Source organism: Streptococcus mitis SK597 (assembly GCF_000148545.1).
Taxonomy (GTDB): Bacteria; Bacillota; Bacilli; order Lactobacillales; family Streptococcaceae; genus Streptococcus; species Streptococcus mitis_C.
In genome coordinates, this window is record NZ_AEDV01000090.1 from 1 (window position 1) to 54,322 (window position 54,322).

Consider the following 54,322-nt stretch of genomic DNA (forward strand, 5'->3'; position numbering starts at 1 on the left):
GTTTCTCTCAAGCGACAACTATATTAGTATATCACAGACACTTTCGCTTGTCAACACTTTTTTGAAACTTTTTTAAAACTTTTTTTCATCAAGTGTGCCATCCGTAACATACCATAGTCCGTACGGGATTCGAACCCGTGTTACCGCCGTGAAAAGGCGGTGTCTTAACCCCTTGACCAACGGACCAGAGTTGTTATTTTCAACTCTTACTATTATACAGTCTTTTCAAACTTTGTCAACTACTTTTTTAAATTTTTTACAAATTTTTCAATTCGTTTTTCAAATTATAGTAAAAAGAGCCAGAATTATACTGACTCTTCTATTGTTCATTAAACTTAGAAGCACGTTCTTCTCCCCACCAATAGGGCATTAGTTCTGCGACTTTAACTGTTTTTCTTATATTATAGTCCATCATGAATTCTGCATCTTTATTTTCAGCGTTCAACTCTAATAGGAATTCTCTGCAAGCTCCACAGGGCATGGCTGAACTTCCACCATAAGGTGGTTTGTCTCGAAAGGCTAATACTTTTTTAACCTTAGTTTGTCCTGAAAATTGGTACATATTGAAGAGAGCTGCCCGCTCTGCGCAGAGATGGAAAACACCACAGGTTCCCTCCATACAGAAACCTGTAAATATTTGTCCATCTTCTGCTTCTACTGCGGCCACAACATGGTTAGCGTAAACAAAATCAGATACTTCATGTGGATTATACAATTTCTGTGCTTCTTCGTACATCTTTTCCCAGATGTCCATTATTGTACCCTTCTTATTTAGAGATTTCCTTTAACATATTTTCGATATGCTGGATTGATTTTTCACGTCCAAGCAAGAAAATTGTATCTGGTAATTCTGGTCCATGCATTTCACCTGAAACTGCGATGCGAATTGGCATGAAGAGATTTTTCCCTTTGATACCTGTTTCTTTTTGAACAGCTTTGATTTGTGGGAAGATATTCTCTGTTACAAATTCATCATCTGTCATCGCCTCAAGTTTTGCTTTGAAGGCTTCAAGAACTGTTGGGACTGTTTCCACCGCCATGACTTCGCGTTCTGCGTCTGTCAATTCTGGGAAATCTGAGAAGAAAAGATCTGTCAATGGAATAATTTCATCTACTGATTTCATTTGTGGTTTATAGAGCTCAACTAATTTTTCAGCCTTGTCTGTTAAACGGCCTGCTTCTTCTAGGAATGGTTTTGCCATTTCAAAGATAGTTTCTAGGTCTGCATTCTTGATATAATCATTGCTCATCCAGTCTAGTTTTTTCTGGTCAAAGGCTGCTGGAGACTTGCTCAGGCGGTTTTCATCGAAAAGTTTAATGAGTTCTTCACGAGAGAAGATTTCATCTTCGCCACCTGGGTTCCAACCAAGAAGAGCAATAAAGTTAAAGACTGCTTCTGGAAGGTAACCTTTCTTTCGATAATCTTCGATAAATTGAAGTGTATTAGTATCACGTTTAGATAACTTCTTACCAGTCTCAGAGTTGATAATCAAGGTCATGTGACCGAACTCTGGAGCTTCCCAACCAAGTGCTTCATAAACCATGAGCTGTTTTGGTGTATTAGCAATGTGGTCATCTCCACGGATTACGTGAGAAATTTGCATATCATGGTCATCGATGACAACGGCAAAGTTGTATGTTGGGTAACCGTCTTTCTTTTGGATAACCCAGTCACCACCGATATTGCCACCTTCAAATTCGATATCACCTTTGACCATATCATGCCACTTGTAGATACCTGACTCATTGACAGCCAAGCGAACTGTTGGGATGATTCCTGCTGCTTCACGTTCTGCGATGTAAGCTGCTTTTTCTTCTTCACTCATACCAAGGTATTCATTGATGTAGCGTGGTGTTTCGCCAGCTGCTTCTTGGCGTTCGCGTTCCGCTGCCAACTCTTCTTCTGTAACATAAGATTTGTAGGCTTTTCCTTCAGCTAACAGTTTGTCGATGTATTTTTGATACAAGTCCAAACGCTCAGACTGGCGGTAATTTTCATGTGTTTCTGGACTTTCATCCCAGTCCATACCTAACCAACGAAGGTTTTCAAGCTGTGAACGTTCCCCATCCTCGACATGACGTTTACGGTCAGTATCTTCAATACGGATAATAAAAGTTCCACCATGATGACGTGCGTAAAGGTAGTTGAACAATGCTGTACGGGCATTACCGATGTGTAGTAGTCCTGTTGGACTTGGTGCGTAACGTACGCGGATATCTTTTGACATAGTTTCTCCTATAAAGTCTCTAGGCGTCTGCCTTTTTGCTCTCTATATTATATCACAAGTCTTGGCTGAGTCCAATTTCTATGGATAAAGAGAGTAAAAAGAGTGGACAAACCACTCTTTTCTTCTATTATAGACGTGCGTTAAGTTCTTTGCTCAATTCTTCAAATCCTGGTTTTCCAAGAAGGGCAAACATGTTACGTTTGTAAGCTTCAACACCTGGTTGGTCAAATGGGTTGATGGCATTCAAGTAACCAGAAAGGGCGATAGCCAATTCGAAGAAGTAGATAGTGTAACCAAGAGTGAAAGCATCTTGCTCTGGAAGAGTCACGTACATGTTTGGTACATCACCATCTGTGTGGGCAAGAAGAACACCATCAGTCGCTTTTTTGTTTACAAAGTCAACGTCTTTTCCTTGAAGGTAACCAAGTCCATCAAGGTCTTCTTCCAAGCTAGGGATAATCACATTCTTACGGGGTTTGTCAACACGGACAACTGTTTCAAACATGATACGAGTTCCTTCTTGAATAAATTGACCAAGTGAGTGCAAGTCAGTTGAGAAGTTGGCTGAAGTTGGGTAGATACCTTTTTGGTCTTTCCCTTCTGATTCACCAGCCAATTGTTTCCACCATTCTGAGAAGTACTGAAGTGATGGCTCATAGTTTACCAAGATTTCAGTTGCATAGCCTTTACGGTAAAGGATGTTACGAACAGCTGCATATTGGTAAGCTTCGTTTTCAGAGATTTTGTCTGAAGTGTAGTCTTTGCGAGCTGCATTCGCACCTTCCATAAGGGCTTTGATGTCAGCTCCTGAAGCAGCGATTGGAAGCAAACCAACAGCTGTCAATACTGAGAAGCGTCCACCGATGTCATCTGGAACAACAAATGTTTCCCAACCGTTAGCATCTGCTTCAACCTTAACAGCACCTTTTTGGCGGTCAGTTGTTGCATAGATACGTTTGTTAGCTTCTTCTTGACCGTATTTCTTAACCAAAAGTTCTTTAAAGACACGGAAAGCAATCGCTGGTTCAGTTGTTGTACCTGATTTAGAAATCACGTTTACTGAGAAGTCTTTGTCTGCAACATACTCTACCAAGTCAGCAAGGTAAGTAGATGAGATTGAGTTTCCTGCGTAAAGGATTTGTGGAGCCTTGCGTTCTTCTTTTGTTTGCAAGTTAGCAAAGTGGTGGTTCAAGAAGTCGATTGCTGCTTTGGCACCAAGGTAAGATCCACCGATACCGATAACAACCAAAACATCGCTGTCTGACTTAATTTGCTCAGCAGCTTTCAAGATGCGGTCAAATTCTTCGCGGTCGTAGTTTTCAGGAAGGTCCAACCATCCCAAGAAGTCGCTACCAGCACCAGTTCCTTTACGGATCAATTCATCTGCTGCTGTTACTTGTGATTGCATGTATTCCACTTCATGTGGTGCAACAAATTTGTCTAAAACTTTTGAATAATCAAATTTAATATGTGACATGTTATTCCTCCAATATTTCTTCTTTTCTATCATAACGCTTACCTTCGTTTTTTTCAAGTTTTTTGTCGAATTTCTCCAATTTTTATCAGAATTCAAACGTTTGCGTAAAAATCCCACATTCCAAAAATTTTGAAAAAATAAAAGAAAGAACGACTAGATGTTCCAGTCGTCACAGTTCATTCAATAAATACTCAAATAGTTCTAAATTGCCATCTTCTTCATTAACCAGAAACTCTGGATGCCACTGCAAACCGATAATGCGGTGCTCATCGATAGATTCAATCGCTTCGATGGTCTGGTCTCTTGGATCAATAGCAGTTACACGGAAATTAGGTGCCAAATCTTTAATGCTTTGACGATGGACGGAGTTGACCTGACTTTCTTTTCCAAATAGCTTAGCCACCACGCTTCCTTCCACTGTCTCAATAGAGTGAGATGTCCCGAAAGGTAGTCCTTGCCAGTGACCTTCGATTTCTTGATTGAGAGTTCCGCCAAAGGCAACATTGACAAGTTGAACACCACGGCAGATTGCCATAATTGGTTTATTCTGACGGAGCGCTTCCTTCAAGAGTGCCAATTCAAATTCGTCACGGACTAGATTATAGTCATCGCTCTCAATGGTTTTTTTCTCTCCGTAAAATTGGGGATGAACATTTTGACCGCCTGTCAAGATAAGTTTGTCAATCATTTCTACATAATCACGTACAACTGACTCATCACCTACAGGAATGACTAAAGGGAGACCACCGACTTGACGAATGCTCTCTGCGAATCTACAAGATACAGATGAATGAATGTTTTTGCCTTCTGCATCTACGGGACATAGATTTGCAGCAACTCCTACAACCGTTCTAGGCATGATGTCTCTCCTTTCGAATACTAACGATAGTCCTATCCTATCACTCAAAACGCCTTTCGTCTAATATGTTTTTTTTAAGGCTGTGATAAAAATTTTTTATGGACAAGAAAAAGCTGCCCACATAGGACAACTTCTTTCTTATTCGAAAACAAATTGATTGTGATAAAGTTCTGAGTAGAAGCCACCTAGTTTCAAAAGTTCATGGTGGTTACCGCGTTCAATGACTTCTCCATCTTTAAGGACAATAATCTGGTCTGCATTGAGGATGGTCTTCAAACGATGGGCAATGACAAAACTGGTTCTACCCGCTACAACCGCCTCCATAGCATGCTGAATCTTACTTTCTGTCACCGTATCTACGTTTGAAGTTGCTTCATCGAGAATGAGAACTTCTGGATCTGTCATCAGGGTTCGAGCGATAGAAATCAATTGCTTTTGTCCTGTTGAGAAGATGCTCTGGTCATCATCTATAAGAGTATCGTATTTATCAGGTAAGCTTTCGATATAGTCATGAATGTGGGTTGCTTTGGCTGCTGCCTCAACCATTTCTTGACTAGCATCTGGCATACCGAAACGGATATTGTCTCGAATGGTTCCACTAAATAAGACCGAATCTTGCAAGACAATTCCCACCTTGCTTCTGAGACTATCCAAATCATAGTCACGAATGTCTTTGCCATCAAAATAAATACCACCAGCATCAACATCATAAAAACGATTGATGAGGTTCATAATAGTCGTTTTCCCTGACCCAGTCGGACCAACAACTGCTGTCATCTGGCCTTTAGGGGCAGAAATGCTAACATCTTTCAAAATAGGTTTATCAGGCAAGTATGAAAAATCAATATGACTAATTTCAACACCTTCTTGCAACTTAGTAAAGATCGGCGCCTTTTCAGGTCGAATTTCTTCCTCTGCGTCAAACATTTCCTGAATCCGTTCAGCACCTGTAAAGGCCAACTGAAGACTTCCCCAACTAGCTGCAACTTGAATAATAGGCTGGTAGTACTGCTGAGAAAATTGGGCAAACATAACAATCAAACCTAGGGCTGTACTTGTTTCAATAGTCTTATCATTCAACAGTACAGCTGAACCAGCAAAGATAACGATGGCTGTGTTGACCAGACTCATCCCATTCATGACAGGGAAAAGAATCCCTGAGAACATTCTTCCTTTAAAGGTTGCCTTGCGCACGCGCTCATTTTGCTCAAGAAATCCTGCCATCATATCCTCTTGAATTCCTTGGACAATCACGGCTTTTTGGCCTGAGATACTCTCATCCATATAGGCGTTGAGTTTCCCTACCTCTTTCTGCTGGAGATTGGTGTATTTGCGCGCCATTTTCACGATGAAAATCAGCATAAGGAAGGCCACTGGTGTGCTGGCAATGGTGATGAGGGCCAGCGTCACATTTCTCGAAAACATGACAAGAATCAGACCGATATATAAAACAATATTGCTCATGACCTGAATCAAACTTTCGTTAAAGGCTTGGAGGATATTATCCAAATCACTGGTAAAACGAGACAAGATATCGCCATCTTGTCGGCGGTCAAAGAAAGAGACCGTCAAGCGAGCAAGCTTACCGAAGAGGCCTTTGCGCATCTCGTTGGTCGACTCTGCAATCACGCGCGTCATGAGGCACATGTATATGACACTGGAGATAAATAGAACCAAAACCAGCAAACCAAGATTGACCATGATTCCTGATAGACTTTGCCAAACAAGTTCTGGATTGCCATCTTGATAAGCTTGAACTAAATTAGCTAGCTGCGTTACTGCTTGTCCAGAAAATACCGGAAAGAGGGCTTGGGCAAGAGTCGCCAGAACAATCATCAGGATAACAACTACAAATGATAGCTTATAGACTTTAAAATAATTCCAAAAAAATTGAACTGTCTTCATTTTACTCCTCCTTTCCTTTCTGTGTTTCATAGATTTCACGATAAACAGCATTGTTGGCAACCAAGTCTGCATGCGTGCCTTGACCAATCAATCGTCCTTGATCTAGAACCAATATTTTATCTGCATGAACAACCGAGCTAATCTTTTGCGCGATGATAATGGTTGTTGTTCCCTTCAAGTCCTTATTCAAGGCTTCTTGAACCAGGCGCTCTGACTTGGCATCCAATGCCGAGGTCGAATCGTCAAAAATCAGAATACGTGGATTGCTGACAATTCCACGAGCAATCGACATCCTTTGCTTTTGCCCACCAGAGAAATTGGTTCCCCGTTCCTCAACCGGACTTTCAAAGGTTTTCTCCATACGATGAATGAATTCACTAGCCTGGGCAATATTAGCTGCGCGCTCCATTTCAAATAGAGTAGCATCTCCTTTGCCCTGTCTCAAGTTATCTGCAATCGTTCCACTAAAGAGAATGGCACGTTGAAGAACGATAGAAACAGTTTTACGCAGGGTTCCTTCACTCACTTCTCGAATATCCTTACCTCCGATTTTGATAGCCCCTTCCTGTGGATCAAAAAGACGTGGAATCAATTGAGCCAAGGTTGACTTTCCTGCACCAGTTGCTCCAACTACACCAACCATTTGACCAGGTTCAATAGTAAAGCTCACATCTTTCAGCATCGGTTCCTTATCCATTGGATAGGTAAAGGTCACATTTTCAAAGCTAAGGCTTCCAACCAACTCTTCATCTGGGACATCCTTGAAGGTCATAGCTGGCTCTGCGTCAAGAATTTCTCGAATACGACGCATAGAAATCATGGCACGGCTGACAGAATTTCCTAAAAATCCAACCATAACAATGGTAAAGATAATCTGGCTCAGGTAATTAACAAAGGAAGCAATAGAGCCAACAACTGATGGATCCGACTGAACCATCCCTGCAACTAGCCAAATAGAGAGGAATACCGCCCCATAACCGACCAACATCATGAAAGGTTCCACTACTGAAAAGGCATACCCAATGTAAAGATTTTGACCGAGAAGCTCGTCTGAAACCTCCGTAAACTTAGCAAACTGCTCTTTTTCTTGGACAAAGGACTTGACCACACGAACGCCACGCAGATTTTCCTTGGCAATGGCATTGATGCGTTCAAGAAGGGTTTGAAACTTGGCAAAACGAGGCCCCATCATTCCCATCATGACAGCAGTCAAGGCAAAGATCAAGATAACCATGAGAACAATCACCCACCACAGAGAAGGTAAGGTTTGAACCGCAAGGATAAACGAACCGATGAATAAGAGGGGAAGTCTGAAAAGAATTTGGAAGGTCATCATGACCACGTTCTGAATCTGGTTGATATCATTTGTCATGCGAACGACTAGATTTCCCGCATTAAATTGTTCAATATTGGCATAAGAAAAGGTTTGGATTTTACGGAAGGCATCCTCTCGAAGGTCAGATGAAACTCCTTGGGCAATATAGGCTGCAAGGACAACATTGAGACCACCAGCAACTAGACCAACCACGGCCACACCAATCAACCAAGCCCCGATACTATAAATAGCTTCATATTTTCCAGCAAGGAGGGCGTCTAACACTTCCTGCAGATAACGCGGTTGCAGAAGTGAACTAGCAACCATCAAGCCTGTCATCAGGAGCGAAGCCAAGGCCTGCCACTTGTAGGTTTTTATTTTCTGAATCAGCATACTTTCTCCTTAAAAAATAGACAAAAGGGAGCGACAATGTGTCAGCTCCTTCTCATTCTGTTTGTGTGATGTTATTCTAGCAAAAAAGTGGGGGATTGTCAAAGAAGTCTCCTTAATACAGCTAGATTAACTAGTGAGTCTTGGTTTTATAGTTTCTGTTTTAACTCAACTAAGACATTCATAGCCTGCATAGGTGTCATATTGTAAACATCCAGCTTAGCTAATTCTGCTAGGATAGGATGTTCTTCAGTCGTATCAAAGAGTGAAATCTGTTCTGTGACAGCACTTGTTTGTCTCATCAGACTTGGACTTTCTCCCCCTTGACTCTCCAGTTGTGTCAAAATCTTATCCGCCCTTGCTAGAAGGTCTGCTGGCAAACCGGCAATCTTAGCAACATGAATACCGTAGGATTTATCAGCTGGCCCTGGTTCGATCTTGTGAAGGAAGGTGACCTGCCCATCCTGCTCTAAGGTTGCCACGTGGACATTGACCAAGTGTTGTAAACTAGACTCCAGACTAGTCAACTCATGGTAGTGGGTCGCAAAGAGGGTCTTGGCTCCGATATGCTCGTGAATGTATTCGATGATAGACTGAGCAAGAGCCATACCATCATAAGTTGCAGTTCCTCGTCCCAATTCATCAAAAAGAATCAAGGAATTTTTGGTTGCATGCGAAATGGCATTATTGGCCTCCATCATCTCCACCATAAAGGTTGACTGACCTGAAACCAAGTCATCTGCTGCTCCAATACGGGTAAAGATCGCATCAAAAATCGGTAAATGGGCGCTTTCTGCTGGCACATAAGAACCCAGCTGGGCCATAACCGCCGTCATGGCTAACTGACGCATGTAGGTTGACTTCCCACTCATGTTTGGTCCTGTAATCAGTTGAATACTGGTATCTTTTGCCATCTGAATCGTATTGGGAATATAGGTCTGAGCCCCCATGACCTTTTCAACGACAGCATGGCGCCCTTTCTGGATATCAATTCGCGAATCATCTCCGAATTCAGGTCGAATCAAATGCTGGGTTTCAGCTACAACCGCCAGACTTTGCAGGACATCAACTGTCGCAATTCCTTGGGCTAGAGCTTGTAAACGTTGGATGTACTTGCTGACCTCTTCACGAATGCGCATAAAAATTTCGTACTCTAGATTAGCTGACTTCTCACGCGCCTCCAGCATATCTCCCTCAATACGGGCTAATTCTTCGGTTCCAAAACGTTCTGAGTTTTTCAGCGTTGCCTTGCGGAAAAAGTGAGCAGGCACATTTCCCAGTTGCGAATTGGTCACATGGAAATAGTAGCCATCTTTTTTATTGTAGTCAATCTTAAGCGTACTGATACCAGAGTTTTCTCGCTCCTTGGCCTCAATCTCAGCAATCCAGCCAGTCCCTTCTCTGAGAACGCGACGGTACTTGTCTAAAGTCTCATCAAATCCAGTTCGGATAATACCACCTTCTGTAATCACATGAGGAGCTTCAGGAGCAATCGCTGCGCTAATCAAACTCTCCAACTCAGGGATTCCATCCAGTTGTTCGATGAGATAAGTTAGAGCAGGTTGCTCCATCCCTTCTAAAATCGCACGAATCCGTGGCACACTGGATAAGGTGATCGCCAACTGCAAGAGATCCTTGGGATTGGTCTTGCCAAAAGAAACACGACTAGCCAAGCGCTCAATGTCATAAACACCCTTGAGGCTGTCTGTCAAATCACTGCGCTCAAAGAAGTAATCAAGAAAGACCTGCACCACTTCTTGGCGTTGGACGATTCGTTCCTTATCAATCAAGGGACGATGAATCCAAGAACGTAACAGACGCATACCCATAGCTGTTTTAGTTTCATCCAAAAGCCAGAAAAGACTGCCTTGCTTCTTACCTGAACGAGCATTCTCAACCAAATCCAAACTAGCCTTGGTCGCATAATCCATCTGCAAGAAATCCTTGATTTCATAACGGATAACAGGTTTGAGGTGGTTCAATTCCCTCATCTGGGTTCGATGGACATACTGGAGCAACTTACTAGATGCCGCTTGCTCCACAGCTGCCAATCGCGAATCCAGTAAATGAAAGTCTTCAAAGCCTTCTTTTTCATAGGAAAGTACCAGATTCATCTGACGACTGAGGATTTGTTCTTCTTCCTCAGACAAGTCATAACCCAACACTACTTCTCGCGCCTTGAGATTACGGATTTCCCCACAAACCAGCGTAAAATCAAATAGACCCGTCACATAAAAATCACCTGTCACTAGATCCATATAAGCTAGACCAAATTGATTCCCATCACGGTCTATGGCAACCAAGAAATTGTTCTGACTGTCCGGCTTACTACTGTCGACCACTGTCCCTGGCGTAATGACCTGAACAACCTCTCGTTTCACAACCCCAACTGCTTGTTTAGGATCTTCCATCTGTTCAGCAATGGCTACCTTATAGCCCTGCTCAATCAAGACATCAATGTACTGTTGGGCAGAATGATAGGGAACACCCGCCATAGGAATCGGATTGTCCGCATTCTTGTTGCGACTCGTTAAGGAAATTTCCAGAATCTGCGCAGCATTGACTGCATCCTCATAAAATAATTCATAAAAATCACCCATACGAAAGAGCAAAAAAGCATCTGGATATTGCTTTTTAATATCCACATACTGTTGCATGCCGGGTGATAGCTTTTCTGTCGCCATTTTCCGTCTCTCCTTGTCAAAAATAAGTCTTGAGAGCAACTCCCAAGACCTTACTTATCTTTCATCAAATCTAGCAAACGATCTTCCATGAGTTTGGCAACGTGCTGGTCTCGACAAATAACCAATAAGGTATTGGCACCAGCAACTGTTCCTAAAATCCATTCATCCTTGTTTGCATCTACAATATTTGCCAAAACAGAGGCTTCCCCCAATTTGGTATGAAGCACCAAGGTAAACTCTGCTCTTGCAACACCTTCTAAATGATGAGACAAAAATTCCACCAAATCAATCTTTTCTGTCTCATTTGCTAGTACATAATACACCATATCATTTTTCTTGACCTTGGTCAAGCCGATTTCGCGCAAATCACGAGACAGGGTTGTCTGCGTCACAAAAACATTGTGCGCCTCCAACCGATCTTGAATTTCTTTTTGTGTACTTAATTTCTCCTCAGTAATCATTTTTTTTATTAACTGATGACGATCTCTTTTTCTCATAAAATCCTCTTATGTGAATATTTATAACTATTTTTATAACTATATTATACCAAAAAAATAGGAGATTTCAAAAATTTTTTCTTCTTTCTTTAAAATTGTGATAAAATAGTAGAAAAGTCCAAAAAGGAGCTCTTAATGAATACAAAAGAATTGATTGCTAGCGAATTGGCTAGCATCATTGATAGCCTGGACCAAGAGGCTATTTTAAATTTACTGGAAACCCCTAAAAACTCAGAAATGGGAGACATTGCTTTCCCTGCTTTTTCTCTTGCAAAAGTCGAACGTAAAGCACCTCAAATGATTGCGGCTGAACTGGCTGAAAAAATTAACAGCCAAGCCTTTGAAAAGGTTGTCGCAACAGGGCCTTACGTTAACTTTTTCCTTGATAAATCTGCCATTTCTGCTCAAGTATTGCAAGCTGTTATCACTGAAAAAGAACACTATGCTGACCAAACTATTGGCAAACAAGAAAATGTTGTTATCGATATGTCCAGTCCCAATATCGCTAAACCATTTTCTATTGGTCACCTGCGCTCAACTGTTATCGGAGATAGCTTATCACATATTTTCCAAAAAATCGGTTATCAAACAGTCAAGGTCAACCACTTGGGAGACTGGGGTAAACAGTTTGGGATGTTGATTGTTGCCTACAAAAAATGGGGCGACGAAGAAGCTGTAAAAGCTCATCCAATCGATGAACTCCTTAAACTCTATGTCCGCATCAACGCTGAAGCTGAAAATGACCCTAGCTTGGATGAAGAAGCACGCGAATGGTTCCGTAAACTTGAAAATGGAGACGAGGAAGCTCTCGCACTTTGGCAATGGTTCCGTGATGAAAGTTTGGTGGAATTTAACCGCCTTTACAATGAATTGAAGGTTGATTTTGACAGCTATAACGGAGAAGCCTTCTACAACGATAAGATGGATGCAGTTGTAGACATTCTTTCTGAAAAAGGCCTTCTGGTTGAATCAGAAGGAGCCCAAGTTGTGAATCTTGAGAAATATGGAATTGAACATCCAGCTCTTATCAAGAAATCTGATGGTGCAACTCTCTATATCACACGTGACTTGGCTGCAGCCCTTTACCGTAAAAACGAATACCAATTTGCTAAATCTATCTACGTCGTTGGTCAAGAGCAATCTGCCCACTTTAAACAGCTCAAAGCTGTCTTGAAAGAAATGGGCTACGACTGGAGTGACGACATTACTCACGTTCCTTGTGGTTTGGTTACAAAGGAAGGGAAAAAACTCTCTACTCGTAAAGGGAATGTCATCTTGCTAGAGCCTACTGTTGCAGAGGCTGTTAGTCGTGCCAAGGCCCAAATCGAGGATAAAAATCCTGAACTAGAAAACAAAGACCATGTAGCGCATGCTGTTGGGGTAGGAGCCATTAAATTCTATGACCTCAAGACCGACCGTACAAATGGATATGACTTCGACCTAGAAGCTATGGTATCCTTCGAGGGGGAAACTGGACCTTATGTTCAATACGCCTACGCTCGTATCCAATCTATCTTACGCAAAGCAGACTTCAAACCAGAAACAGCTGGTAACTATAGCCTGAATGATGCTGAAAGCTGGGAAATCATCAAACTCATCCAAGACTTCCCACGTATTATCAACCGTGCGGCAGATAACTTTGAACCTTCTATCATTGCTAAATTTGCAATTAGCCTGGCTCAAGCCTTCAACAAATACTATGCACATACACGTATCCTAGACGAAAATCCTGAGCGCGACAGCCGTCTAGCTCTCAGCTACGCAACCGCAGTCGTTCTAAAAGAAGCCCTTCGCTTGCTTGGAGTAGAAGCGCCAGAGAAGATGTGATTCAGTACTAACAATTGGAACTAAAGTTCCTACTTGTTAGACGCTAGCCGCTTATATGCGGACTAGCTAACTACTTCACTAGTCATGGTCTCTAAATATAATCGATTTAGAGACCATGACGTCGTAATCTTAAAGTTACTTGATTGTAAAGAAATCTAAGTAACTAACGCTAAATCCTATACCTAATTAGGTTTAGAGGTCTATCAAAAATCTTATCAAGTTTTGCTGACTTGTTCTGCTATTTTGAATTGACTAATTCAATTTACTCACTACTACTTCTTTATCATACAGGGAGATATCCTATGAGCCAATATGCTTATATCCTCGTTGTAATTAGCTTGGTGTTCCTTTTTCTGCTCAATAAGTACGAAAAAGAACGACTTCAAAGGCTCTACCAAGAACAACTTTTAAAGGATGAAACATTTAGGGCTGACATCAAGGAGAAAATTCACACGACTGAAAATATCAATGATGTCATTGCTTACATCAATAAAACTTACCATCTGGGAATGTTACTGTCAAAAGACATTACAGATCAATTGAAATAAACCGAGCTATTCTTTAAGAAATATCAAAACCGAGACTGAAAGTTTAATACTTCGTCTCGGTTTTTGTATATTTTTCAAGTAACAAAGCCACCACTCCCCCAGCAATGCAAGTGCAAAATCCTCCAGAATATGATAGAATAAGAGAAAGGACTCTATCAAGGAGGAAAACATGGAAAAACAAACCGTCGCCGTCTTGGGGCCTGGTTCTTGGGGAACTGCCCTTTCACAAGTCTTAAATGACAATGGACACGAGGTACGTATTTGGGGAAACATTCCCGAGCAAATCAATGAAATTAATACACACCATACTAATAAACACTACTTTAAAGATGTCGTTCTAGATGAAAATATCATTGCCTACACTGACTTAGCAGAGGCATTAAAAGATGTAGATGCGATTTTGTTTGTTGTCCCAACAAAAGTGACACGACTTGTTGCCCAGCAAGTTGCACAAACCTTAGACCATAAGGCTATCATCATGCACGCATCAAAGGGATTAGAGCCTGATAGTCATAAACGATTATCAACCATCCTTGAAGAAGAAATTCCTGAACATCTCCGCAGTGATATTGTCGTTGTTTCAGGCCCTAGTCATGCAGAAGAGACCATTGTGCGTGACCTGACTTTAATCACTGCTGCTTCTAAAGATTTACACACAGCTCAATACGTTCAAGAACTCTTTAGCAATCACTACTTCCGACTTTATACCAATACGGATGTTATCGGAGTCGAAACCGCTGGTGCTCTTAAAAATATTATCGCTGTCGGTGCCGGAGCTTTACATGGTTTGGGATTTGGTGACAATGCCAAGGCAGCCATCATCGCTCGAGGCTTGGCAGAAATTACCCGCCTAGGGGTGGCACTTGGGGCTAGTCCATTGACTTATAGTGGCTTGTCTGGTGTGGGAGATTTGATCGTAACAGGAACCTCCATCCACTCTCGTAACTGGAGAGCTGGCGATGCTCTTGGTCGTGGAGAATCTCTAGCTGATATCGAAGCTAATATGGGCATGGTGATTGAAGGGATTTCAACGACTCGAGCAGCCTATGAACTAGCGCAAGAACTTGGAGTCTATATGCCAATTACACAAGCCATTTACCAAGTTATTTACCACGGAACCAATATTAAAGATGCCATTTATGACATCATGAACAATGAATTTAAAGCAGAAAATGAGTGGTCTTAACCCTCTAAAGAAAGGATTCTTATGACATCAAAAATTAGAAAGGCAGTCATCCCTGCCGCTGGACTCGGGACTCGATTTTTACCAGCAACCAAAGCACTTGCTAAAGAAATGTTGCCAATTGTAGATAAACCAACTATCCAATTTATCGTAGAAGAAGCTCTTAAATCAGGTATTGAAGATATTCTGGTTGTCACTGGTAAATCAAAACGTTCTATTGAAGACCACTTTGACTCAAACTTTGAGCTTGAGTACAACCTCAAAGAAAAAGGCAAACATGACTTACTAAAATTGGTAGACGAAACAACTGGCATTCGCCTTCACTTTATCCGTCAAAGCCATCCTCGTGGTCTTGGCGATGCTGTCTTACAAGCAAAAGCTTTTGTAGGGAATGAGCCCTTCGTTGTCATGCTGGGTGACGACCTAATGGATATCACAGATGACCACGCTGTCCCTTTGACAAAACAATTGATGAACGATTACGAGACGACTCACGCATCAACAATTGCTGTTATGCCTGTCCCTCATGAAGAAGTTTCAGCATATGGAGTTATCGCTCCTCAGGGTGAAGGGATTAATGGTCTCTACAGTGTCGAAACTTTTGTTGAAAAACCAGCTCCAGAGGAGGCTCCAAGTGATCTAGCTATTATCGGTCGTTATCTGCTCACACCAGAAATTTTTGAGTTCCTCGAAAATCAAGCTCCTGGCGCTGGAAATGAAATCCAGCTTACCGATGCTATTGATACACTTAATAAAACACAACGTGTTTTCGCCCGTGAATTTACAGGAGCTCGTTACGACGTTGGGGATAAGTTTGGTTTTATGAAAACATCTATTGACTACGCCCTCAAGCACCCACAAGTCAAAGATGACTTGAAAGATTACCTCATCCAACTGGGAAAAGAATTGGCTGAGAAGGAATAACATAAAAAGATAAGGTTCAAAAATGCCTTATCTTTTTTATTACATAACTATTCTTATAAACCTTCACAACCCCATTCCCTTGTAGAGAAGTAAGACTGCAAGTCCTACAAACAAGACTACCGCTCCTAACCTCTGGCTGGTACTATACATCCATCTTTCTCCTCGAACTGGAAAGATAATTGCTAGAAATGCTCCACCAACTGCTCCCCCGATATGGCCTGCTAGGCTGATTCCTGGAATCAGAACACTTCCAATAATATTAACCACAAAAAGTGTCAGATAGGATTGCCCCAACTGCTGGATATAAGGATTACGCGTAGCATAGCGAAGAACAATAATCGCAGCAAATAGCCCATAGAGAGAAGTAGAAGCTCCTACTGCTAAGGATTTGGGACTAAATACAAAAACAAAGAGATTGCCCATCATTCCTGATAAAAGATAGAGAAAGAAAAACTTCTTGGATCCGAAAATTTCCTCTACTTGCCTACCAAGATAATAGAGCGAAAGCATATTAACAATGAAATGCTCCCAACCAATATGAACAAAAATGGCAGAAAAGAGACGCCAAATCTGCTCGGGAAAGAGTCGAATAGCAGGCCCATACATGGCTCCAAATCGAAATAATGTATCCGCCCTGTCAAAGTTTCCACCTGTAGTCACCAACATTAGTAGAAATACCAAGGCCGTCACTAAGAGGAACAAACTCGTCACAGGGTAACGCCTATCAAAGATTTCTTTCATCAATCAGTACCTCCTGAACAGGAATATCATGATTTTCAGAGATAAAGTCCTGAATTTGACAAGGATAAACCGTACTCAAAGTATGACCAGGAAAATGTTTCAGATAGCGGTCATAATAACCTCCACCGTATCCAATCCGATATCCTTCCGTCGTAAAAGCCAAGCCCGGAACATGAATCAAATCAATCTGAGAGGCATCCACAACTTCCAAATTTCCCTGTGGTTCCAGTAAGCCAAAGGAAGTTTTGACCAGTTGTTGCGGATTATAGACTACAAAATCCATGCGTCCCTTGGGATAAGTTTTGGGTATCAGAACCTTCTTGCCGTCCTTCAGCGCCTGCTCAATCAGTTCCTGCGTTTGAAACTCATGAGGAAAAGAGAGGTAGGTTGCGATGATCTTAGCTTCTTGGTAAAAGGGGTGTTGTAAAAGTCTTTCGGTTAAAGTTTGATCTATAAACTGTTTTTGCTCTTGAGATATAGCCTTCATTTCTCGCAAGACTTGCTTACGTAATTCCGATTTCATAGACAAAACCTCTACTCTGCCGCCTTCTTTTTCAGGAAACTAGAGACCGCATCCACCCCAATAGCTAATGCTTCTTCCTTAGGACTCATCTGAGGGTGATGAAGGGCGTAGGGACTATCAATACCTAGCCAGAACATAACGCCATCAACTTTTGAAAGGAGATAACCAAAGTCTTCACCTGTCATAGCAGGTTCGATATCAATCAACTCAATTCCGTCTTTTTCTTCAAAGAAGTCCATCAGTTCACGCGCCAAGGCTGGATGGTTCTCAACAGGCAGGTAACCACCTTGTTTGAGTTCCACTTCGACTTCCATATCAAAGGCAGCTGCAACGCCTTCTGCAACTGTTTTGACCCTTTTTTGCACCAAGAGACTCATGTCCTGTGTCAAGGCCCGAATGGTTCCATGCAAAAAGGCTGTGTCTGTGATAACATTGTTGGTTGTTCCAGCCTGAAAAACGCCAAAGGTCACCACTGCTCCCTCGATTGGGTTAACATTGCGGCTAACCACTGACTGTACTTGAGTTACAAAGTAACTAGCCGCCACCAAGGCATCATTAGCTTCATGAGGAAAAGCTGCGTGGCCACCTTTGCCTTTGAAACGGATCTTCACCTCACAGGTCCCTGCAAAGAGTGTATGAGTATTAGTCGCAATCTGGCCTACTTTCAAATCTGGTCGAACATGGAGGCCATAAAATTGATCTGGCAACCAGTCTCCAAAAGCGCCATCCTCATACATGAGCATGCCACCAGCTTCATTTTCTTCAGCAGGCTGAAACAGAAAGAGCAGGTTATTATTTGGTTGCTCTTCAAGGGCTCGCTCAAGACAGCCCAAAGCAATGGTCATGTGGAAATCATGGCCACAAGCGTGCATACGACCTTGGTGCTGGGAAGCGAAAGGAAGGCCTGTTTGTTCGACGATAGGCAGGCCATCAATATCTGTTCTCCAACCAATGGTCCGCTCTGGCTGACTTCCCTGCAAATAAACCAAAATCCCTGTCCGCCAAGTACGAACTTGAACAAAATTCTTGCCCGCAGTCAATTTCTCAATCACATCTAGCAAATAAGCATGAGTCTTGAACTCCTCCAAGCCAATCTCTGGAATCTGGTGCAAATCTCGTCTAGTCTGAATCAAATCTAACATCTATCTTTCCTCCTATATAGCAGAAAGAGGCTGGAAAAGGGTCCCGCCTCTATTTTTCTTTTAGAATTACAAGGTGCGAAGCGCATCCTCTAGCGCTGTTTTTTGTTGGGTTTGGGCATCAATCTCTTTGATAATGCGAGCTGGAACACCTGCTACCACCACGTTTTCTGGGACATCTTGTGTAACAATAGCTCCTGCTGCAACAACTGAACCACTACCGATTTGGACTCCTTCGATGACCACTGCATTGGCACCGATAAGAACATTGTCTCCTACACGGACTGGTTCTGCGCTAGCTGGCTCAATCACACCTGCAAGAACGGCACCTGCACCAACGTGACTGTTTTTCCCAACGATAGCACGACCACCAAGGATAGCCCCCATGTCAATCATAGTTCCTGCCCCGATTTCAGCACCGATATTGATAACTGCTCCCATCATGATAACAGCATTGTCACCAATTTCAACCTGATCACGGATAATAGCACCTGGCTCGATACGAGCGTTGATAGCACGTTTATCTAGCAAAGGAACTGCTGAATTACGAGCATCTTGTTCAACAACATAGTCTTGATTTTCTACCAAGCCATCGAGAAGCGGAGCCACATCTTTCCAGTCTCCAAATAGGACATTCCCTAGTTTGACAACAGAGCTTGGTACAGCAGTTGAAAGTTGTCCTTCAAAGGTTACTTTAACACTGGTTTTCTTTTCAGCATTGGCGATAAATTGGATAATTTCTTGAGCGTTCATTTTTGTAGCAGTCATAGGCGCCTCCTAGTTCATTTTAATGATACCTATTCTACCAAAAAAGGCCTCAAATTTGAAGCCTTTTTGTTTGTTTTTAGGTATGATTTTTAGGGATGTGAGATAAAACGTGCTGTCGGTAAAAGCAAGCCCCTACCGATACAACCTAAAAACACTCTTCACAACTATCTCCCCGTGTTTTATTGACTACTCTAGTATAGCACACTTTTAGAATTAAGAAAAGACTTTTTATCTACTTTCTTTCGCTTCTTCTATAGACAAAAATATCATGGGTAAAATAATCAAGGCCATCGCTAGAAGAAGGGACCAATCCACTACCAATCCTAAGAACAAAACACTCAAGAGAGCAGAAGAGAGAGGTTCACTGGCACTGATAACGGAAACCACCAAGGGAGAAACCAAGGACACAGCCTTCATGGAAAATAAAAAAAGCAAAAGCCGTACCAAAGAAAGCGATAATGAGACAAATCAAGATACTCCAAATATCAAGAGTAAAGGAAAGCTGATAAACCGGCGAAAGGACATTGCTAAACAAACCTGCCAAAATCATCCCCCACCCAACCGTAGGAACAAAACCATAACGCTTAGCGAAAGGCTGAGGTAGGATAACATTAAACATAACACCCATGGCACTCAGCAGACCTGTTATAAGGGCTAGCGGAGTCATAGATAACTGAGAGAGATCTCCCTTTGTCGCCATCAAACAAACACCCAACATGGCAACCAAAACATAAACAATAGCGCTTTTTGGCGCTCGTTTTTGATAAACCAAGCGATTGTAAAAGAGGATAAAGACAGGACTGATAAACTGTAAAATAGTCGCTGTCGCTGCATTTGAGTATTCTACGCAGAGATAGAAAAAATACTGAACTGAAAAAATCCCCAAAATAGCATAGGCTAAAAAGGGCAGGTAATTTTTCTTATCTCGCCAAATATCTAACACTTGCGATTTTAATTGCATTGCTGACCAAATGAGCACAAAACTCCCTGCCAGTGTTAAACGCATAGAGGTAATCCAGCCCGAAGACACCTGATAATGAGTAAAGAAATATTCTCCTAAAATTCCACAGATTCCCCAGATTAAGCCGGATAGGAGCGAATAAACAGTTCCTTTAACAATCTTTTTCTGATACTGATTCATACCTTTATTGTAACACGAAAGGAAAAAAGAAAAAAGTGGCAATCCATTGATTAGCCACTTCATTTAGCACAGTTCATAGAACTTATCGTCTCGTCCTTGAAGCAGAAGGTCGTGTAGCACTTGAGCTACTACTTGAACTGCTGGAGCTTGATGGAGTTGGTAGACTCCCCACGATGCTAGACCAAGCATTCTGATAATCCGCATCACTTCCACCAATAGCAAAGCGATAACTGGTCGTTGGCGCTCCTGCCTTATTAGCCCAATAGCTGGTAACAGTCGAACCTGTGACCTCTACCTCTTTTCCTTCAACAGAAACCTTCCCTGGTTTTTGACCTGTTGATTTCAAGACTTCGGATTTTACGACACTAGGATCTAAAGCAAAGCGCTCGCTCCCCCAAATACTTGGGGAGGCTTGCTGAATCGCATTTACCAGATGAGCCATGTAATTAGAGTTATTAGAATAACCTGCTCTACGTGACAGTGAATGATTATCATCATGCCCAATCCAGCCACCTAGGGTTAATCTAGGTGTCGAAAGCATGAGCCACATATTTTCGTCTTGGTTGGTTGTACCAGTCTTCCCAATCCAATCTGCATTAGCCAGAGTAGGATTTAAAGAAGTCAGATTCGTCTTGAAGGTTGTTGTCACACGAGAGGATAGAACTTCTCGCAGCAAGCCCTGCATAATTGTCGCAGTAGCTTTTGAATAGACTTGAACCGGTTTATCCTGATACTCATACACCACTCTACCATCTGCTGCTTCAATTTTAGAAATCACATGTTTTTTATGATATAGACCATTATTTGCTAGAGTCTGATAGCCATTGGTATGCTGGGCAACTGTGACTTCAATACCACCACCCATTGGCAGGCTCTCAATACCGTACTCAGGAATCTCGTAACCCATCTTTTCCATATAACCCTTGACATCAACACCCTTTTCACGGAGCATACGATAGGTCCAGTAAGCAGGGATATTCCATGAATAGTTCAGAGCTTCTCCCAAGGTCATCATTCCTGTTCCCTTGCTATTAGCATACATAATCGGATTGCCATTAGCAAAGTTTGTTGGATAGTTAGATAGAATTGTTTCGCTTCCCATCAAGCCCTGGTCAATAGCAATCCCGTAGGCCAGCAAGGGCTTGGTAGTAGAAGCTGGTGAGCGCTTGGTATCAAAGGCATGATTATTTTGATTTTCTTGATAATTACGACCACCTACAAAGCCTAGAATAGCACCTGTTTGGTTGTCCATCAAGACATTCCCTACTTCTACACGACCTGTTCCATCGTCTAAAAGATAGCCATAATCAGCAACCGCATTTTGCATGGCAGAATGAATTTTCTGGTCTATGGTAGTAGTAATCTTATAACCACCATTTTCAATTTCCTTGGCTGCCAAATCACGATAAAACTTCTGAGTTGCCTCATTTTTCAGCTCCTTAGCGGAGACATTGTCTCTCTGAGCTAGATAGTCATACATACGTTCTTGAGCTTCCGCCAAAGTTGTAAAGTATAAATAGTCTCGCGAAATTCCTGTGACCGTGCCCGATGGTAAAAAGTCCTGTTTAAGGTCATAATCCTTGTACTGAGAATACTCGTCCTTGCTTAATCCACCTGTGCGATACATACTGTAAAGAACTGCCTTAGCCCGTCTTAAGCCAATTTCTAGATCTTCATCACTTTTCAACTCTCCAGTATTTTCATAAGGAGAGTAAGTAATGGGACTCTGTGGAAGTCCTGCTAAAAATGCTGCTTGAGGAACCGTCAACTGGCTTGCATCTACACCGAAAATCCCCTCAGCTGCCTGCTGAGCCCCTGCAATATTCTGTCCCTTATTATTTCGCCCAAAGGGAGCCACATTGAGATAGGTCGTTAAAATCTCATCCTTATTCATGGCGCGTTCCAAGGCAAGAGCATCCACAATCTCTGTCGCCTTACGAGCCAAAGTTGGTGCATCCCCAACCACCTGCTGTTTAATCAGTTGCTGGGTCAAGGTTGACCCCCCACTTGAGGAACCCAAACCTACAAATTTCCCCAAGGTCGCACGAATCACCGCCTTGGGCACTACACCCTTATGTTCTTTAAAATGTTCATCTTCCGTCGCAATGATAGCCTTCTTCAGATTTTCCGAAATTTGCTCAGATGAGATAGAAGTGCGCAACAAATCACTCTCTATGGAAGCAATCACCGTCCCGTCCGAATAGGTAATCTCTGAAATAGAAGAGATGTCCTTGACCTGATTCACCAATTCTTCTGTCTGAGGCACCCGAACCTTGTCAAATAAGGCCACTCCGTACCCCAAAGCAATCCCGGCTCCCAACATTCCTCCTAGAAAACCAAGCACAAAGAGTAAGTTAAATAAGGCTTTTATACTCAGTAAAATAGCTGGAAAAATGGCTGGCTTCTCTAAGGATTTAGATTTTTGGACACTTGAGCCTTTCTTGCCAGGGCTAGCTGATTTTTTATTTTTTTGTTTTTGCTGGAAAAATTCCAGCATTTTTCGTTTTAATTCATTTAATTGATTTTGCATGGATTTCCTCACTCTATTTATTATACCACAAAAGGGAAACTTTCAATAAAATAGCCACTTTCTTCCCTATTCTGCTAGGCTATTGCCCAAGTTTGTGATACAATAGTTAGAAACAATAATTTTAAAAAGGAGAAAAGACACATGCACATTTTTGATGAGCTAAAAGAGCGTGGTTTGATATTTCAAACGACTGATGAAGAAGCTTTGCGTAAAGCCCTAGAAGAAGGTCAAGTTTCTTATTATACTGGCTACGATCCAACTGCTGACAGCCTTCACCTAGGCCACCTTGTCGCAATCTTGACAAGTCGTCGCTTGCAATTAGCAGGTCACAAACCTTATGCGCTCGTTGGCGGTGCTACAGGTCTCATCGGAGATCCGTCCTTCAAAGATGCTGAACGTAGTCTCCAAACAAAAGACACAGTAAATGGCTGGGTCAAGTCTATCCAAGGACAACTTTCTCGTTTTCTTGACTTTGAAAATGGCGAAAATAAAGCTGTCATGGTCAACAACTACGACTGGTTTGGCAGCATCAGCTTCATTGACTTCCTCCGTGACATTGGAAAATACTTCACGGTCAACTACATGATGAGTAAGGAATCTGTTAAAAAACGAATTGAAACTGGAATTTCTTACACTGAGTTTGCTTACCAAATCATGCAAGGGTACGACTTCTTCGTCCTTAACCAAGACCACAACGTAACGCTACAAATCGGTGGTTCTGACCAGTGGGGAAATATGACAGCTGGTACTGAATTGCTTCGTCGTAAAGCTGACAAGACTGGCCACGTTATAACTGTTCCACTGATCACAGATGCAACTGGTAAGAAATTTGGTAAATCAGAAGGAAACGCAGTCTGGCTCAATCCTGAAAAGACTTCTCCATACGAAATGTACCAATTCTGGATGAACGTTATGGACGCAGACGCTGTTCGCTTCTTGAAAATCTTTACTTTCTTGTCACTTGATGAGATTGAAGACATCCGTAAACAATTTGAAGCTGCTCCACACGAACGCTTGGCTCAAAAAGTCTTGGCTCGTGAAGTCGTTACACTCGTTCACGGTGAAGAAGCTTACAAAGAAGCTCTTAACATCACTGAACAACTCTTTGCAGGAAACATCAAAAACCTTTCTGTTAAAGAACTCAAACAAGGACTTCGAGGTGTACCAAACCACCAAGTACAAGCAGACGAAAACCACAATATTGTGGAACTCCTCGTCTCATCTGGTGTGGTTAACTCAAAACGCCAAGCCCGTGAAGACGTCCAAAACGGAGCTATCTACGTCAACGGCGACCGCATCCAAGACCTTGACTATGTCTTGACTGACGCAGATAAGTTAGAGAACGAACTGACTGTTATCCGTCGTGGAAAGAAAAAATACTTTGTATTGACTTACTAAATTGTTCAACATTTATCTATAAATAAAGGAGTTAACCTCGAGAAAGGTAACTCCTTTTTGCTGTTAATAACTCTCATCTATCTATTTTTAATAGACAGGCTACGCAGGACAATGCGCAAGGTTGTTAGATTATGTAGGATAGAGAGATTTGAAGGACTGAGCCAATTAAACAAGCCAAAGCCAATCAAACTACTATTTACGACAACGGTATCTTGAATATTCTTCTTGATGAGTGTTTGCAAAGATGATGATAGCGAATCCAACTCTTGGAAGAAATCCAAGCGATTATCTAACAATAAGATATCGCTCATCTGCTTAGAAATATCTGCACTCTCATTCATCACCACACCGATATCTGATAGGGTTAGAGCCGCTGAGTCATTCAAGCCATCTCCAACCATCAAAATAGTGCGACCTGCTTTCTGCAGTTCCTCTACTAACTCAAATTTCCCATCAGGTTTCAAGTCGGTATAGACCTGATCAAAGGGCAAATCTTTGACTAATTCCTCTGTTCTAACCAGGGTGTCCCCTGTTGCCAGAATCAATTTTTTCCCTTGTGCCTTAAGTTTCTTCAAGGCTGCTTTTGCTTCTTTTCTCAAAGGAGTATGAATGCAGAACATTCCAATTAATTCATTCTGATAAGCCAAGAATAAGAGATTGTAGTGATTCTTGTACTCTTCAATTAAAGCATTTTGTTCCGAACTGATATGAATCTGCTCATCCTGCATCAAGACATAATTCCCAATAAGAACTGGTTGACCATCGATATGGGACTTAATTCCCTTACTTGCAATATATTGGAGTTTCCCATGCATTTCCTCATGTTCAATCCCCTCTATCTCAGCTTGCTTGACGATGGCATTAGCAATAGGATGATAGATGTGTTCCTCAAGACAGGCACTGATTCTGAGAATATCTTCCTCACTATAGTCCCCAAAAGGTAACACCTTTTCAACTATAGGATAACTAGTTGTGATTGTTCCCGTCTTATCAAACAAGAAAGTATCAACTTCCAGATATTTCTCCAGAACATCCCCATCCTTAATCACCATTTCACGATTCAACCCCTCCTTGATAGCTGTCAAATAAGCTACAGGAGTAGAGATTTTCAAAGCGCAGGAGAAATCGACCAATAGGAAAGAGATAGCCTTAGAAAAAGAACCTGTCAATAGGTAAGTCAGCCCAGCCCCCAAGAAATTATATTTGACGACCTTATCCGCCATCTTGATGAAATAGCGTTGTTTCGTTTTCTTGTTTTCTTCAGATTTCTTCATTAACTCAATCAGTTGTAAAACCCGGCTGTTCATCTGATTATCGGTTACACGAATGCGTAACTCTCCAGTTTCTAATACTGTATTTGCACAAACCAAATCAGACTCTCTTTTTTCAACTGGAAAACTCTCTCCCGTCAAGGAACTTTCGTTGACCATACCTAAACCTGAAACTACTTGTCCATCAAACAGAATTTCATTTCCTTGAGATAGGACCAAGACATCTCCTATTTGAACATCGGAACTCTTGATACTAACAACCGTATCGCCCTGTACTAAGAATACGTCGCTCTCTTTTGCAAGAAGACTCTGTTCTAAATCTGTTGCCGTTTTTTTCAAAGACCACTGATCTAAATGATTCCCCAAATCAAGCATAAACATGATATTGCTAGCTGTCTTGGATTGGTTCATAAACAAGGACAATAAAATCGCCGAACAGTCCAAGACCTCCATCGTTAGCTCCTTACGCGCTAGTGTTTGATAGGCTTCTCTAATATAACCCAAAGCCTGATAACAAGTCCATATATAGCGAATAGGATACGGCACAAAACTACGAAAAAGCACACGCTTAATCGCTGCACCTGAAACAATAGAATAAGCACTCTCTTCTCTACGAATGGGAAGAGTCATCAACTCAGAAACTTTCCCTTTATCAATTCTTTTTAAAAAGGCTTCTGCATTATCTAATACAGAAAAGCCTTCTTTTATGCGTAGAGTAAAGTGCTGTTGATCCATGTAAAACTGGATAGACTCAATCCCCTTTTCATCTCTCGCCAAGGAACGAAGATAGTCTTGAATATCCAAGGTGAGTGAAAAAGAAGATAATAGTCGGATATGTTGGTATCCTCTATGTAGCACTTTAAAAGACATATTATTCTCCTATAAGGCTATCTAATTGCTCTTCTTTTTTCTCTTGCTCGTACAAATATTTGGCATCTTGCAAGACATCGTCTCCATGTTGCTTCACAACAGAAACAGATGCATCTAGCCCGTCTTTCAACTTGTAAGCCTTAGCCAAAGCTTTAGCATAACCTTTTTTAGCTTCCTTACTTGCTAAGATTTTCAAACCAAGGGTACCAAATGCGACACCACCCAAAAAGAGTGATGATTTTTTCGCAACTTTTGCAACGGTTAGTACTTCTTTTAACATACTTATTTCCTCCTTATCATTATTATATAGCAATTTAGATATAAAAGCAATTTTATACCATAAATTGGAGAATTAGTTTTATTTCTACTGAATCTCCCATCTACTTATTCCTAAAGTTGCTTTCATTTGCCTCTTTTGATACACTTAAACTATGAATACAAATCTCAAACCCAAACTTCAGCGTTTTGCTTCTGCTACTGCCTTTGCCTGTCCTATCTGCCAAGAAAATCTAGCTCTGATAGAAAGCAGTCTTAAATGCTGCAACCGTCATTCTTTTGACCTGGCAAAATTCGGCTATGTCAATCTAGTCCCTCAAATCAAGCAATCTGCTAACTACGACAAGGAAAACTTTCAAAACCGTCAACAAATCCTAGAAGCTGGATTTTATCAAGCTATTCTAGAGGTCGTCTCTGATTTACTTTCAAACTCAAAAAATGCCAAAACAATTTTAGATATCGGTTGTGGCGAAGGATTCTATTCTCGCAAACTTCAAGAAAGTCACTCTGAAAAAACTTTCTATGCCTTTGACATCTCCAAAGATTCAGTCCAAATCGCAGCCAAGAGCGAACCCAACTGGGCAGTCAATTGGTTCGTTGGCGACTTGGCTCGTCTTCCTATAAAAGACGCCAGCATGGATATCCTACTAGATATCTTTTCACCTGCCAACTATGGAGAATTTCGTCGCGTTTTATCCAAAGACGGTATCCTAATAAAGGTTATTCCAACTAAAAATCACCTCAAGGAAATCCGTCAGAAGGTACAAGGCCAGCTGACAAACAAGGACTATTCCAACCAAGATATCAAAAATCATTTCCAGGAACACTTTACCATCCTATCTAACCAAACGGCCTCTCTGACTAAGACTATCACAGCAGAGCAGCTCCAAGCCCTACTCAGCATGACTCCTCTACTCTTTCATGTCGATCAGAGCAAGATTGACTGGAGCCAACTGACAGAGATTACCATTGAGGCTGAGATTCTGGTTGGGAAAGCAATCTAAACTATACTTCCCAAAGGTATAAAACTTACCGAAAATCTTCAATATTACGAAAACGCATAAGAACAGGTACTCAAAAACCTTAATCTTATGCGTTTTGTTATAGTTTCCATACATATTAAGTGGAAATATTTGAAATCAGTTCTCTTAATAACCATTGAATACCATATACTACATTTGCCCCAAATATGATATAGGCCGTATAAATCAAGTATTTCGATTTCTCCCGCCTCAAAGAATAGATCTTGTACAAAATAGATAAATTTAAAATAATAAATAACAGAGACAAAATCTTCCCTCCAAAATCAATCATAAAAGTAGGCAGTCAAGCATAGTTCTAATCTTTATTTTCGATTCGAAATAATAAATTTATCAATAAATAGCAATTGATATAAGGCGAGTACAGATCCCCAGAAACTACCTCGAAGAGAGATTTCTTGATGATTGAGAGGAAACAAATCATGGTTACCAATATAGAGGCATGTCAAAATAACAAATAGAATCCAAAATAAGTCAGTCCATTTATATTTTGAAAAATATTTTTTAACATAATAGCATATTTTTCTTGACTACAATAACATTATATGATAAAACGTAAGCGGATACAAACAAAAAGGAGGATTGATCTTATGAATGAAAAAAAACGTACATATTTTATTTGTGCAAGTATTATTATTTCATCTATAATTTTAGGACTCTTTATTTATAAAGGAATTTATGACGGATTTGACGTTTTGGGTCAATTTACAAACGATGGCCTCAGGGTAATTAGTACTAATATTAGTACTGTTGGTAATAATAGATAGTTAATAGCAATAGAATTCAAATAAAAAACGGTAATTTAGTGAATGAACTGCACCCCAAAAGTTAGACAGAAAAAATCTAACTTTTGGGGTATTTTTATTATGAAATTAACTTATGATGATAAAGTTCAAATCTATGAACTTAGAAAACAAGGATATAGCTTAGAGAAGCTTTCAAATAAATTTGAGATAAATAATTCTAATATTAGGTACATGATTAAATTGATTGATTGTTACGGAATGGAGTTCGTCAAAAAAGGGAAAAATCGTTACTATTCTCCTGATTTAAAACAAGAAATGATTCATAAAGTCTTACATGAAGGCTGGACTAAAGATAGAGTTTCTCTTGAATACGGTCTCCCAAGTCGTACGATACTTCTTAATTGGCTAGCACAATACAAGAAAAACGGGTATACTATTGTTGAGAAAACAAGAGGGAGAGTACCTAAAATGGGACGTAAGCCAAAAAAGAGACTTGAAGAGAGGACAGAATTAGAACGTCTTCAAGCAGAAAATGAGTACCTGAGAGCTGAGAATGCCATCCTAAAAAAGTTGAGAGAACTCCGATTGAAGGAGGAAAAAGAGAAAGAAGAAAGACAGAAATTGTTCAAGAATTAATGACTGATTTTTCGTTAGATATTCTTCTAAAAGCCATTAAATTAGCTCGTTCGACCTACTACTATCACTTGAAACAGCTAGACAAACTAGATAAGGACCAAAAGCTTAAAGCTGAAATTCAATCCATTTTTATCGAACACAAGGGAAATTATGCTTATCGCCGGGTTCATTTAGAACTAAGAAATCGTGGTTATCTGGTAAATCATAAAAGAGTTCAACGCTTGATGAAAGTACTCAATTTACAAGCTAAAATGCAACAGAAACGAAAATATTCTTCTCATAAAGGAGACGTTGGCAAGAAGGCAGAGAATCTCATTCAACGCCAGTTTGAAGCATCGAGACCAATGGAAAAGTGTTATACGGATGTGACAGAATTTGCCATTCCAGCAAGTACTCAAAAGCTTTACTTATCACCAGTTTTAGATGGCTTTAACAGCGAAATTATTGCTTTTAATCTTTCTACATCGCCGAACTTAGAACAAGTGAAAACAATGTTGGAACAGGCATTCACAGAGAAGCACTACGAGAATACGATTCTCCATAGTGACCAAGGCTGGCAATATCAACACGATTCTTATCATCAGTTTCTAGAGGGTAAGGGAATTCAAGCATCCATGTCACGTAAGGGTAACAGCCCAGACAATGGTATGATGGAATCCTTCTTTGGGATTCTGAAATCGGAAATGTTTTACGGTTATGAGAAGTCGTTTCAGTCGCTTAAGCAATTGGAACAAGCTATTGTAGACTATATTGATTACTACAACAATAAACGAATTAAGGTAAAACTAAAAGGACTTAGCCCTGTGCAATACAGAACTAAATCCTTTGGATAAATTAATTGTCTAACTTTTGGGGGTCAGTACAGAAAAACTTGATATTATGCGTTTTGTTATAGTTTCCATACACATTAAGGGGAAATAGTTGAAATCAGTTCTCTTAATAACCATTGAATACCATATAGTACATTTATCCCAAATATGATATAGGCCGTATAAATCAAGTATTTCGATTTCTCCCGTCTCAAAGAATAGATCTTGTACAAGATAGATAAATTTAAAATAATAAATAACAGAGACAAAATCTTCCTCCAAAAATCAATATTAAAAGTAGCCAGTCAGGCATATACCTCATATTTATTTTCGATTCGAGATAACAAACTTATCAATAAATAGCAAGTGATATAATGCAAGTGTAATTCCAAATAAGCACCCATGATAAGAGATTTCTTGATGGGTAAGGGGGAAAAGAGTATCATTACCCGCCAAGAGGCATGTCAAAATAACAAATAAAATCCAAAATAAATCCGTCCATTTATATTTTGAAAAATATTTTTTCCACATAAAAACACCTTCTTTCCTATAATCATATTATAATACTTTATGTAAGCGAATACAAGAAATATGAGGTAAGCAACTACAAAGAAACATGAGGATGAAGACAGTAAAAACCAGCATTTAAAGCCTTCACTGTATCTAGGATTTCCCTATTTTTAGACAGAATTAACCAAAATCCACAGCATTCAAAAAAAGCGAATTTCAATCGAAACTCGCTTTTTTACAAAATGTATTAGTATAAATCTTGTATCTTAGTTCAAGTGCCAGATATCTTCGTTATACTGAGCAATTGTACGGTCAGATGAGAAGAACCCTGCTTTAGAAATGTTAACAATGACTTTATCCAACCATGCGTCACGGTCTTCGTAGTCAGCCAACATTTGTTCTTTAACCTTGATGTAGTCTTCCAAGTCAAGAAGAGTCATGAACCAGTCTTTGTTGATCAATTCATTGTAAAGACGTTCCAAGCGTTCTTTGTTTCCAGCTGCAAGAACTGCATCGCTAACGATGAAGTCAACCAATGGTTTGATAGCTTTACGAGCGTAGAATTCGCTTGATTTGTAAGCTGCTTTTGCGTAAAGGTCGATAACAGTTTCTGAATCTTCACCGAAGATGTAGATGTTTTCGTCGCCAACCAACTCAGCGATTTCCACGTTAGCACCGTCCATAGTACCAAGAGTCAAAGCTCCGTTCAACATGAATTTCATGTTACCAGTACCTGAAGCTTCTTTAGAAGCAAGTGAGATTTGTTCTGAGATATCACATGCTGGGATAAGGAAGCTTGCTGCAGTAACGTTGTAGTTTTCAACCATAACTACTTGCAAGTGTGGAGCTACTGCTGGATCGTTAGCAATAACTTCTGACATGCAAAGAATCAAGTGGATGATGTCTTGAGCGATTGTGTAGGCTGGAGCTGCTTTACCACCAAAGAAGATTGTGATTGGACGAGCAGGGATGTTACCAGCTTTGATGTCAAGGTATTTATGAATCACATACAAAGCGTTCATTTGTTGGCGTTTGTACTCGTGAAGACGTTTGATTTGGATATCAAAGATAGAGTTTGGATTGATTTCCACACCTTGGTGTTCTTTCAAGTGACGAGCCAATTTACGTTTGTTGTGAGCCTTGATGCTTTCCAATTTTTCTTTGACAGCTGCTTTATCTTCATAAGACAAGAGTTTTTCAAGCTCATCTGCTTCATGGTGCCAACCTTCTCCAATAATCTCATCCAAGTAGTGAGATAGTCTTGGGTTAGCATGCATGAGCCAACGACGGAAAGTGATACCGTTTGTTTTGTTGTTGAATTTTTCTGGGTAAAGGTCGTAGAAGGCTTTCAACTCAGAATTTTTCAAGATTTCAGTGTGAAGTGCTGCAACCCCGTTAACACTGTATCCGTAGTGGATATCCATGTGAGCCATGTGAACACGTCCGCTCTCATCGATAATTTGAACAGCTGGATCTTTGTATTCTGCTTTCACACGACGATCTAATTCTTCGATGATTGGTACCAAGTGAGGAACCACTTCTTGCAAGAATTCAAGAGGCCATTTTTCAAGGGCTTCAGCAAGGATTGTGTGGTTAGTGTAGGCAGTCATGCTACGAACGATTGAGATTGCTTCGTCAAGCTCGATACCACGTGCAGTCAAAAGACGGATCAATTCAGGAATAACCATTGATGGGTGAGTATCGTTGATTTGTACAACAGCGTAGTCAGCAAGGTCATGCAAGTTGCTTCCTTTTTCGATTGCTTCGTCGATGATCAATTGAGCACCGTTTGAAACCATGAAGTATTGTTGGAAGATACGGAGCAATTCACCTTGACGGTCACTATCATCTGGGTAAAGGAAGAGAGTCAAGTTGCGAGCGATATCTGTCTTGTCAAAGTTGATACCATCTTTAATAATAGAAGAATCAACTGAATCCAAGTCAAACAAACGCAAGCGGTTTTTAGTTGCTGTTTCATAACCAGTAACATCAATATCGTAAAGAGTTGATGTCAAAGTAAAGTCTGCAAATGGTACTTGGTAGCTACGGCTTGAGCGCACCAACCAGTTTTGCTCTGTCAACCATGCATTTGGAATTGTTTCTTGTTGGTTGTTTTTAAGAACTTGTTGGAAAAGACCAAAGTGGTAGTTAAGACCAACACCGTCACCATTCAAACCAAGAGTCGCAATTGAGTCGATAAAGCAGGCAGCCAAACGTCCCAAACCACCATTACCAAGAGATGGTTCCAATTCAACTTCTTCAACTTCGATCAAGTCTTTACCTGCAGCAGCAAGTTCTTTTTTGACATCGTCGTAAAGACCAAGGTTGATCAAGTTGTTTGACAAGAGTTTACCAATCAAGAACTCAGCTGAGATATAGTAAACTTTCTTTTTACCAGTGTTAACTGGTTTTTGACTGCTTGCAAGCTTGCTGTAGTTAAGAAGAGCAAGGTAAAGCTCTTCATTGCTACATTCTGCAATGGTTTTATTGTAACGATTTTGTACAAATTCTTGTAGTGATAACATGTTTAAGGTGTCTCCTGATATTGTATTATTTCTTTAATTCTACCAAATTTTCATTAATTCGTCGATAGATTGTTGTCAAGTCAAGCAAGCCTTCCTCGACAGCTGGTGTCAATTGATCTTCAGTCATACGCCAAGACCAGTTTCCACCAAGAGTAGATGGGAAGTTCATACGAGCTGCCTCATCCAATTCTAGCAAATCTTGCATAGTTGCAATTGCCATGAAGCTAACTGATGAAAAGACTGTACGAAGCATAGCGTGTGGAACTGTTTCGTATTCTTTACGGTTAGTGTAGCGAGCCATGTACTCACGAGTCGCATCATCAATCTCGTTACGGTACCAACCAAGGACCGTGTTGTTATCGTGAGTTCCTGTGTACATAACTGAGTTAGCAGGTGCCAAATGTGGGCTATCGATACTTTCGTCTTCTGGATTGAAAGCAAATTGAAGAATCTTCATTCCTGGGAAGCCAGTACGTTCACGCAATTCGATAACTTCGTCTGTCATGAAACCAAGGTCTTCTGCGATGATGTTTAGCTCACCAAGTTCTTCCTTAACGGCTGCAAAAAGCTTGTATCCTGGACCTTTCACCCACTCACCAGGTGCTGCTGTATCAGAACCAGCAGGGATTTCCCAGTAAGATTCGAAACCACGGAAGTGGTCGATACGAACGATGTCGTAGATTTTGAAGCTTTCACGCAAGCGTTCAATCCACCATTTGTAGCCGTCTTTGTCCATTGCTTTCCAGTCATAGATTGGGTTACCCCAAAGCTGACCAGTTGCAGAAAATTCATCTGGTGGGCATCCTGCGATGCAAGTCGCCTTACCGTTGACATCTGTCTTGAAGAGGTGTGGATTTGCCCACATATCGCTTGAATCTTCCGCTACGTAGATTGGCATGTCCCCAACGATTTCGATATGGTTGTCGTTAGCATAAGCTTTCAATTTCAACCATTGTTGGAAGAAGAAGTACTGAGTCACACGGTGGTAAACCAACTTGTCTGCTAATTGCTCACGGTAGCTTTCAAGTGCTGAAGCTTTACGAGCACGAGCATCTGCATCTGGCCATTCTGTCCAAGCAAGATTTTCAAAATGCTCTTTGATAGCCATATACTCAGCAAAGAGCTCAAGCCATGATTGGTTGTCTTGAGCAAATTTCTCAAAATCTTTAACATCTCCGACTTCAAAGAAACGTTTCACCGCTTTTTCTAAAAGAGGACGACGTGCATAGTAGATTTTAGCATAGTCAACTTCAGACGCATCGCTACCAAAGTCAACTCCCTCAAGGTCACTTGCTTCCAACAAACCTTGCTCCACCAAGATATCCAAATCAATAAAATGAGTGTTTCCTGCGAAAGCTGAGAAAGACTGGTAAGGAGAATCTCCGTAACTAGTTGTTCCTAATGGAAGGATTTGCCAGTAACGTTGTTTTGTGCGAACCAAGAAATCAACGAAGTCGTAAGCACTTTGACCAAATGATCCGATTCCGTAGGCTCCTGGGAGAGAAGAGATGTGCATCAACACACCACTTTGACGTTTTTTCATAAACAACACCTCGTGTATTTGTAGTTTAAATTTTCATTTTTGGGCGCAAACGTTTGCGTTAAGATAAGTATACTTTATTTTTGGAATAATTGCAAGCGGTTTTAAAAAAAACTTTTTGATTATTTTTTTAAAAAAACTTGTCCTTCTTTATGTATACATATACATTTTTCTTTTCTATTTACAAAACCTTCTTCAACTACAAATAGAAGGCTCAACTTAGCCTAGTTTTGGTCTAGAGCAATTTATTTTTTGTTCAAAATCTAGGCAATCGTTTCCCTAAATAATTTCAGTAAAATCATGAAAATATATTTTCTAAATTTTCTTCTATTATAAGCAAATAAAACGCTTACCCTTTCCGTGAAATTTTTTTAAAATTTTTACAAAAAACACTTGCAACCGTTTTCTATTTGTGCTATACTAGTCCCATAAAGGAAAACGTTTGCGTTTCCTCATTATAAAATTTGTTATTCTTTAGGAGGAATACACTATGTCATCTAAATTCATGAAGAGCGCTGCTGTGCTTGGAACTGCTACACTTGCTAGCTTGCTTTTGGTAGCTTGCGGAAGCAAAACTGCTGATAAACCTGCTGATTCTGGTTCATCTGAAGCGAAAGAAATCACTCTTTACGTTGAGGACCAATACAAAGCTTATGCTGAAACAGTAGCTAAAGCTTATAAAGAACAATCAGGAACAACAGTTAACATCAAATCTGGTGACCAAATGGGTGGGCTTGACAAACTTTCTCTTGACAACCAATCAGGTCAAGCTCCTGACGTTATGATGGCTCCATACGACCGTGTAGGTAGCCTTGGTACTGACGGACAACTTTCAGAAGTGAAATTGAGCGACGGTGCTAAAACAGATGATAAAACTAAATCTCTTGTAACAGCTGCTGACGGTAAAGTTTACGGTGCTCCTGCCGTTATCGAGTCACTTGTTATGTACTACAACAAAGACTTGGTAAAAGAAGCTCCAAAAACATTTGCTGACTTGGAAAACCTTGCTAAAGATAGCAAATACGCCTTCGCTGGAGAAGATGGAAAAACTTCTGCTTTCCTAGCTGACTGGACAAACTTCTACTTTGCATACGGACTTCTTGCTGGTAACGGCGGTTACGTATTCGGACAAAACGGTAAAGACGCTAAAGACATCGGTCTTGCAAACGACGGCGCTATCAAAGGTGTAGAATACGCTAAAACTTGGTATGAAAAATGGCCTAAAGGTATGCAAGATACTGAAGGAGCTGGAAACCTAATCCAAACTCAATTCCAAGAAGGTAAAACAGCTGCTATCATCGATGGACCTTGGAAAGCTCAAGCCTTCAAAGACGCTAAAGTAAACTACGGTGTTGCAACTATCCCAACTCTTCCAAACGGAAAAGACTACGCAGCATTTGGTGGTGGTAAAGCTTGGATCATCCCATCAAGCACTAAGAACCTTGAAGCTGCTCAAAAATTTGTAGACTTCCTTGTTTCAACTGAACAACAAAAAGCCTTCTACGATAAAACTAATGAAATCCCAGCTAACACTGAGGCTCGTTCATACGCTGAAGGTAAAAACGATGAGTTGACAACAGCTGTTATCAAACAGTTCAAGAACGCTCAACCAATGCCAAACATCTCTCAAATGTCAGCTGTTTGGGACCCAGCTAAAACAATGTTGTTTGAAGCTGTAAGTGGTAAGAAAGATGCTAAAACAGCTGCTAACGATGCTGTAACATTGATCAAAGAAACAATCAAACAAAAATTTGGTGAATAAAAAATTTGTTCAAGGGGGGTGGAAATCAAATCCCCCTTTGAATTTATCAACAAAAACACAAATAGTTTAGGTTTTATCTAGAAACCAGTATCCTATGAAAGGAGTTATTATGGAAAAGCAACAACCTAGCAAAGCAGCCCTGCTGTCTATCATTCCTGGGTTAGGACAGATTTACAATAAACAAAAAGCCAAAGGTTTTATCTTCCTTGGTGTAACCATCGTATTTGTCCTTTATTTCCTAGCACTTGCAGCCCCTGAATTGAGCAATCTTATCACTCTTGGTGACAAGCCAGGTCGTGACAATTCCCTCTTTATGCTGATTCGTGGTGCCTTCCATTTAATCTTTGTAGTCGTTTATGTACTCTTTTATTTCTCAAATATTAAAGATGCACATACAACTGCTAAACACATTAACAATGGTATTCCAGTAGCACTTACCTTTAAAGAAATGATCAAAGGAATCTATGAAAATGGCTTCCCTTACCTCTTGATCATTCCATCTTATATTGCAATGACTTTTGCGATTATCTTCCCAGTTATCGTAACCTTGATGATTGCCTTTACCAACTACGACTTCCAACACTTGCCACCAAACAAATTGTTGGATTGGGTTGGTTTGACCAACTTTACGAACATCTGGAGTTTGAGTACCTTCCGTTCTGCCTTCGGTGCCGTTCTTTCTTGGACTATCATCTGGGCTTTGGCTGCCTCAACTTTACAAATCGTAATCGGTATCTTCACAGCTATCATTGCTAACCAACCATTTATCAAAGGAAAACGTATCTTTGGTGTTATTTTCCTTCTTCCTTGGGCTGTCCCAGCCTTCATCACTATCTTGACATTTTCAAACATGTTTAACGATAGTGTCGGAGCCATCAACACTCAAGTCTTGCCAATCTTGGCTAAATTCCTTCCTTTCCTTGATGGTGCTCTTATTCCTTGGAAAACAGATCCAACTTGGACAAAAATTGCCTTGATTATGATGCAAGGTTGGCTTGGATTCCCATATATCTACGTTTTAACTTTGGGTATCTTGCAATCTATTCCTAACGACCTTTACGAAGCAGCTTATATTGACGGTGCCAATGCTTGGCAAAAATTCCGCAACATCACTTTCCCAATGATCTTGGCCGTTGCGGCACCTACTTTGATCAGCCAATACACCTTCAACTTTAACAACTTCTCTATCATGTACCTCTTCAATGGTGGAGGACCTGGTAGTGTCGGAGGTGGAGCTGGTTCAACCGATATCTTGATCTCATGGATCTACCGTTTGACAACAGGTACATCTCCTCAATACTCAATGGCGGCAGCTGTTACCTTGATTATTTCTATCATTGTCATCTCAATCTCTATGATCGCATTCAAGAAACTACACGCATTTGATATGGAGGATGTCTAAGATGAATAACTCAATTAAACTCAAACGTAGACTGACTCAAACCCTTACTTACCTCTACTTAATTGGCCTATCAATCGTGATTATCTATCCACTTTTGATTACCATCATGTCAGCCTTTAAAGCAGGTAACGTCTCAGCCTTTAAACTAGATACTAATATCGACCTCAATTTTGATAACTTTAAAGGCCTCTTCACTGAAACCTTGTACGGTACTTGGTACCTCAATACTTTGATTATCGCCTTGATTACCATGGTTGTTCAAACAAGTATTATCGTACTTGCTGGTTATGCCTACAGCCGTTACAACTTCTTGGCTCGTAAACAAAGTTTGGTCTTCTTCTTGATTATCCAAATGGTGCCAACCATGGCCGCTTTGACAGCCTTCTTCGTTATGGCGCTTATGTTGAACGCCCTTAACCACAGCTGGTTCCTCATCTTCCTCTACGTTGGTGGAGGTATCCCGATGAATGCTTGGCTCATGAAAGGCTACTTCGATACAGTGCCAATGTCTCTAGACGAATCTGCAAAACTAGACGGCGCAGGACACTTCCGCCGCTTCTGGCAAATTGTTCTTCCACTTGTTCGCCCAATGGTTGCCGTACAAGCTCTCTGGGCCTTCATGGGACCTTTCGGGGACTACATCCTATCTAGTTTCTTGCTTCGTGAGAAAGAATACTTTACTGTTGCCGTAGGTCTCCAAACCTTCGTTAGCAATGTGAAAAACATGAAGATCGCCTACTTCTCAGCAGGTGCTATCCTCATCGCCCTTCCAATCTGTATTCTCTTCTTCTTCCTACAAAAGAACTTTGTTTCAGGACTTACAAGTGGTGGCGACAAGGGATAATATATCCCCGCCACCCTTTTTCATTTTAAAACTTGTTACTGTAAAAATATCCTTGTAGCAAGCAATTTTTCTCCTAGACTTGAAATAAAGCGCATTTCTCTATATAATAATACTCATATAGAAAACACCTTTTAGAAAGATACCTATGCTTCCATATCCATTTTCCTATTTTTCAAGTATTTGGGGATTTCGTAAGCCCCTGTCCAAACGTTTCGGACTCAACTGGTTCCAACTACTCTTTACCAGTATCTTCCTTATCAGCTTGTCTATGGTACCCATTGCCATTCAAAACAGCTCGCAGGAGACTTATCCGCTAGAAACCTTTATCGATAATGTCTATGAACCATTGACAGATGAGGTTGTCCAGGATCTCTCTGAGCATGCTGCAATTGTTGATGGTAAATTAACTTATACAGGAACAGCTAGTCAAGCCCCTTCTATTGTGATTGGTCCAAGTCAAAGCAAGGAATTACCTAAGGACTTGCAACTGCATTTCGATACGAATGAGCTCGTCATCAGCAAGGAAAGTAAAGAACTGACCCGTGTCTCTTACCGAGCCATTCAGACTGAGAGTTTCAAAAGCAAAGACAGCTTAACCCAAGCAATTTCTAAAGACTGGTACCAACAGAATCGTGTCTATATCAGTCTCTTCCTAGTTCTCGGTGCCAGCTTCCTCTTTGGTTTGAATTTCTTTATCATCTCTCTAGGGGCTAGTCTTCTCCTTTATATCACTAAGAAATCACGCCTCTTTTCATTTAAAACCTTTAAAGAGTGCTACCATTTTATCTTGAACTGTTTAGGATTACCAACTCTGATTACGCTTATTTTGGGATTATTTGGCCAAAATATGTCAAACCTCATCACTATACAAAACATTCTTTTTGTCCTTTATCTGGTCACTATCTTTTATAAAACGCATTTCCGTGATCCAGATTACCATAAATAGGAGATTTTTATGCCCGTTACGATTAAAGACGTGGCCAAGGCTGCTGGTGTTTCGCCTTCAACCGTAACCCGTGTTATTCAAAACAAATCAACCATTAGCGACGAAACGAAAAAACGCGTTCGCAAGGCGATGAAGGAACTCAATTACCACCCCAACCTCAACGCTCGCAGTTTGGTAAGCAGTTATACGCAAGTTATCGGCTTGGTTCTTCCTGACGACTCAGATGCCTTCTACCAGAATCCTTTCTTTCCATCAGTCCTACGCGGCATCTCTCAAGTCGCATCTGAAAACCACTATGCCATTCAGATAGCAACAGGGAAAGATGAGAAGGAGCGTCTTACTGCCATCTCACAAATGGTCTATGGTAAACGTGTAGACGGTTTAATTTTCCTTTATGCCGAAGAGGAAGATCCTTTAGTCAAACTGGTGGCTGATGAGCAGTTCCCCTTCCTCATCCTCGGAAAATCTCTGTCCCCCTTCATTCCACTTGTCGATAATGACAATGTTCAAGCTGGTTTTGATGCGACTGAATATTTCATCAAAAAAGGCTGCAAACGAATTGCCTTTATTGGAGGGACTAAGAGACTCTTCGTAACACAAGACCGTTTAACAGGCTATGAGTCAGCACTCAAACAATACCAACTGCCTCTTGATAGTAATTTGACCTATTTTGCGAACGAATTCCTAGAAGAAAAGGGCTATCAATTTAGTAAGCGTTTATTTAAACACGATCCAAATATTGACGCTATTATTACCATTGATAGTCTCCTTGCTGCAGGGGTCTGTGATTACATCGCAAAACACCAACTGGATGTCCCTGTCCTCAGCTTCGACTCAGTCAATCCCAAGCTCAACTTGGCGGCCTATGTCGATATCAATAGTTTGGAGCTTGGTCGTGTTTCCTTTGAAACCATCCTCCAGATTATCAACGATGCTAAAAGCAATAAACAAATTTGTTACCGTCAGTTAATCGCCCACAAAATTATCGAAAAATAAAAACCAGCTCGCGCTGGTTTTTTTGGTCACTAATTTTCTGTTTCAACGAACCGTCCCAGAATATGAACATTCTCAGATACAGAGACAAAGGCGCCTGGATCCACCTGTTTCATAATCTGTTTAAATTCATTAAACTCTGCACGTGTAATGACAGTGATTAAAACTGCCTTTCTCTCGTGATTATAGGTTCCTTCTGCATCGTGGATCATGGTTGCTCCGCGGTGCAATTTTTTATGGATTTTTTCAATTACCTTGTCTGGATGATTGGTCACAATCATAGCCTGCATGCGTTTTTGCTTGGTAAAGACCGCATCTGTCACACGGCTAGAGACAAAGATGGTAATCATAGAGTAAAGAGCGTATTTCCAACCAAAGGTCAAACCTGCTATCAGCATGATGGTCCCATTTACCAAGAAAGAAATACTACCGACATTCTTACCTGTTTTCTTGCGAATGGTCAGGCTGACGATATCCGTCCCACCACTGGAGATATTGTTGCGAAGAGCAAAACCAATCCCCAAGCCCATGACAACACCCCCAAAAAGGGCATTGATAATGGGATCCTCCGTTAAGGTCGCCACAGGGACAAACTGGATAAAGAAAGAACTCATGGAAACCGTAATAAAGGTAAAGACGGTAAACTTATGGCCAATCTGATACCAAGCCAAGACCATCAAAGGAAAATTAATAGCGTAAAAGGTTAGCGAAATTGGTATATGAAAACCAAACCAGTGATTACTCAAGGCAGAGATAATCTGTGCCAGACCTGTCGCACCACTCGAATACACATGCCCCGGTTGGAAAAAGAAATTGACCGCTACTGCTGATAAAAAACCATAGACCAGAGAAGCCGAAATCTTCTCATCATATTTTTCCCGAGAGATGCTTTGTAAGACACGTAAAATTTTTATCTGATAAGCAAAGCGGCGCAGATAATAGCGCCACCGCTTAATTCGTTTTGCTTGTTTCATCTTCTTCTACTTGTAAGCTGAGTTCCTCTAGTTGTTTGAGAGCTACTGTTGAAGGAGCTTGTGTCATTGGGTCACTTGCCTTATTATTCTTAGGAAAGGCAATGACTTCACGGATATTTTCTTCTCCTGCTAAGAGCATGACAAATCGGTCAAGACCGATAGCCAAACCACCATGTGGTGGGAAACCATAGTCCATGGCTTCAAGAAGGAAACCAAACTGGTCATTTGCTTCTTCAGCCGAGAAACCAAGAGCCTTGAACATGCGTTCTTGAAGGTCTTTTTGGTTGATACGAAGGCTACCACCACCAAGCTCATAACCGTTCAAGACGATATCGTAAGCAATGGCACGAACCTTAGCCAAATCACCTTCTAATTCGTGAGCTGTCTCTTCCTGTGGAAGGGTAAACGGATGGTGGGCGCTCATGTAGCGACCTTCTTCTTCAGACCATTCAAACATTGGCCAGTCAACCACCCAAAGGAAGTTGAATTTATCGCCATCAATCAAACCAAGCTCTTTGGCAATACGTCCACGAAGGGCACCGAGTGTTGCATTGGCCACTTCAAGCGTATCCGCCACAAAGAGAACCAAGTCCTTATCTTCAAGAGCAAGCGCTGTTGTCAATTCTGCTTGGATGCCTGTCAAGAACTTGGCAACTGGTCCGTTTAATTCTCCATCAACAACCTTGACCCAAGCAAGACCTTTGGCACCATATTGTTTGGCTACTTCAGTCATCTTGTCGATGTCTTTACGGGAATAGTTGTCCGCAGCGCCTTTAACTACAATTGCTTTTACAGCAGGTGCTTCTGAAAAGACTTTAAAGTCTACACCTTTGACCACTTCTGTCAAGTCCTGAAGCAACATGTCAAAACGGGTATCTGGCTTGTCAGAACCATAAAGAGCCATAGCGTCATCATATTTCATACGAGGGAATGGAAGCGTCACTTCGATGCCTTTAGTTTCTTTCATGACGCGCGCAATCAAACCTTCTGTGATATCTTGGATTTCTTGCTCAGTAAGGAAAGATGTTTCCAAGTCGACCTGAGTAAACTCAGGCTGGCGATCTCCACGCAAGTCCTCATCACGGAAACATTTGACGATTTGGTAGTAGCGGTCAAAACCAGCATTCATCAACAATTGCTTAGTAATTTGTGGACTTTGAGGAAGAGCGTAAAAATGCCCTTTATTAACACGAGATGGTACCAAGTAATCACGCGCCCCTTCAGGAGTTGACTTAGAAAGGAATGGTGTCTCCACGTCGATAAACTCCAACTCATCCAAGTAGTTGCGGATAGAGTGGGTCACCTTAGCACGAAGTTTAAGATTTTCCAACATTTCTGGACGACGAAGGTCAAGGTAACGGTAACGCAAACGTGTATCGTCATTGGCCTCAATGCCATCCTTAATCTCAAATGGGGTTGTCTTAGCTGTATTAAGCACTGTCAAGGCTGTCACGTTTAACTCAACTGCACCAGTTGGTAACTTATCATTAGCTTGCTCACGCGCAGCGACCTGACCAGTCACCTCGATAACAAATTCGCTACGAAGGCTTTCAGCTGTTGCCATGACCTCTGCAGAGACTTTTTCAGGGTTGATAACCAACTGCATGATTCCTTCACGGTCACGAAGGTCGATAAAGATCAAACCACCAAGGTCACGACGACGGCCAACCCATCCTTTCAAGGTCATTTCTTGTCCGATGTGTTCCTCACGAACACGACCAGCATACATACTACGTTTCATTGTTTCTCTCCTCTTTTATTCTGTTACTATTTTACCATAAAAGCGCAGGCTCTTCATGAAAATCAGCAGAAAAGTTTGCCAGTCTTTAAAAATTAACGCCCATACAAAAATCCGATGAACTTCATCGGACTCTTTTATTTTGAATTGTTGCCTGCTTTACGCTTTTCAGCAATTTCGGCTGCCTTTCGAGGCAAGACAATTTCCGTTGTATAAGCTGTCCCAAAACGCCAGATACCGGCAATAGGGGCAAAGACCACTGCTAGATGGCTGTAGAAGAAATCACCCTTAAAGGCATAAGCTAGCGCCCCAATGATGAAAAATAGAACAACTGCCTGAATCACTGCTAATAAAATTACTCGTTTCATGTGACCTCCTGACTCTATTATAGCATGAGAATCATCAAAAAGCCGACTAAATTATTCAAAGCGTGAAGAGAAATACTGTAGACCAGACCTTTTCTGCTAATGTAAGCCAAGCCCAAACTAAAACCAAGGCTAAAATAGACAAAAAATTGTTGCACATCACTTGGGAAATGACCTAAGGCAAACAAAACACTAGATACCAGAAGAAAAATCAGAGTTTGTTTACTATTGTCCTGCTTAGGAAAGAGATAGCGTGCCAACATCCCTCTAAAGATAAGTTCTTCCGTCAAAGGAGCAAAGACCACCACCATAAAGAAACCAAATGCAGGCTGTTCCACTGTCAGTTGAGATACGATTTGTTGACTGACCGACGGATCTTCTGGTAAAAAGAACTGGGCTGTAATAGCCACTAGCAAAACCAGAGTAGGCAACCAGATATGACGATTAAAAGCAGTCGTCTGGATGCTAACCTTTTCTGTCTGATACCATCTGTAAACTCCATAAACATAGGCCCCTGACAGGACGACATAAAGTGGTAAGACTCCAAAGATTGAAGCCCCTAGTCCAAGAGCTGACAGCGCCATGCTCTGAACCAGACCATAGATAAAGTAAAAGGATAGAATGGCTAGAAGAAACCAGCCAAGGTTTTTAAGTAGTTTCATAAAGGTCTCCTATCTTGCTTTATAGCTATTTTTCAATACAAAGAGGTTTGCTATTCCTAATACAAGTACCCAGGCAAGTAACATACCGATGTTAGAAAAGGATATTTCCCCACCTTTTTTATTTAAAAGATTTACAATAGGACCGACGAACGAGTAATCTAACACTTTCTGAGCCGTATCATTTTGAAGAGCAATTATAGGTAAAAAAGAGACAATTAACATAGGGAAGATACTATAAACTTGCGCTTTAGATTGAGTATCTGACACCGCACCGATTAGAAGGTTGAGAAAAATAATACTAATAGTTGCTAGGAGCAAATAGATAACGTAGGCAAATAAATAACCCGATACATCTACTTTAAGATAGATGGGAAGTACAATCATAGCAAGTAACATTATCAGAATAGGGAGAACAAGCATACTGAAAGTATATTCTGTTGCTGTCACACCACTTAGGATGAGTGATTTAAGATTGCGTTTTTCCTTATCTTCTGCCATCATAATCGATACCATATAACCACTTCCCATGCTCAAGACCATCGTCAAGCTAGAAGATAGTAAAATTAGGCTCAATTGTCCATTCTTATTTAAAAATTCATTATATAAAACAGCAATACCAAAAGGCATCAATAAAGTCGCTAACAAAATTGAATTGCTAATAAGAACTTGCACTCTTAACCATAGTAGGGCATTTAATTTTCTAAACATCTAACTTTTCTCCTGTCAATCTGATAAAGATTTCTTCTAAAGTTGGCTCACAAGAGTGAACCACCATCAAATCTGTCGTGTCTAAATGTGGCAATTCTTCAAATGGAACTATCTGTTCTCGTCCATCGTTATAAACCACACGTACTTTCTTATCCACATGGTACTTCTGGATGATATCTTGCGGACTTCCATACTCTATTAAATTACCCTTATTTAAAAGAGATAAGCGATCACAAAGCAGAGTTGCTTCATTCATATCATGCGTGGTTAGAAAGATAGTTGTCCCCGCCTGCTTTAATTCTTGAAGTAGGGTATGAATCATCTTAGATGTTGTAGGGTCTAAGCCACTGGTTGGCTCATCTAGAAAGAGAATCTTAGGAGCATTCAGAAGGGCACGAGCCAAGAACATTCGTTGTTTCATTCCAGTAGATAACTTTTCTGCGATAATATCTTTAGCATCTGCCAATCCAACCTGTTGGAGCACCTGATGTACTCTATCTGCCTTGAGGCCATATAACTTAGCGTAAATGAGCAGATTTTTGTAAAGACTCATCTTTTCATAAAAACCACTGCCATCACTCACAATACCAATTTGTTCCAAATCATTTGAGGTTAAATCTTGAGAATTCTTGCCTAACAAAACTGTTTTATCTTGATCTGCAGCCAACTGACCTGTCAAGACATTGATCATGGTTGTTTTACCTGAGCCAGAGGGACCAAGAAAACCAAAGATTTCACCCTCCTTAATCTCAAAAGAAATCTGATGAAGAGCTTTTTTGCTCCCAAAACTTTTGCTTACATTTTCAACACGAATCATAGAAACTCCTTTATTTGAAATAGCGTTTTACCATAGGTAACTGCATCACATTGATATAAATATGGATAGCTCCGACAAGCAAGAAGGCTAGTAACTGAATCTCTCCTGTCAAGAAAGAAATGATAATAAGAAAAACATATAAGGCTGGTAAGACATATTGGTTTAATTGGAATAAAATTCGAAAACTCTGTTCCAAATTAGCCTGGCGCTCCCCTTCATCATAGGAATTTATATAGTCCAAGACATCCTTTGGTGTAGAGAAAAGAGCCAAATCAAACTGACGCACAATCGCAATTGTTTTAAAAAGAGATTTTTGAGCGATTAAGGATAGCACAAAGACTAAGAAAGAGAGGGAAAATGTTTGGTGGTCTGTATGCAATATAACCACTTCATTTAATGAGAGAAAAATAGACAATGAAATTGCTACGCTTGCAATATTAAAAGCAATGGTTCCAAACTCGAGATTCCGATACATCTGCACATAATAGGTTTCATTCAGATCATCATCCATTTCCTCTTGATACAAGGAATGAAATTTTCTGCTTTTCTTTAGGAAATTGAAAGTCAAAAAAAGAATAATGACGGCTAGTAGTAAACTAATAGCTGATAGCCATGGTATCAAGGGTTTTACATCTAACATAATTCCGTTGGATTCGGCATCTGCCTTAAACATCCCTACAAACATGCCCAAGAAACCTCCCAAGACAATAGACATCAAAAATAACAATCCACCTTTCTTTTTCTTTTTCATATTCATTCTCCTTTTTCACTTGCTAAATTGTTTACTTTCTTTTCAATCCAGTCAACGACTGGGATAAGAGCAAAGTAGGCCCAAATAAATTGGTCACTTTGATAGGGACTAAACCAACCTAAGTCTATCCCAATCAGTAGAAATACGCTGACTAATAGAGCTATGGCCACTACATAATAAATCACTTTATACTTGTTCATCACTCATCCTCCTCCAAGCGAAATACCGATTCGACTGTTTCGTTGAAAATGTGAGATATTTTCAGGGCAATGATAATGGATGGGGTGTACTCATCCCGTTCTAGTAGGCTAACGGTCTGTCTGGAAACCCCTGCCAGCTTGGCTAGGTCAGTTTGATTGAGACTATCGCGAGCCCGAAGCTCTTTTAGACGATTTTTTAGTTGCATGTTACACACCTACTCTCCATCAAATTCAACGGTTTGGATATCCTCAATACGTTGCAACTTGAATTTTTCTTTCCCCTCTTTATCAACACTACGTAGTTTGACCCATTCCTCATCAACATCCACAACTTCCCAAAAATTTGTTCCAAATAGTTCTCCAATGATTGTTGGTTTCTTTCCAATCATTTCTTGCAATAATCTTGACATTTCTATATTTCCTTTCTCTTTTCTTTCGATTACCTTTAACCTCTTCTCTAACCGCTTGATTTTTTTAGATTGACTACTATAAATCAAGACGAGAAAAGGGAAAAAAATCCATACCCACATGTGACTCCCTCCTATTTCTTTATTTCTTAACTTGCTTACATTGTAACACATCTTTTTCTTTTTGACAAGCATATTTGTCAAAAAGTTTATGATTTTTGTCATTTTGCAAAAGAAAAAGGTCAGAGTAGTTCCCTGACCAGTTTTTCTACTATTAAAATCCTAGTTTTTCAAAGATTTCTGAGAAGTTTTGGCTGATAGCCTCAAGCGACACTTGCACTTCTTCTCGGGTTTGGTTGTTCTTGACCGTCACTTGTCCGCTTTCGACTTCACTCTCTCCTAGGGTGATAAGGGTCTTAGCAGCAAAGACATCGGCTGACTTGAACTGAGCTTTGAGCTTACGGTTGAGGTAATCACGCTCTGCTTTGAAACCTTGTTGGCGAAGGGCTTGTACCAACTCCAAGGCCTTGACATTTGCCCCTTCTCCCAAGACTGCGATATAGACATCTAGGGCGTTTTCGATAGGGAGGGCCACACCTTGCTTTTCAAGAACGAGAAGCAGGCGCTCTACACCAAGTCCAAAACCAAATCCAGCGGTTTCAGGACCACCAAAGTAAGCAACCAAACCATCATAGCGACCACCCGCACAGACTGTCAAGTCATTGCCCTCGATCTCAGTGATAAACTCGAAAATGGTGTGGTTGTAGTAGTCCAAACCACGCACCATATTGGTATCGATGATATAGTCTACTCCAAGATTTTCCAACATCTGACGCACAGCATCAAAATGAGCTTGGCTTTCTTCATCAAGGAAATCCAAGATAGACGGCGCATTTTCTACTGCTACCTTGTCTTCTTTTTCCTTAGAGTCCAAGACACGGAGAGGATTTTCCTCCAAGCGACGCTGGCTATCCTTAGACAAGGTCTCCTTAAGCGGTGTCAAATAGTCAATCAAGGCTTGACGATAAGCCGCACGGCTCTCAGGATTTCCAAGAGTGTTTAGGTGCAATTTGACACCTTGGATGCCGATTTCTTTCAAGAAATGGGCTGCCATCGCGATTGTTTCCACATCGGTAGCTGGATTGCTAGAGCCAAAACACTCAACACCAATCTGGTGGAACTGGCGCAAACGCCCTGCCTGTGGACGCTCATAGCGGAACATAGGGCCCATGTAGTAGAACTTACTTGGCTTTTGCACTTCTGGAGCAAAGAGTTTATTTTCCACATAGGAACGGACAACGGGCGCAGTTCCTTCTGGACGGAGGGTGATATGACGGTCACCCTTGTCATAGAAATCGTACATTTCCTTGGTTACGATATCCGTTGTATCTCCTACAGAGCGACTGATGACCTCGTAATGCTCAAAAATAGGCGTGCGCACTTCTGCATAGTTATAGCGCTTGAAAATCTCACGGGCAAAGCCCTCAACGTACTGCCATTTGGCAGACTCAGCAGGTAAAATATCCTGCGTTCCTTTTGGTTTTTGTAATTTCATAGGGAATCCTCTTTAAACTTAATAGTCTTATTTTACCATAAATAGGGGGATTAAAACAGTGAGAAAAAATTAGGATTTATACTCAATGAAAATCAAAAAGCAAACTAGGAAGTTAGCCGCAGGTTGCTCAAAACAATGTTTTGAGGTTGTGGATAGAACTGACGAAGTCAGTAACCATATCTACGGTAAGGCGACGTTGACGTGGTTTGAAGAGATTTTCGAAGAGTATTAGATATCATTTTTGAGATTAAGAATCGTCAAAAAAATAGCTAGCAAGGAAAAACCAACAAATAGCATCCAAGTCAACTGTATATTCCATACGGCTATAAGTGAAAAACAAGCTGTTCCCACAGGTACGGATAAGGTAAACAATAAACCTAAAAAATTACTGGTACGAGCTAAAACCTCTGGAGCTAGATTTTTCATGAGCATGGCACTAATCTTTGGTGAAACTTTACCAGACACATACAGAGTTAAAAAGAGAAATAGCAAACCAAGCACGACTTGATTGAATACGTTAGCCAAACCAATTAGAGTGAGCCCTACGGTCGCCCACATCATCAATCTAGGCAAGGACTGCTTCCCAAAATAATCATTGCCCGTAAGGCTACTGATGATGACTGCTAACAAAGCACAGAATTGACTGATAAATAATGCCTCTGTATAAGAAAAATTCAAGAGAGAATGGCTCAAAAAGAAGATATTGTAAATTCCACCCAAAGCGCCACCCAAGGCATTGATAAGCAAGACAGCAAAGAGCATAAAACCAAAGTTTTTCTGTCCACCTTTAAGAAAAACGAGACGTAAATTTCGATAAATCGTTAGGAACTGCTCTTTGATCGGAAGCTTCTCATTTTTTAGAATTTCACCATCAGCAGATGACATTGACAGGCTCAATTTGCTTTTTCCTAAAAAGAGGATGACGGCTGATACTAGGAAGAAACAGGCATTGATCCCCGCAACGAGAGAAAAATTGTTGACCGATAGACCTAAGAGCCAGACTCCAAAAGCTTGACCACCAATAGCTGAAATATAGGTGATGAATTGGGAAAAAGAATAAGCTTCCATCAAATCCTCTTCAGCTACTTTTTCCTTAATAAGAGGCATGCGCAAGCCACCTGCAAAATCACTGATGACATCACTAATGACATTGATCAAACACAGGCTAGAAAAGGCAAAGAGACTAGCTTGCTGAACAACTAGGGCTGCTAGAAAAAATAAAACCGCCTGAAACAAACCGCTATAGACCATCCATTTGACCTTGTCCCTCGTGTAATCTGCTCGAATCCCTACAAAAACTGTAAAGAAAGTCGGAAGAATCATGATAATATTGGCCATAGCAACCGCAAAAGAGGCTTGTGGCAAGGTCGATGCATAGACGATAAATACCAGATTGAAAATCGAAGCACCAAAAGCATTGAAGAAGCGTGACAAAGTCAAGAGTCGGTAAGCTTGATTTCTGAACAATAGTTTCATAGATAATCTCCCTTCTTGTTCAAATCCCTATATGAAGTATGACTATAGTATATCACTTAGAAATTGAAAGGGAAAACTTTTGAATATATGCAACACATAAAATAAGCAAAAAAACGATAGAACTTCTTTGATAACCTGAGAGAGGGCAAGAGTTCTATCGCTTAAAATTTCAAATGATTTTCTTAGTTTGCAGATATTCAACAATCGGTCGTTTTTCGATAGTATTCGGCGGATTTGTTACAGCCAAGCATCTCAAAAATATGGACAGCATCTTCCATCTTTTTCTGACCTTCCTTGACTCTGCCTTGCTTGCTATCAAGAAGACCTTCCGCCCACAAATAGACAATTCGGAAATAGGTCTCATTTTCCTTATAGAAATGCTCTTTGATGACACGTTTAAAATAAGAGGCATTGGTAAATTCTTCACACTCAATACTAGCTAAAAAACCATTCAATAGCATAGTGTGAAAAAGGTTTCGATTACCAGACATTTCCATTAGAAAATCGGATTTGCGGACCATTTCTCGTACATATCTAGTAAAAAGAGAAACAGATAAGAACGGAGAACTGACCGAGAACAAATTGAGTTCATAGATTCCCCAAATCTCGGTAGAAAACAAATAGTCATGAAGGACTTTCCCTTCCTCTGCCGTTAACTCTACCGTTTCATCCATGCTCTTCATATAAGACTTGATAATAATGGCATTTAGAATATGTTTCTGTTTGTTTTGAGAATTGACATGCTTTTCATACTCTTTGCGATACAAGTCTTCGAGAGGTGCTATATTCTTTGGATCCAAGACATCCGTAATTTCTTTTCTCAACTCAGAATCTGTATCATACTGAAAACCTCTTGCCAGAAAGAGAATTTCCTCCACACTGGCAGATATATTTTCTAGTGCAAATAGAAACTTTTCCACCGAAAGCTCACTTTGACCTGTTTCAAATCGGGACAACATAGACGGCGAAAATTGTCCCCCAGTCGCCTGTCTCAGCGAAATATTTCTTGACTCTCGTAATTGTCTAAAGACCTTTCCAATCTGCTCCATAGACTTCCCCTTGATTCCGTATTTTCTTCATTTTATCATATTTTTCAGAAAATTCATCAAAAACTTGCCAAATTGTCAGAATTATGAGAAAATAGAGGATATTTATCAGGTGGAGGGACTGTAATGAGAGACGATATCAAAATCAATGACCGCGCTTTGGCCTTGCAAGACCAAATTATCGAAAAACTAGAGAAGGTTTTTGATACAGATGTGGAATTGGATGTTTACAATCTAGGATTGATTTATGAAATCAATCTGGACGAAACGGGTCTCTGCAAGATTGTCATGACCTTCACTGACACCGCCTGCGATTGCGCCGAAAGCCTGCCTATCGAAATCGTTGCAGGTCTGAAACAAATCGAGGGTATCGAAGATGTCAAGGTTGAAGTTACCTGGTCGCCTGCCTGGAAGATCACACGAATCAGTCGCTACGGCCGCATTGCCCTTGGACTGCCACCTCGTTAAGCAGGTCAATAACTTTTAAAGATGAAAAAAAGCAAGCCGAAGTTGGCTTGCTTTTTGATACTCAATAAAAATCAAAGAGCAAACTAGGAAACTAGCCGCAGGTTGCTCAAAACAGTGTTTTGAGGTTGTAGATAGAACTGACGAAGTCAGTAATCATACCTACGGCAAGGCGACGTTGACGTGGTTTGAAGAGATTTTCGAAGAGTATGAGTTTATTTTTTACCTGACTTGTCCATATTCCAGAAGTCTGTCACGGCTCCGCGTGAAGCAGATGATACGATATGGGCATATTTACCGAGGACACCACGGCTGTAAAGTGGTGGCAAGGTTGTTTCTGCCTTGCGTTTTTCAAGTTCTTCTTCGGATACGGCCATAGAAATTTCTTTAGTATCTTGGTCAACCGTAACGATATCGCCTGTACGGAGGTAGGCAATTGGTCCACCATCCTGAGCTTCAGGAGCGATATGTCCAACAACTAGACCATAAGTACCACCAGAGAAACGTCCGTCTGTCAAGAGGGCAACCTTGTCTCCTTGACCTTTACCAACGATCATTGATGAAAGTGACAGCATCTCAGGCATACCAGGGCCACCCTTAGGTCCAACGAAACGAACAACGACTACATCGCCATCAACGATTTCATCTGTCAAAACTGCCTGAATCGCATCTTCTTCTGAGTCAAAGACCTTAGCTGGACCAACGTGACGACGCACTTTAACACCTGATACTTTAGCAACTGCACCGTCAGGAGCAAGGTTCCCGTTCAAGATGATAAGCGGACCATCCGCACGTTTAGGATTCTCAAGTGGCATAATAACTTTTTGACCTGGTGTAAGGTCTGCAAAGTCAGCTAAGTTCTCAGCTACAGTCTTACCAGTACATGTAATGCGGTCTCCATGAAGGAAACCATTTGCCAAGAGATATCTCATAACCGCAGGCACACCACCGACTTCATAGAGGTCTTGGAAGACATACTGACCAGATGGTTTCAAGTCGGCCAAGTGAGGCACACGCTCTTGGATTGTATTGAAGTCCTCAAGTGACAAATCAACATTGGCAGCATGGGCAATAGCAAGCAAGTGAAGAGTGGCGTTTGTAGAACCACCGAGAGCCATGGTTACAGTGATGGCATCTTCAAAGGCTTCACGAGTCAAGATATCTGACGGTTTGAGACCAAGTTCCAACATCTTAACAACAGCACGTCCTGCTGCTTCGATGTCTTCTTTCTTGTCAGCTGATTCAGCTGGGTGAGATGAAGATCCTGGTAAACTCATACCGAGAACTTCGATAGCTGTCGCCATGGTATTAGCAGTGTACATACCACCACAGCCACCAGGTCCAGGGCAGGCATTACATTCAAGACGTTTCACGTCCTCAGCCGTCATGTCACCGTGGTTCCATTTTCCGATACCCTCAAAAACAGAAACCAAGTCAATGTCTTTGCCATCAAGATTTCCAGGTGCAATGGTTCCACCATAGGCAAAAATAGCCGGAATATCCATATTGGCAATGGCAATCATAGAACCAGGCATGTTCTTGTCACAGCCACCGATAGCAACAAAGGCATCCACATTGTGACCACCCATCGCCGCCTCGATTGAGTCCGCAATAATATCACGAGATGTCAAAGAGAAACGCATACCAGGCGTTCCCATGGCAATCCCGTCTGCTACGGTAATAGTCCCAAATTGTACAGGCCAAGCACCTGCCGATTTGACACCTTCTTTGGCTAATTTCCCAAAATCATGCAAGTGGATGTTACATGGTGTATTTTCCGCCCAAGTCGAAATCACTCCCACAATCGGTGTTTCAAAGTCCTTATCTGTCATACCAGTCGCACGAAGCATGGCACGGTTTGGCGATTTTACCATACTGTCATAAATGCTACTGCGGTGACGTGTATCTAATTCAGTCATTTGTTCCCTCCCATTTCAGTTTTTACTATTATAGCACATTTTAAAAGCAATGAACAGAAGAAAATTCTTGAATTTTCAGAAAATTTCGATTAATTTGGTTGATGACCTTTTAATTTTTTCATCTTTTTTTGTCAAGTAACTTTACTTTACAAAAAAAATGTGTTATCCTAGTATGGTTGATGAAAATCAGTAGATTGAATCGAATATAAATACCTAAAGGAGAAATCAAAATGGCAGTACCTGCACGTCGCACTTCAAAAGCGAAGAAAAACAAACGTCGTACACACTACAAAGTAACAGCTCCATCTGTAAACTTTGACGAAACTACTGGAGATTACTCACGTTCTCACCGTGTATCACTTAAAGGATACTACAAAGGACGTAAAATCGCTAAAGCTGCATCAGCTGAATAATAGAAGGGAGATACCATGCGCGTAAATATTACACTTGAACACAAAGAATCTGGTGAACGCTTGTACCTTACTTCTAAAAACAAACGTAACACTCCAGACCGTCTTCAATTGAAGAAATACTCACCAAAACTTCGCAAACACGTTGTGTTTACAGAGGTTAAGTAAGCATTCAATACGAATCAATACAGAAGAAAAACGCATAAGATGCGTTTTTTTCTTTTTGTTAATTATCTTATATTTCAATTCAGACTCTACTTATCCTACAATCTTTTTTTGTAAAGCTGATTTGAATCAGGTAATTTTAGCACTCTACTGCACTCTAGTTAACCGATGTCGTCTTTTTTTCACTATATTAGATATTGCGTGTAAAATAGTTTTTTCATCATCTAACCTGTAGAATGGAGTCTAGTAATTTCAATGTAATAAACTCAAACCACAAACTTCAGTGTTCTAGAATTGTTGAATAAGCTAGGAGGAAATATCAAAACAAAAGCTTGAAATATCGGAGGGGTTGTGTTAGAATGAGAGCATAAAGGGAAAATAATGCTTCTAGCATATATAACTAAAAAGCCCCACCGT

The 54,322-nt window shown here is 40.8% G+C and carries 50 protein-coding genes, 1 tRNA gene and 1 pseudogene; 17 read left to right on the forward strand and 35 right to left on the reverse strand.

Features of this window, described 5'->3' with window-relative positions; all coding sequences use genetic code 11:
• Positions 1-114: 114 nt before the first annotated feature.
• The 9 genes from SMSK597_RS0103195 to argR form a co-directional block, all read right to left on the reverse strand.
• Positions 115-186 (reverse strand) — tRNA-Glu (locus tag SMSK597_RS0103195).
• Between the two features lie 133 nt (positions 187-319).
• Entirely contained in the window at positions 320-754 is a 435-nt protein-coding gene (locus SMSK597_RS11580) for a cytidine deaminase family protein (RefSeq protein WP_000355910.1), read from the reverse strand.
• A gap of 13 nt (positions 755-767) precedes the next feature.
• Positions 768-2,228 carry a glutamate--tRNA ligase gene (gltX, locus tag SMSK597_RS11585; RefSeq protein WP_000031050.1) on the reverse strand — a complete coding sequence of 487 codons (1,461 nt, stop codon included), beginning with the start codon at positions 2,226-2,228 and terminating at the stop codon, positions 768-770.
• 127 nt (positions 2,229-2,355) lie between these two features.
• A complete protein-coding gene (locus SMSK597_RS11590; RefSeq protein WP_000018268.1) occupies positions 2,356-3,705 on the reverse strand; it encodes a glucose-6-phosphate isomerase in 1,350 nt (449 codons plus the stop codon).
• 169 nt (positions 3,706-3,874) lie between these two features.
• Positions 3,875-4,564: a gamma-glutamyl-gamma-aminobutyrate hydrolase family protein gene (locus SMSK597_RS11600; RefSeq protein WP_001138351.1), complete on the reverse strand. Its 690-nt coding sequence runs from the start codon at positions 4,562-4,564 to the stop codon at positions 3,875-3,877.
• 138 nt (positions 4,565-4,702) lie between these two features.
• Positions 4,703-6,469, reverse strand: a complete 1,767-nt coding sequence (patB, locus tag SMSK597_RS11605) for a multidrug efflux ABC transporter subunit PatB (protein ID WP_000859882.1) — start codon at positions 6,467-6,469, stop codon at positions 4,703-4,705.
• A 1-nt stretch (position 6,470) separates the two neighbouring features.
• Positions 6,471-8,177: a multidrug efflux ABC transporter subunit PatA gene (gene patA, locus SMSK597_RS11610; protein WP_000908123.1), complete on the reverse strand. Its 1,707-nt coding sequence runs from the start codon at positions 8,175-8,177 to the stop codon at positions 6,471-6,473.
• Between the two features lie 146 nt (positions 8,178-8,323).
• The gene (gene mutS, locus SMSK597_RS11615; RefSeq protein WP_000179935.1) at positions 8,324-10,858 is read right to left on the reverse strand and encodes a DNA mismatch repair protein MutS; all 2,535 of its coding nucleotides are present in this window, start codon (positions 10,856-10,858) and stop codon (positions 8,324-8,326) included.
• Positions 10,859-10,908: 50 nt separating this feature from the next.
• Positions 10,909-11,355, reverse strand: a complete 447-nt coding sequence (gene argR / locus SMSK597_RS11620; protein WP_001231476.1) for an arginine repressor — start codon at positions 11,353-11,355, stop codon at positions 10,909-10,911.
• 135 nt (positions 11,356-11,490) lie between these two features.
• Between argR and argS the strand changes: the two genes are divergently transcribed.
• The 4 genes from argS to galU all read left to right on the forward strand — a co-directional run bounded on the left by argS (position 11,491) and on the right by galU (position 15,837).
• Positions 11,491-13,182, forward strand: a complete 1,692-nt coding sequence (gene argS / locus SMSK597_RS11625) for an arginine--tRNA ligase (protein WP_001092708.1) — start codon at positions 11,491-11,493, stop codon at positions 13,180-13,182.
• 302 nt (positions 13,183-13,484) lie between these two features.
• On the forward strand, positions 13,485-13,730 hold the full coding sequence (locus tag SMSK597_RS11630; RefSeq protein WP_000084859.1) for a hypothetical protein: 246 nt from the start codon (positions 13,485-13,487) through the stop codon (positions 13,728-13,730).
• Positions 13,731-13,899: 169 nt separating this feature from the next.
• On the forward strand, positions 13,900-14,916 hold the full coding sequence (locus SMSK597_RS11635; RefSeq protein WP_000415097.1) for an NAD(P)H-dependent glycerol-3-phosphate dehydrogenase: 1,017 nt from the start codon (positions 13,900-13,902) through the stop codon (positions 14,914-14,916).
• 21 nt (positions 14,917-14,937) lie between these two features.
• On the forward strand, positions 14,938-15,837 hold the full coding sequence (gene galU / locus SMSK597_RS11640; protein ID WP_000202061.1) for a UTP--glucose-1-phosphate uridylyltransferase GalU: 900 nt from the start codon (positions 14,938-14,940) through the stop codon (positions 15,835-15,837).
• Positions 15,838-15,900: 63 nt separating this feature from the next.
• Here galU and SMSK597_RS11645 read toward each other — a convergent pair whose 3' ends face one another.
• The 6 genes and pseudogenes from SMSK597_RS11645 to pbp1b all read right to left on the reverse strand — a co-directional run bounded on the left by SMSK597_RS11645 (position 15,901) and on the right by pbp1b (position 22,679).
• Positions 15,901-16,578, reverse strand: a complete 678-nt coding sequence (locus tag SMSK597_RS11645; protein ID WP_000658512.1) for a rhomboid family intramembrane serine protease — start codon at positions 16,576-16,578, stop codon at positions 15,901-15,903.
• On the reverse strand, positions 16,562-17,101 hold the full coding sequence (locus SMSK597_RS11650) for a 5-formyltetrahydrofolate cyclo-ligase (RefSeq protein ID WP_000834345.1): 540 nt from the start codon (positions 17,099-17,101) through the stop codon (positions 16,562-16,564). The genes SMSK597_RS11645 and SMSK597_RS11650 overlap by 17 nt, the downstream gene beginning before the upstream one ends.
• 11 nt (positions 17,102-17,112) lie before the next feature.
• Positions 17,113-18,243, reverse strand: coding sequence for an N-acetyldiaminopimelate deacetylase (locus SMSK597_RS11655; RefSeq protein WP_000885083.1), 1,131 nt, complete (start codon positions 18,241-18,243; stop codon positions 17,113-17,115).
• 66 nt (positions 18,244-18,309) lie between these two features.
• Entirely contained in the window at positions 18,310-19,008 is a 699-nt protein-coding gene (gene dapD / locus SMSK597_RS11660) for a 2,3,4,5-tetrahydropyridine-2,6-dicarboxylate N-acetyltransferase (protein ID WP_000127479.1), read from the reverse strand.
• 228 nt (positions 19,009-19,236) lie between these two features.
• Positions 19,237-20,149, reverse strand: a pseudogene (locus tag SMSK597_RS11665) (DMT family transporter).
• A gap of 82 nt (positions 20,150-20,231) precedes the next feature.
• Entirely contained in the window at positions 20,232-22,679 is a 2,448-nt protein-coding gene (gene pbp1b, locus SMSK597_RS11670; RefSeq protein WP_001180986.1) for a penicillin-binding protein PBP1B, read from the reverse strand.
• Between the two features lie 141 nt (positions 22,680-22,820).
• Between pbp1b and tyrS the strand changes: the two genes are divergently transcribed.
• The gene (gene tyrS / locus SMSK597_RS11675; protein WP_000546910.1) at positions 22,821-24,077 is read left to right on the forward strand and encodes a tyrosine--tRNA ligase; all 1,257 of its coding nucleotides are present in this window, start codon (positions 22,821-22,823) and stop codon (positions 24,075-24,077) included.
• 77 nt (positions 24,078-24,154) lie between these two features.
• On the opposite strand, the gene SMSK597_RS11680 is transcribed toward tyrS, so the two are convergent.
• On the reverse strand, positions 24,155-26,218 hold the full coding sequence (locus SMSK597_RS11680) for a heavy metal translocating P-type ATPase (protein ID WP_000008762.1): 2,064 nt from the start codon (positions 26,216-26,218) through the stop codon (positions 24,155-24,157).
• A gap of 1 nt (position 26,219) precedes the next feature.
• Positions 26,220-26,498 carry a DUF6110 family protein gene (locus SMSK597_RS11685; RefSeq protein WP_000910907.1) on the reverse strand — a complete coding sequence of 93 codons (279 nt, stop codon included), beginning with the start codon at positions 26,496-26,498 and terminating at the stop codon, positions 26,220-26,222.
• 151 nt (positions 26,499-26,649) lie between these two features.
• Here SMSK597_RS11685 and SMSK597_RS11690 point away from each other — a divergent pair, with 151 nt between their 5' ends.
• Complete coding sequence (locus SMSK597_RS11690; protein WP_001095503.1) at positions 26,650-27,498, forward strand: putative RNA methyltransferase; 849 nt, start codon at positions 26,650-26,652, stop codon at positions 27,496-27,498.
• Positions 27,499-27,839: 341 nt separating this feature from the next.
• On the opposite strand, the gene SMSK597_RS14065 is transcribed toward SMSK597_RS11690, so the two are convergent.
• Complete coding sequence (locus SMSK597_RS14065) at positions 27,840-28,055, reverse strand: hypothetical protein (protein WP_033631299.1); 216 nt, start codon at positions 28,053-28,055, stop codon at positions 27,840-27,842.
• A 69-nt stretch (positions 28,056-28,124) separates the two neighbouring features.
• Here SMSK597_RS14065 and SMSK597_RS13630 point away from each other — a divergent pair, with 69 nt between their 5' ends.
• Positions 28,125-28,301, forward strand: coding sequence for a hypothetical protein (locus tag SMSK597_RS13630; protein ID WP_176602570.1), 177 nt, complete (start codon positions 28,125-28,127; stop codon positions 28,299-28,301).
• A 99-nt stretch (positions 28,302-28,400) separates the two neighbouring features.
• A protein-coding gene (locus SMSK597_RS13090; protein WP_141553915.1) for an IS3 family transposase occupies positions 28,401-29,749 on the forward strand; the annotation gives its coding sequence in 2 pieces (ribosomal slippage) (positions 28,401-28,842 and positions 28,842-29,749; 1,350 coding nt in all).
• Positions 29,750-30,049: 300 nt separating this feature from the next.
• Here the strand turns inward: SMSK597_RS13090 and SMSK597_RS13985 are convergent.
• The 3 genes from SMSK597_RS13985 to malQ all read right to left on the reverse strand — a co-directional run bounded on the left by SMSK597_RS13985 (position 30,050) and on the right by malQ (position 34,303).
• Positions 30,050-30,256: a hypothetical protein gene (locus SMSK597_RS13985; RefSeq protein ID WP_000265675.1), complete on the reverse strand. Its 207-nt coding sequence runs from the start codon at positions 30,254-30,256 to the stop codon at positions 30,050-30,052.
• Between the two features lie 245 nt (positions 30,257-30,501).
• Complete coding sequence (glgP, locus tag SMSK597_RS11705) at positions 30,502-32,760, reverse strand: glycogen/starch/alpha-glucan family phosphorylase (RefSeq protein ID WP_000950155.1); 2,259 nt, start codon at positions 32,758-32,760, stop codon at positions 30,502-30,504.
• A gap of 25 nt (positions 32,761-32,785) precedes the next feature.
• Positions 32,786-34,303 carry a 4-alpha-glucanotransferase gene (gene malQ / locus SMSK597_RS11710; protein WP_000747302.1) on the reverse strand — a complete coding sequence of 506 codons (1,518 nt, stop codon included), beginning with the start codon at positions 34,301-34,303 and terminating at the stop codon, positions 32,786-32,788.
• Positions 34,304-34,790: 487 nt separating this feature from the next.
• On the opposite strand from malQ, the gene SMSK597_RS11715 reads away from it, so the two are divergent.
• The 5 genes from SMSK597_RS11715 (at position 34,791) to SMSK597_RS11735 (ending at position 40,250) form a co-directional block, all read left to right on the forward strand.
• The gene (locus tag SMSK597_RS11715; protein ID WP_000095466.1) at positions 34,791-36,062 is read left to right on the forward strand and encodes an extracellular solute-binding protein; all 1,272 of its coding nucleotides are present in this window, start codon (positions 34,791-34,793) and stop codon (positions 36,060-36,062) included.
• A gap of 109 nt (positions 36,063-36,171) precedes the next feature.
• Positions 36,172-37,464: a sugar ABC transporter permease gene (locus SMSK597_RS11720; RefSeq protein WP_000414960.1), complete on the forward strand. Its 1,293-nt coding sequence runs from the start codon at positions 36,172-36,174 to the stop codon at positions 37,462-37,464.
• Position 37,465: 1 nt separating this feature from the next.
• On the forward strand, positions 37,466-38,308 hold the full coding sequence (locus SMSK597_RS11725) for a sugar ABC transporter permease (protein WP_001065648.1): 843 nt from the start codon (positions 37,466-37,468) through the stop codon (positions 38,306-38,308).
• A gap of 145 nt (positions 38,309-38,453) precedes the next feature.
• Positions 38,454-39,254, forward strand: a complete 801-nt coding sequence (locus tag SMSK597_RS11730; RefSeq protein ID WP_000938247.1) for a DUF1189 domain-containing protein — start codon at positions 38,454-38,456, stop codon at positions 39,252-39,254.
• Between the two features lie 9 nt (positions 39,255-39,263).
• Positions 39,264-40,250: a LacI family DNA-binding transcriptional regulator gene (locus SMSK597_RS11735; RefSeq protein ID WP_001145445.1), complete on the forward strand. Its 987-nt coding sequence runs from the start codon at positions 39,264-39,266 to the stop codon at positions 40,248-40,250.
• Positions 40,251-40,279: 29 nt separating this feature from the next.
• Here SMSK597_RS11735 and SMSK597_RS0103220 read toward each other — a convergent pair whose 3' ends face one another.
• The 11 genes from SMSK597_RS0103220 to hisS all read right to left on the reverse strand — a co-directional run bounded on the left by SMSK597_RS0103220 (position 40,280) and on the right by hisS (position 48,424).
• Positions 40,280-41,221: a YitT family protein gene (locus SMSK597_RS0103220; RefSeq protein ID WP_000806291.1), complete on the reverse strand. Its 942-nt coding sequence runs from the start codon at positions 41,219-41,221 to the stop codon at positions 40,280-40,282.
• Positions 41,199-42,962 carry an aspartate--tRNA ligase gene (aspS, locus tag SMSK597_RS11740; protein ID WP_000830914.1) on the reverse strand — a complete coding sequence of 588 codons (1,764 nt, stop codon included), beginning with the start codon at positions 42,960-42,962 and terminating at the stop codon, positions 41,199-41,201. The genes SMSK597_RS0103220 and aspS overlap by 23 nt, the downstream gene beginning before the upstream one ends.
• A gap of 134 nt (positions 42,963-43,096) precedes the next feature.
• Positions 43,097-43,327: a hypothetical protein gene (locus tag SMSK597_RS11745; RefSeq protein ID WP_000832186.1), complete on the reverse strand. Its 231-nt coding sequence runs from the start codon at positions 43,325-43,327 to the stop codon at positions 43,097-43,099.
• A 17-nt stretch (positions 43,328-43,344) separates the two neighbouring features.
• The gene (locus SMSK597_RS11750) at positions 43,345-43,986 is read right to left on the reverse strand and encodes a CPBP family intramembrane glutamic endopeptidase (RefSeq protein ID WP_000771209.1); all 642 of its coding nucleotides are present in this window, start codon (positions 43,984-43,986) and stop codon (positions 43,345-43,347) included.
• A gap of 9 nt (positions 43,987-43,995) precedes the next feature.
• A complete protein-coding gene (locus SMSK597_RS0103225; protein ID WP_000488854.1) occupies positions 43,996-44,694 on the reverse strand; it encodes an ABC transporter permease in 699 nt (232 codons plus the stop codon).
• Positions 44,687-45,511 (reverse strand): ABC transporter ATP-binding protein, encoded by an 825-nt coding sequence (locus tag SMSK597_RS11755; protein ID WP_000621671.1) that lies wholly within the window; start codon positions 45,509-45,511, stop codon positions 44,687-44,689. The genes SMSK597_RS0103225 and SMSK597_RS11755 overlap by 8 nt, the downstream gene beginning before the upstream one ends.
• A 10-nt stretch (positions 45,512-45,521) precedes the next feature.
• A complete protein-coding gene (locus tag SMSK597_RS11760) occupies positions 45,522-46,268 on the reverse strand; it encodes a DUF3169 family protein (RefSeq protein WP_080551676.1) in 747 nt (248 codons plus the stop codon).
• Positions 46,265-46,462 (reverse strand): hypothetical protein, encoded by a 198-nt coding sequence (locus SMSK597_RS0103230; RefSeq protein WP_001046128.1) that lies wholly within the window; start codon positions 46,460-46,462, stop codon positions 46,265-46,267. Before SMSK597_RS0103230 ends, SMSK597_RS11760 begins: the two co-directional genes overlap by 4 nt.
• Positions 46,462-46,668, reverse strand: coding sequence for a helix-turn-helix transcriptional regulator (locus SMSK597_RS11765; protein ID WP_004238559.1), 207 nt, complete (start codon positions 46,666-46,668; stop codon positions 46,462-46,464). The genes SMSK597_RS0103230 and SMSK597_RS11765 overlap by 1 nt, the downstream gene beginning before the upstream one ends.
• Positions 46,669-46,677: 9 nt before the next feature.
• Positions 46,678-46,992 carry a hypothetical protein gene (locus tag SMSK597_RS11770; protein ID WP_000270216.1) on the reverse strand — a complete coding sequence of 105 codons (315 nt, stop codon included), beginning with the start codon at positions 46,990-46,992 and terminating at the stop codon, positions 46,678-46,680.
• Positions 46,993-47,143: 151 nt separating this feature from the next.
• Positions 47,144-48,424, reverse strand: coding sequence for a histidine--tRNA ligase (gene hisS, locus SMSK597_RS11775; protein ID WP_000775863.1), 1,281 nt, complete (start codon positions 48,422-48,424; stop codon positions 47,144-47,146).
• An 85-nt stretch (positions 48,425-48,509) separates the two neighbouring features.
• Between hisS and SMSK597_RS13635 the strand changes: the two genes are divergently transcribed.
• Entirely contained in the window at positions 48,510-48,656 is a 147-nt protein-coding gene (locus SMSK597_RS13635) for a hypothetical protein (RefSeq protein ID WP_000694304.1), read from the forward strand.
• On the opposite strand, the gene SMSK597_RS11785 is transcribed toward SMSK597_RS13635, so the two are convergent.
• Both SMSK597_RS11785 and SMSK597_RS11790 read right to left on the reverse strand, forming a co-directional pair.
• Positions 48,653-49,900: an MFS transporter gene (locus SMSK597_RS11785; RefSeq protein WP_000770624.1), complete on the reverse strand. Its 1,248-nt coding sequence runs from the start codon at positions 49,898-49,900 to the stop codon at positions 48,653-48,655. The genes SMSK597_RS13635 and SMSK597_RS11785 overlap by 4 nt on opposite strands.
• A gap of 197 nt (positions 49,901-50,097) precedes the next feature.
• Positions 50,098-50,949, reverse strand: coding sequence for a helix-turn-helix domain-containing protein (locus SMSK597_RS11790; RefSeq protein WP_000434960.1), 852 nt, complete (start codon positions 50,947-50,949; stop codon positions 50,098-50,100).
• A gap of 123 nt (positions 50,950-51,072) precedes the next feature.
• Here SMSK597_RS11790 and SMSK597_RS11795 point away from each other — a divergent pair, with 123 nt between their 5' ends.
• Positions 51,073-51,414, forward strand: coding sequence for a metal-sulfur cluster assembly factor (locus SMSK597_RS11795; protein ID WP_001204052.1), 342 nt, complete (start codon positions 51,073-51,075; stop codon positions 51,412-51,414).
• A gap of 212 nt (positions 51,415-51,626) precedes the next feature.
• Here the strand turns inward: SMSK597_RS11795 and ilvD are convergent, their stop codons facing one another.
• Positions 51,627-53,330, reverse strand: coding sequence for a dihydroxy-acid dehydratase (gene ilvD, locus SMSK597_RS11800; protein ID WP_000137379.1), 1,704 nt, complete (start codon positions 53,328-53,330; stop codon positions 51,627-51,629).
• Between the two features lie 230 nt (positions 53,331-53,560).
• Here ilvD and rpmF point away from each other — a divergent pair, with 230 nt between their 5' ends.
• Together rpmF and rpmG are read left to right on the forward strand one after the other, a co-directional pair.
• Positions 53,561-53,743, forward strand: coding sequence for a 50S ribosomal protein L32 (rpmF, locus tag SMSK597_RS11805; protein ID WP_000290417.1), 183 nt, complete (start codon positions 53,561-53,563; stop codon positions 53,741-53,743).
• A 15-nt stretch (positions 53,744-53,758) separates the two neighbouring features.
• Complete coding sequence (gene rpmG / locus SMSK597_RS11810; protein WP_001265622.1) at positions 53,759-53,908, forward strand: 50S ribosomal protein L33; 150 nt, start codon at positions 53,759-53,761, stop codon at positions 53,906-53,908.
• Positions 53,909-54,322: the final 414 nt, after the last annotated feature.

Bases quoted from the DNA above. Each gene is read 5' to 3' on its own strand.
- mutS (WP_000179935.1), bottom strand. From the start codon at position 10,858: ATGGCGACAGAAAAGCTATCACCCGGCATGCAACAGTATGTGGATATT.
- SMSK597_RS11600 (WP_001138351.1), bottom strand. From the start codon at position 4,564: ATGCCTAGAACGGTTGTAGGAGTTGCTGCAAATCTATGTCCCGTAGAT.
- SMSK597_RS11765 (WP_004238559.1), bottom strand. From the start codon at position 46,668: ATGCAACTAAAAAATCGTCTAAAAGAGCTTCGGGCTCGCGATAGTCTC.
- hisS (WP_000775863.1), bottom strand. From the start codon at position 48,424: ATGAAATTACAAAAACCAAAAGGAACGCAGGATATTTTACCTGCTGAG.
- SMSK597_RS11635 (WP_000415097.1), top strand. From the start codon at position 13,900: ATGGAAAAACAAACCGTCGCCGTCTTGGGGCCTGGTTCTTGGGGAACT.
- SMSK597_RS11655 (WP_000885083.1), bottom strand. From the start codon at position 18,243: ATGTTAGATTTGATTCAGACTAGACGAGATTTGCACCAGATTCCAGAG.
- SMSK597_RS11730 (WP_000938247.1), top strand. From the start codon at position 38,454: ATGCTTCCATATCCATTTTCCTATTTTTCAAGTATTTGGGGATTTCGT.
- argR (WP_001231476.1), bottom strand. From the start codon at position 11,355: ATGAGAAAAAGAGATCGTCATCAGTTAATAAAAAAAATGATTACTGAG.
- SMSK597_RS11685 (WP_000910907.1), bottom strand. From the start codon at position 26,498: ATGTTAAAAGAAGTACTAACCGTTGCAAAAGTTGCGAAAAAATCATCA.
- SMSK597_RS11735 (WP_001145445.1), top strand. From the start codon at position 39,264: ATGCCCGTTACGATTAAAGACGTGGCCAAGGCTGCTGGTGTTTCGCCT.
- SMSK597_RS11690 (WP_001095503.1), top strand. From the start codon at position 26,650: ATGAATACAAATCTCAAACCCAAACTTCAGCGTTTTGCTTCTGCTACT.
- SMSK597_RS11755 (WP_000621671.1), bottom strand. From the start codon at position 45,511: ATGATTCGTGTTGAAAATGTAAGCAAAAGTTTTGGGAGCAAAAAAGCT.
- SMSK597_RS11590 (WP_000018268.1), bottom strand. From the start codon at position 3,705: ATGTCACATATTAAATTTGATTATTCAAAAGTTTTAGACAAATTTGTT.
- SMSK597_RS11790 (WP_000434960.1), bottom strand. From the start codon at position 50,949: ATGGAGCAGATTGGAAAGGTCTTTAGACAATTACGAGAGTCAAGAAAT.
- SMSK597_RS11770 (WP_000270216.1), bottom strand. From the start codon at position 46,992: ATGTGGGTATGGATTTTTTTCCCTTTTCTCGTCTTGATTTATAGTAGT.
- patB (WP_000859882.1), bottom strand. From the start codon at position 6,469: ATGAAGACAGTTCAATTTTTTTGGAATTATTTTAAAGTCTATAAGCTA.
- SMSK597_RS11650 (WP_000834345.1), bottom strand. From the start codon at position 17,101: ATGAAATCGGAATTACGTAAGCAAGTCTTGCGAGAAATGAAGGCTATA.
- SMSK597_RS11795 (WP_001204052.1), top strand. From the start codon at position 51,073: ATGAGAGACGATATCAAAATCAATGACCGCGCTTTGGCCTTGCAAGAC.
- dapD (WP_000127479.1), bottom strand. From the start codon at position 19,008: ATGACTGCTACAAAAATGAACGCTCAAGAAATTATCCAATTTATCGCC.
- SMSK597_RS11785 (WP_000770624.1), bottom strand. From the start codon at position 49,900: ATGAAACTATTGTTCAGAAATCAAGCTTACCGACTCTTGACTTTGTCA.
- gltX (WP_000031050.1), bottom strand. From the start codon at position 2,228: ATGTCAAAAGATATCCGCGTACGTTACGCACCAAGTCCAACAGGACTA.
- SMSK597_RS11745 (WP_000832186.1), bottom strand. From the start codon at position 43,327: ATGAAACGAGTAATTTTATTAGCAGTGATTCAGGCAGTTGTTCTATTT.
- SMSK597_RS11750 (WP_000771209.1), bottom strand. From the start codon at position 43,986: ATGAAACTACTTAAAAACCTTGGCTGGTTTCTTCTAGCCATTCTATCC.
- SMSK597_RS11725 (WP_001065648.1), top strand. From the start codon at position 37,466: ATGAATAACTCAATTAAACTCAAACGTAGACTGACTCAAACCCTTACT.
- SMSK597_RS11645 (WP_000658512.1), bottom strand. From the start codon at position 16,578: ATGAAAGAAATCTTTGATAGGCGTTACCCTGTGACGAGTTTGTTCCTC.
- SMSK597_RS13630 (WP_176602570.1), top strand. From the start codon at position 28,125: ATGAATGAAAAAAAACGTACATATTTTATTTGTGCAAGTATTATTATT.
- ilvD (WP_000137379.1), bottom strand. From the start codon at position 53,330: ATGACTGAATTAGATACACGTCACCGCAGTAGCATTTATGACAGTATG.
- SMSK597_RS11580 (WP_000355910.1), bottom strand. From the start codon at position 754: ATGGACATCTGGGAAAAGATGTACGAAGAAGCACAGAAATTGTATAAT.
- SMSK597_RS0103225 (WP_000488854.1), bottom strand. From the start codon at position 44,694: ATGTTTAGAAAATTAAATGCCCTACTATGGTTAAGAGTGCAAGTTCTT.
- argS (WP_001092708.1), top strand. From the start codon at position 11,491: ATGAATACAAAAGAATTGATTGCTAGCGAATTGGCTAGCATCATTGAT.
- SMSK597_RS11715 (WP_000095466.1), top strand. From the start codon at position 34,791: ATGTCATCTAAATTCATGAAGAGCGCTGCTGTGCTTGGAACTGCTACA.
- glgP (WP_000950155.1), bottom strand. From the start codon at position 32,760: ATGTTATCACTACAAGAATTTGTACAAAATCGTTACAATAAAACCATT.
- SMSK597_RS11720 (WP_000414960.1), top strand. From the start codon at position 36,172: ATGGAAAAGCAACAACCTAGCAAAGCAGCCCTGCTGTCTATCATTCCT.
- SMSK597_RS11630 (WP_000084859.1), top strand. From the start codon at position 13,485: ATGAGCCAATATGCTTATATCCTCGTTGTAATTAGCTTGGTGTTCCTT.
- SMSK597_RS11760 (WP_080551676.1), bottom strand. From the start codon at position 46,268: ATGAATATGAAAAAGAAAAAGAAAGGTGGATTGTTATTTTTGATGTCT.
- patA (WP_000908123.1), bottom strand. From the start codon at position 8,177: ATGCTGATTCAGAAAATAAAAACCTACAAGTGGCAGGCCTTGGCTTCG.
- SMSK597_RS0103230 (WP_001046128.1), bottom strand. From the start codon at position 46,462: ATGAACAAGTATAAAGTGATTTATTATGTAGTGGCCATAGCTCTATTA.
- rpmF (WP_000290417.1), top strand. From the start codon at position 53,561: ATGGCAGTACCTGCACGTCGCACTTCAAAAGCGAAGAAAAACAAACGT.
- galU (WP_000202061.1), top strand. From the start codon at position 14,938: ATGACATCAAAAATTAGAAAGGCAGTCATCCCTGCCGCTGGACTCGGG.
- SMSK597_RS13635 (WP_000694304.1), top strand. From the start codon at position 48,510: ATGAAAATCAAAAAGCAAACTAGGAAGTTAGCCGCAGGTTGCTCAAAA.
- aspS (WP_000830914.1), bottom strand. From the start codon at position 42,962: ATGAAACGTAGTATGTATGCTGGTCGTGTTCGTGAGGAACACATCGGA.
- SMSK597_RS0103220 (WP_000806291.1), bottom strand. From the start codon at position 41,221: ATGAAACAAGCAAAACGAATTAAGCGGTGGCGCTATTATCTGCGCCGC.
- pbp1b (WP_001180986.1), bottom strand. From the start codon at position 22,679: ATGCAAAATCAATTAAATGAATTAAAACGAAAAATGCTGGAATTTTTC.
- tyrS (WP_000546910.1), top strand. From the start codon at position 22,821: ATGCACATTTTTGATGAGCTAAAAGAGCGTGGTTTGATATTTCAAACG.
- rpmG (WP_001265622.1), top strand. From the start codon at position 53,759: ATGCGCGTAAATATTACACTTGAACACAAAGAATCTGGTGAACGCTTG.
- malQ (WP_000747302.1), bottom strand. From the start codon at position 34,303: ATGAAAAAACGTCAAAGTGGTGTGTTGATGCACATCTCTTCTCTCCCA.
- SMSK597_RS11680 (WP_000008762.1), bottom strand. From the start codon at position 26,218: ATGTCTTTTAAAGTGCTACATAGAGGATACCAACATATCCGACTATTA.
- SMSK597_RS13985 (WP_000265675.1), bottom strand. From the start codon at position 30,256: ATGTGGAAAAAATATTTTTCAAAATATAAATGGACGGATTTATTTTGG.